Origin of the sequence: Ruminococcus sp. J1101004sp1_RTP21198st1_B9_RTP21198_201120 (assembly GCF_040924245.1) — a bacterium.
Lineage (GTDB): Bacteria > Bacillota > Clostridia > Lachnospirales > Lachnospiraceae > Blautia_A > Blautia_A faecis.
Map to the genome: position 1 here is coordinate 1 of NZ_JBCOMI010000003.1, position 57671 is coordinate 57671.

Below are 57671 nucleotides of genomic sequence, written 5' to 3' on the forward strand. Positions count from 1 at the left end.
CGTTGCGCCGGCGAGTGAGCAATCACCATTGTCCGAATGCGTCCGCCTTGAACAACTTTCAACACACTAAATAGCAACAGACCAGGTAATCCCTGGCCTGCTTTATTCTTAGTCATACAGATGGCAGCGCACCTTATGCCCATTTCCCATATCTTTTACCTCAGGCACCTGATTCTTACAAATCTCCATGCACTTCCGGCATCTGGTATGGAACTTACATCCCTTAGGCGGATTCGCAGGGGATGGAATATTTCCCTCCAGAATGATACGGTTTCTCTTCAGATCCGGATCCGGCATAGGAATTGCAGAGAACAGAGCCTCTGTGTACGGATGAAGAGGATTTGCAAAAATATCTGATGTGGTACCAGTCTCCACAAGACCTCCCAGATACATAACGCCGATGGTATCGGAAATATGCTCTACAACGGAAAGATCATGAGAGATAAACAGATAAGTCAGATTTCTCTTCTCCTGAAGTTCCTTTAACAAGTTAATGATCTGAGCCTGTACGGAAACATCAAGCGCGGAAACCGGCTCGTCACACACAACGAACTCCGGATTCAATGCAAGTGCTCTCGCAATACAGATACGCTGTCTCTGTCCACCAGAGAACTCATGAGGATAACGGTCTTTATGATAAGACTGAAGTCCACAGTCATCCATGATCTTGGTCACATAATCTGCATATTCAGACTTAGGAACCAGGTTATGCTCTCTTACAGCTTCCCCGATGATCTCGCCAACCGGCAGTCTTGGGGAAAGGGAAGAATATGGATCCTGGAAAATGATCTGCATCTTGGTACGCATATCGCGCATTTCTCTATTGGAAAGACCGTAAACATCTTTTCCGTTGAAGAGAACCTGTCCGTCTGTTTTCTCAATCAGTCTTAAGATGGTTCTTCCTGTGGTAGATTTACCACATCCGGACTCTCCAACCAGACCCATTGTGGTTCCTCTCTTTAATGTGAAAGAAACGTCATCAACTGCTTTTACAGCTCCAACCTGCTTACCGAACATTCCACCCTTGATTGGGAAATATTTCTTAAGATGGGATACCTCCAGAATGTTATCGGACTGCTGATTCTTTGCATTTTCTGCTGTCTTATTCTCACTCATGAGTTTTTCCCCCTTCCCCTGGATGAACATTTGCCAGCCATCCTGCTTCCGGACGGTCTGCATAGCGGTAACAGCTTACTTCATGTGTAGGACTTAATTTAATCACGCCTGGATAGCTTCCCTGACACTTGTCACAGCTAAGCTCACAACGGTCACGGAAATAACAGTAATCCGGCATATCAATAGGGTTTGGAACCTTACCTGGAATACTGTAAAGCTTGTCAACCTTTTTGCCTACAACCGGTTTTGAACGCATAAGTCCAATGGTGTATGGATGAGACGGGTTCTTGAAGATCTCACTTGCAGTACCTTTTTCAACTACACGACCGGCATACATAACAACTACATAATCTGCCATCTCTGCAATAACCCCCAGGTCATGCGTAATCAGCATAATGGAAGAATTGATCTTATCTTTCAAGTTGCGCATCAGATCCAGGATCTGGGCCTGAATGGTAACATCAAGAGCTGTGGTAGGCTCATCAGCGATGATCAGTCTTGGATTACATGCAAGACCGATTGCGATACATACACGCTGACGCATACCACCGGAAAGCTCATGAGGATACATTTTATAAACGCCCTCACTGTTGGCGATTCCAACCAGCTTCAGCATTTCGATGGTTCTGGCCTTTACCTGCTCTTTGCTCATATCCGGATTGTGAAGCTTGGTGATCTCATCAACCTGCTCTCCAATGCGGAATACCGGGTTCAGTGCAGTCATAGGCTCCTGGAAAATCATGGAAAGCTCATTTCCGCGAAGCTTCTGCATTTCACTTGTAGGAGTGTTTACAATGTTGTAAACCTTGTCTCCGGTATTAAAACGGATTTCTCCTTCTACTGTCTGTCCCTGAGGACGCTGTACCAGCTGCATAAGGGAAAGGCTTGTTACAGACTTTCCACAACCAGACTCTCCAACAACACCAACTGTTTTTCCCTGAGGAATTTCAAAGCTTACACCATCCACGGCTTTAACCGTTCCGATATCTGTAAAGAAATAAGTATGAACATTGTCAAACTCAACTACGTTTTCCGGATTCTTCATGGTAGTGATATACTCTGACTCCGGAATATTCTTTCTGTTTCTCTTCTTCTCTATCTCATTGGTGATCTTTCGATTCTCTTTGGAGATTCTTTTGGTTTCCTTAGCTGAGATATAGTTTGCGTTTTTCTTACCAAATAATGCCATATTCGCACCTACCGTTTCATTTTCGGGTCAAATGCATCACGAAGACCATCACCCACAAAGTTAAATCCAAGAACGGTCAGCAGGATCAAAAATCCGGCCGGGATCCATACGAACCAGAAGTTGGTCAGTACGTATACATCATTTACCGCATTTACAATGTTACCCCAGGAAGCATATGGGAACTTAACACCGATTCCAAGGAAGCTAAGAGTTGCCTCCATCAGAATAACATCACCAAGTCCCATTGTTGCAATAACGATCAGCTGTGGGATAACGTTAGGGATCAGGTGGCGGAAAATACGTCTGGACACACGAACACCTGTCGCTTCTGTTGCAACCATGAACTCCTGCTCACGAAGGGAGAGGATCTGTCCACGTACCATACGGGCAATGCTTGGCCATCCCACGATACCCAGGATCGCACAAAGTGCATAAATACGGATTCGCGGATCGATCTTGTAATAATCCATAACAGAACCGATGATAATGTACAGCGGCATTGCTGGGATACAGATAACAACATCAACCACACGCATGAGAATGGTATCTACCCATCCTCCAAAATAACCGGAAATACCACCGATGAGAATACCGATGATACCTTCGATAATGATAACAACGAAACCGATCATCAGGGAGATACGTCCGCCATACATCAGTCTGGTAAGCATATCCATACCGTTTCCGTCAGTTCCTACCAAGTGCTTCTTACTTGGAGCTGCATAGGTATCGTTGACAGTAGTCTCTTTCTGGTTACGGACTACATACTGTGTATTCTTTGTCTGAAGCTGATAGGTCTCCTCCTCACCATTCTCATTGAGAGCGGTAAATGTGGAGGCTTTCTCTGTGATTGCCTGCTCCACTGCCTCTTTAAAAGAAAGGGAAAGGAATACACCGTTTGCCTGCGGGGATACCAGAAGACCGGAAACTGTTGCATAAACCTCGCCGTCTTTGGTGATCTCTGTAGCAGTCTCACCTTCTAAAGTGCTCATCTCATACTTTACGCCATCGCACTCAAAAGAAGACTCGCCATTTTCCAGGGCATCCAGTGCAAGCTGCTGGAATTCAAATCCAAGCTGTGCATCGCTGGTGGCTGCGCTGAAGACCTTCTTTGTTGCAAAAGCAACTTCTCCGGAAATGGTGATCAGATTCTCACGTCCGGACTTCTCAATGGAATAAGTAATGCCGTCCACCTCAAAGGTATCTTCATCATTACTTACTGCTTCTTCATAGCCTTCTTTGATGTCATCTGTTACTTCTGCATCTCCAGCCGGTTTATAGGTGGATTTGCCTTTCAGGGTAAGAACTGTGGCAACCGGCTCTGCGGAGTAAATCGCCCAGTATTCTTCGCCTTTATTTTCAAGTCCGTAAGTTACACCATCTGCCTCAAAAGTCGCATCCCCTTTGTTGGTTGCAAGAATGAACTTCTGCTGTCCGGCTGCCGGGAACTCGCTTCCGTCTGCTGTTTCAAAAATATATGCTTTATTATAGGTAGCTCCTGCATAATCCTTCCATACGTGGTCGGTTTTACGGAACACCTGGCTCTCACCATAGGGACTGACCATACCTCCAATGAATGAGAACACAAACATTGTTACCAGAATTACAAGTCCTGCCACAGCCAGCTTATTGCGGAAAAATCTCTTGGCAACAAGCATTCCAGGGGAGAGGACTTTTACACGCTGCTCATCATCCAGTGCCTGGGAGGTACTGACATGATCGTCTTTTTTCTTTGTTGGATCTGTACTCATGTTTTTCCTCCTAATTTACTCGTACCCTTGGATCTGCCACAGCGTACAGGATGTCTGCGATCAGATTGCCGGTCAATGTAAGAAATGCCAGAAATACCATATAGAACATGGTAAACGGAATATCACCCTGGGTCAGTGCCTGATAGGATGTGTATCCGATTCCCGGGATCTGGAACAAAGTCTCTGTGATCATGGCTCCGCCAAACAGGTTTGGAAGTGTACTTCCAAGGATGGTGATGATCGGAATCAGAGTATTTCGGAACGCATGGTGATAGACCACCTTCTTCTCCGGTACACCCTTAGCTCTTGCAGTACGGATGTAGTCTGCATTTAATACCTCCAGCATGTTGGTTCTGGTGTAACGCATCAGGGAACCAACGCTGACGATGGTCAGGGTGATCACCGGAAGGATCAGATGCTGCGCCATATCCAGTACCTTTCCAACGCTGCCGTAAGACTCATGCATACGGCTTACAATACCATACAGGTCCACCCATTTCAGATTGATGGAGAAGATCCATTTCAAAATAGTGGCAAAGAAGAAAGACGGCAGGGAAATACCGATGAGGGCAAACACTGTCACCGCATAGTCTACTTTGCTGTACTGCTTGGTGGCCGATATGATTCCCAGAGGGATTGCAATGATGATCTCCAACAGGAACGAGGCCAGCGCCAGTACAAAGGAATACCAGATTACACTGGAGAATTTCTTGGTTACCGGCTGATGGAAGATCCAGGATTCTCCAAACTCACCGTGAAGTGCTTTTCCAAGCCATACAAAATATCCTTCCAGGACCGGCTTATCCAGTCCATAGGAGGCATTTAATTCCGCAACCAGCTCATCATAAGGCTTAGCGCCCTGTTTCATGGACATGTCGCGGGCTCTTCCTTCTACATAAGAGGTAGGAAGGCTTCTCTCAATTGAGTAAATGATCATGGAAACGAAGAACAGAATCATCGCTCCCAGAAGTACACGACGTACAATAAATTTCTTCATTTAGTTTATCTGTCCTTTCCAGTATCAGGGTAAGAAGTTCTGACTGTGATGTTCTTACTGGCAGTGTGTCCTGCCGGTTCTGGCTGTATGCAATGCCCCGGCACACATCAGTACCCAAGGCATACTGCCAGTAAGGCAGTGGGCTCACTTGTTAGGGTGAGCCCACTGCACTAGTCTGACTTCTTCAGTTTATACCTTTAGTTCATCTCGATGTTCTCGATATCTTTATACCAATAATAGAATGTAGAAACATCTTTTGTAAAGGTATCTGCATTTACACGCTCAGGGCTGTAGATAATGCAGTTCTGTCTCTGATATACCGGAATCTCAACTGCCCAGTCAAGAATGATATCCAGGCACTGTTTGTAAACAGATTTTCTGTATTCCTGATCTGCGGAAGAACGAGCGTCGATAATATCCTGATCCAGTGTAGCGTCATTGATGTGGTAGTAGTTACTCTTTACGCTCTCGCTGTGGTATGTCTGATACATATCAGGATCGATTGTTGCCTGCCATGCAGCTGCCCACATTTCTGCTGTACCTGCATTTAAAGCATCCCACATGATGTTAGAGTCTGTAACGTCATTGATCTCAAGTGTGAATCCGATGGACTCAAGTGCTGCCTTAGCATCTGTAAGGATTGCAAAGCTTGGGTGATCTCCACTTCCGTCAGCGCCGATGATGATCTCATAGGACATCTTAGCACCTTCCGGAGCTGCTGTTACTTTGCCATCTTCTACAGTGTAGCCAGCTGCCTCAAGGTAGCCAAGAGCTGCCTGTGTAGCTGCTGCAAATTTCTCATCATCAGACATGTCGTCTGTGTAAAGCGGATTTCCGTCAACATCTACAGAGTAAGCTGCCTTATAATCTGCATCAGATTTCTGAGGAGCTGCCCAGGATGTATTGGAGATCGGGTAGTTGATTACGGAAGCAGCATCGCCATAGTAGGAATCGATTGCTACGTCACGATATACAGCAAATACAGTTGCAATTGCTTTTCTTAAATCCTTGGATGCATCAGAGCTTCCATCATCACCAACTTTTACAGTGTTAGAGTTGATACCGATGTATCCATATCCAAGGTTGTCTGTTGCGTTAACCATGATCTTGTCGCCATCAAGCTCGCCGTTGCTGTTGATGCTCTTGATCTGGTCAAATGCAGATTTGCTTCCGGATGGATCGGAAAGGTCGATTGTACCCTGCTCAACACCGGCAATCTTATCTGCGTCGGAAGTCTCTCTCCACTGAAGGTACTTGATCTTAGGAGCACCTTTGTAGTAGTTCTCGTTTGCTTCCAGATATACGGTCTTGTTCTCATATTTCACAAATTTGTAAGGACCTGCACCAAGTGGCTGGTTTGCTTTGTCACGTACTGCGGAAAGGTCGCCTCTTGTGAAACCGAACTGATTGTTGTCATAGTCATAAAGAGAAGCATCACCATAGTAATGCATTGGCTCAACGATTACGCCAAGATTGTAGATTGTAGTAGCAGAGAATCCGTCTGTTGTGATCTCAACTTCGTAATCGCCAAGTTTCTTGATTCCTTCGATGTTAGCAACTTCCTCGCCCTCACCTGCAGCAGTTTTCTGCTCTACCAGGTATTCCTGTGCAATTGTTGTAGCATCTTCATTGAAATATTCCTCATCGCCGTATGCAGTTGCAAGAGCTACATAATCTGTACCATACTGGTCAGCGATCTCATTAATGATTGTATCCTGGTCTTTGCCGTCTACGCTGTAGCCGTCTTCGGTAGCGTAGAGCATTGCGAAGAATTCGTCACCGCTTGCAACACCGTAAGCGTCTGCGTAATCTTCCCATGAAGTCTGTGCCCAGTCATACTCAGAGGTAAGAAGCGGAACGATCAGGTCAGATTTCACCTTCTCTGCTACTTCGTCTGGCATGTCAGCTAATACATTTGCAACATCCTCATCTGTGATAGAGTCTGCTGCTGTGGAATTCAGACGGTAGTTCTTCATACCTTTGATATTGGTGGAATACAGAGTTGCATTTCCATCATAATCAGTATCTGAATATACATATAATGTGAAAATAAGGTCATCTGCGGTAAGCGGCTCACCATCAGAGAATTTTACATCATCGCGAAGTTTGATGTCATAAACAGTCTCATCCTCGCCCTGTGTAACTGTAATATCAGAAAGTCCTGTGTAAGTATACTCTGTTCCGTTATACTCAGTAGTCTCTCCCTCAATACCATTGTAGATAACAGCACCTGCGCGGTCGTTATCAAACAGATATGCTCCTACGATATCGGAGATCTGCTGATCCGGAACTGCTTCTGCGAACATTCCACAGAATTTCTCGGAGAAGTTGGTCTGTCCAACAACCAGCGGTGTATCGGAAGAACCTCCCTCAGTCTCTTCTGCTGCATCAGCTGTGTCTTCTGCAGCGTCTGCATCCTCAGCAAAAACAGGAACACTCACTGTTGATGCTGCCATGACACCTGTTAATAACAGGGCCATTAACTTCTTCTTGCTCATATCTTATCCTCCTTTTTTAAGATATTTTATTGTAACTATTCATCAGAGCCTGTTGGAGACTCCTGAGGCCAGCTACTACAGACAACCTGAAAATTTGTTGTCTTATACCTCTCTATTTTACCATGTTTTATTACATGTGCAATAGCTATATGGCGAAATATGTCTGGAATTTTGTCCATAATTGTCAAAAACTGAAAGATTTTTACTCAAAATTTGTAAATTTCGCTTTAATCTGCCAGTTTTGCGCAGTACTAACACTTCCCAGTGCTAAAATCATCACAGCGGCTGCCTCGAATAATAGTTCCCTTGTAAAAATAAGATTTTCGAAATCTTTTAACAAAAAAATCAGGTTTGCCACGCTTGTAAAAAGTCCCAGTACCGTGATGGCAATGCTGCACCTTACCGGACGCCGCACCCCTTTTTCATACTGTGCACAGGTCATATGCCCTATATGCTTTTCCGGGATTACCACCTGTGAGTGAGCTTTTCCCTCCTGCTGTCTGCAAAAAAGAAATAAGGAAGCACCTCCCATGATTCCATAGGAAACAGGGAATACTACCACCATATAGGGAAGCAATATCCAGAAGATCCTGCTTCCTTCATTGTTCAGCATCAGGCTGGCAAAATAGATCACAAGGGCGGCTGCCATAAGAACTGTATTGTTAAGGGCATGTCTTTTCAGCTCCTTCACTGACAGGCTGCTGCCATACCATTTTCCGGTATATTCAAATTTTTCCCCTCTCTGGCGGTAATCATTCCCATATTTTTTCACAATTCTTCCTCAACTTTCCTGTGAGTTCCCAATCTATTACCTGAAAGTGCTTTTCCTTCTCACAGTCTTTGCCTGATGACTCAACCCAGCTTCTTATCCAGCTCATCCACAATCTTCTGAATGCAGCCATCTGTAAATGGAACTGTAAGTCCCACCTGTTTCAGCATGGACGGATAGAAATCACTTGCAGAAAGCCGGCAAAGCTTCATATAATCAGCCCACGCAGCGTCATGATCTTTCTCCATGCGGATCTTAAACTGGAATGCACAAAGCTGTGCAAGTACATAATCAATATAGTAGAAAGGCATCTCAAAAATGTGGTGCTGTCTCTGCCAGTAGCCGCCTTCTTCCATAAACCTGCAGCCAGTGGAATCCATATATGGGCGGTACTCCTGCTCCAGCCTGTTCCATGCATCACGTCGCTCCTTAGGTGTAAGCTCCGGATTGCCGTATACAATGTGCTGGAATTCATCCACCATTGTTCCATAAGGAATAAAGTCGATGGCATCCTCAAGATGCATCTTGCGGTAATCATCGCCTCTTTCCCCGAAGAAAAGCTCGATCCATGGTTCCGCAAAGAATTCCATGGACATGGAATGGATTTCTGCTGTCTCCATGGTCAGATACCTGGAGTGATCGGTGATTGGATCCTTGCAGGATACATAACTCTGAAATGCATGTCCACACTCATGTGTGATTACATCCACGTCACCACTGGTTCCGTTAAAGTTTGCAAAAATAAACGGTACACCATAATCCGGAAGCTCCGTCATGTAACCACCGGTAGCCTTATTCTTACGTCCGAATACATCAAAAAGCTCATTCTCCATCATCATGTTGAAGAAATCCCTTGTCTCATCAGACATCTCCGTGTACATTTTGCGGCCGCTCTCAAGAATCTCCTCAGGAGTACCGATCGGCGCCGGATCTCCCTGTGGGAAATAAACACCCATATCATAATACCGAAGTGCATCTGCCCCAAGGCGTGCCTGACGGTTCTTGTGCATTCTGGAAGCTAACGGTACAAATACAGTCTTAATCTGCTCGCGAAGCTTCTGTACATCTTCCTTGGTATAAGAATTACGATTCATGCGGCAGTAGCCCATATCAATGTAATTCTCAAAGCCCAGCATCTGTGCCTGTCTGGTGCGGTTCTTCACCATCAGATCGTAGATTTCATCAAGCTCAGCCTGGTTCTCCTCAAAGAAGCCTGAAAAAGCATCCCATGCTTTCTTACGGGTATTCCGATCCTGGGAGCGCATATATTTACGCATAAGGGAAAGGTTCAGTTCTTCTCCTTCCCACATGATCTTGGCAGAAGCGATCAGCTTGCTGTAACGGGAAGCAAGGGCATTCTCCTCCTGCATCAGCGGAATCAGACTGTCATCGAAAGATTTCATCTCCAGTTCCATGGACTTAAATGCAACCGGTCCGATTTTCTCTTCCATATACTGACGATATGGAGTGGCAAAAAGTACTTTCTTATACTCATTTGTCACTGCGTTCAGTTCCGGGAGCTTCTCATCATAGTAGCTCTTCTCGCCGTCATAAAACTCATTTGTCACATCTCCATCCCTGCGGATATGGGCGATGGTGTAAAGAGTTCTCACGTGATCCATCAGCTTGTTAAATTCCTGATGAATCTCGAACTGCTCTTCTCCGCTCTTCGCAGAAGATGCGCGCTGGATAATCTCCTGTGCCTGTGCAATTACAGCTGGAAAATCCACACGAGTGTAAGGCATTTCTGAAAATTTCATCTCGTTCCTCCTTTATAGACACAAATGGGCGGACAAACTTCCTAAAGCTTATCTTCAGAATGCTGTCCGTCCATTGTCGCGTATTATTTACTATATCATAATCACATCTAAATTAAAAGGCTTAAATTTATAAAAAATGTTAATCAAAGAACATTATGACGTTGAAAGTGTGTTTTGCCAAATCTTCAGATTTTATTCAGCTACGCCTTCTTCTCCTTCTTCTACGATTTCCAGATCATCAAGCGTGTCATCTTCTTTGGATTCCTCTTCATCATACTCTTCTGGTGTATATGGAGTTTCTGTCACGTTTGCCTTTTCCAGAAGAAGCTCTGTTACCTTGCTCTCATAAAGGGCATTTACAAGCGTTTCCCGTGTATAAAGAGTCTCAAAATCAGCAGGACTCTCGCCATAGTAGTCAGCATACTCATTCACATAATTCACGTATTCATCTTCTGTTACCTCAATATTATTGGCTTCGGCATATGCACTGATGAAGAGGCGGCGGTTTACAAGATTTTTGGCTTCTTCTGCAATATCATCCTCTGTAACCCCGAACATATCCAGTACATCATTTACATCTCCGTCTTCCTCTACAAACATGGAATAACCGGAGAGTGCCTCTTCCCTGCATGCCTCAAACAGGTCGTCCGGATATTCTCCCGTAAACTCTGTACGTGCCAGGCAGGCAGAAATCAGATCTTCTGTCTCATCATAAGTACTCTGTTCCTCATAGGACTGCTCCAGATATTCTTTTACAGAAGCCTCATATTCTTCCTTCGTGTCATACCCGGTATAATTCTTCACATAATCCTCATCATATTCCGGAGTATCGGAAGCTGTAACATCTGTTATCTCCACTGAAAAGTCAACGGTTTTTCCCTGCCAGTCTTCCTGCCAGGTATCATCTCCGTACGTGATGCTGAAATCCAGTTTATCTCCAGTGGAAACACCTGTCAGCTTCTGGTCAAATTCTGCACCAAATTCTTCCTGTCCCAAGGTGATAAAAGTCTCTTCCGGCTCAGCAGCTTCCTCACCCTCCACAGTGGCAGTAAGATTCATATATACAATATTTCCGTCCTCGGAAGGTGCATTGGTAGACTGCTCATCACTGGCATCTGCCAGCTCTTCCTGGATCTCATCCTGTACCATATCGTCTGTGATCTCATAGGTATACCTGGTAACCTCTACACCATCATAATCTCCAAGAGTCACATAATCAGAAGCATTCTGAACCAGATATTCAGAAGGAGTAATGGGATCAAGAGCTGCTTCTTCCTCTGCATCATCTGCATCGATCACTTCATTATTCTCTACATCCTGTGAAAATTCAGGATCCAGTTCTTCTCCATCTTCATCCGGATCAGCAGCTGTCAGATCATCCTCTGCTGTGCTCTCCTGGGTAGTATTGTCCGTGTTTTTCTGCTGAGAAGCATTATCTCCACAGCCTGCAAATACTGTCATAGCTGCCAATGCAGCAAAAACATATCTTTTTTTCATATTTTTATTCCTTTCTGATAACTGTAAAGGTATGAACCAGCTATCCATTCTATATTTCGCATGTCATTTAATAATAATATAACATTTTCGAAATATTTTGTAAACTTTCTTTTCCTATGGACACTTATTTTGTTACTGTTCACTTCGTTCACAGTAACGCGCTTCGCGATGCACAGAAATCATGCAAAGCATGATTTCGCGCCGCAATTCTCGGTTTTTCTGTGAACTTTGTTCACAAAAAACACCTCGCGGAACGCTACCAGTGAACAGTAACCTTTTTTTCGCAATTCGTATTACCGTTTGAAGGATAAAAAAATCCTCTGCTTATGTTGCACTATACAGCATAAGCAGAGAATTCTGAAATTTCAATATTATATCAAACCAATCCCTGTTATCTTTCCTCTCGGAAGTAGGAAAGTCCAAGACTCTCCGGAGGCTGATTTTCTTTCTTCTTTCGGAAGCTTACTACAACCAGCACGATAATCGTAACCACATAAGGAACCATCTGGATCAGGTCTGTGACATAGCTTGCAACCTTGATTCCAAGAATACTTGGAAGGAACTGATACAACCAGTAGAGCATACCAAAAAGATAAGCGCCCCAGATACAGTTCAGAGGTTTCCATGTGGTAAATATAACCAGTGCAACAGCCAGCCAGCCAAGAGCTTCTATCTGTCCCGTTGTCGCCCAGATGCCCTGATTATAATCCAGAACGTAATATAAGCCGCCGATTCCGGAAAGGCCGGCACCAATACAGGTTGCCAGATATTTATATTTGGTTACATTGATTCCGGCTGCATCTGCAGTTCCCGGATTTTCACCTACAGCCCGAAGATTCAGACCTACTCTTGTTTTGTTCAGCACATAATGCAGAACAACAGCAATAATGATTGCCGCATACACCAGAAAACCATAGGCAAAAACAGTTTTACTTACAATTCCCAGCTTACTGGACAGGAATGGAATCTTCTTTGAAAAAGAAGCGTATGCCAGCGGTGCTGCAGTGTAGCTTGCACCATTTAAAATAAATACACCAAAGAAATTGGCAACACCCATACCGAATGTGGTAAGTGCAAGACCGGTTACATTCTGGTTTGCACGAAGGGTAATGGTAAGGAAGCTGAAAATCAGCCCTCCCAGCATGGAGGCTGCAATTGCTGCCACAAGCGCCAGGATCACGCATATCCAACCCTTTGGATCTGCTGAATTTTTCTCGTAAAAATAGGAGCTGGCGAAGCCAGCAAAGCCGCCAAGATACATAATTCCCGGAACACCAAGATTTAGGTTTCCTGATTTCTCAGTGGTGATCTCACCCATGGAACCAAACATGATAATTGTTCCAAATGGAATTGCCCTGATGATCCACGCAATCAGATTACTCATTTAGTGCACCTCCTTTTTGGAACCACGGAAAATCATCTTATAGTTGATAAAGAATTCACTTCCAAGGATAAAGAACAAGATCACGCCTTCAATAATACTTGCTGCATAATCGTTCAGACTGTATGCAGAAGCAATCTCTGCTGCACCTTTGGAAAGGAAGATCAGCAGGAAGGAGATCAAAGCCATATAAAACGTATTAAACTTTGCAAGCCATGCTACGATAATGGCGGTAAATCCGTTTCCACCTGCAGATGTGGTGGAAATGGTCTGGTCTCTTCCTGCTACGATCAGGAAACCAACCAGACCGCAGATAGCGCCGGAAATGATCATGGTACGGATGGTTACCCATTTTACATTGATTCCTGCATATCTTGCAGTGTTCTCAGATTCTCCAACAACGGTGATCTCGTATCCCTGTTTGGAATATTTCAGATAGAAGAACATGACAAACATCAGGATCACAACAATCAGAATGTTAATATTATATCTCTGTCCAAGAAACTGTGGAAACCATCCAACCTGTGTGGACATGTTCAGTTTACCAAGGCTGGAGGCTTTTCCACGAAGAATATTGGTCATGCAGGCCACAATGCTGGTTGCCACATAGTTCATCATCAGGGTAAACAGTGTTTCGTTTGTGTTCCAGTATGCCTTAAACACAGCCGGGATAAAGCCCCACAGACCGCCTGCAATCACGCTAGTAAGGAACATTACCAGGAAAAGCACTGGTGTAGGGAGACTGGCTCCGCATTTTACCATAACCATGGCTGTGGCAAGACCGCCCATCAATACCTGTCCCTCAGCGCCAATATTCCAGAAATGCATTTTAAACGCAGGGGCAAGAGCAATACCGATGCAGAGCAGGGTTACCAGATCTCGCATTGCCCAGGAAAAACGGATGCTTGTCATAAAGGTACCGTTAAACATAACTCCATATACGGATAACGGATTCAGTCCGGTTACACTGTAAATGAAAATCGCATCCACAACCAGTGCCAGTAAAATGGCAGCTGCGCGAACCCATACTTTGTAGCCGAAGCTGCTTTTGTCACGCTTTATAATTCGGACTAAGGGTTCTTTTGTTTTTACTTCACTCATTTATTTCCCCTCCTTCCGAAGATTTGTCATCAGCAGACCAACTTCTTCTTTTGTGGTTGTTCTGGCATCCAGAATGCCGTTCTCCCTGCCTCCGCAGAGAACCAAAATGCGGTCGCACAGATCAATGAGAACATCCAGATCCTCACCTACATAAACAACTGCAACACCCTCTTTTTTCTCCTCGTCCAGAAGATTATAGATTGTATAGGAGGTATTGATATCCAGACCACGTACTGCATAGGCAGTCATCAGGACAGTCGGTGCCTCTGCGATTTCGCGGCCTACCAGAACCTTCTGAACATTACCGCCGGACAGACGGGATACAGGAGTATTTAAACTTGGGGTAACAACCTCCAGCTCTTTTTTTACCTTTTCTGCCATTTTCTTCGGAGCACGCATATCGGTAATCGGAGATGGACCATTTCCATAACTCTTTAACAGCATATTTCCCGTCATACCCATGGAACCAACAAGTCCCATTCCAAGACGATCCTCTGGAACAAATGCAAGATGCACACCGGCATCCCGAATTTTCTTTGGTGTTTTGCCAACCAGCTGAAGGGGCTGGTCTTCTTTACCTTTTTCATAGAATTCAATGCTGCTGCCCTGGGCTGTAATCTGAAGTCCTGCAATGGCTTCCAGAAGTTCCTTCTGGCCATTTCCGGAAATTCCGGCTATACCAAGGATTTCTCCGCCGAAAACATCAAAGCTTACATCATCCAGCACCTTGATTTCCTCACGGTTATAAACAGTCAGATGGGAAACAGAAAGTCGTTTCACAGGATTCACAGGCGCAGAGCGTGCAATATTCAGTTCTACCTTCTTGCCAACCATCATCTCTGTAAGAGAGTTTTCTGTAGCTTCACTGGTCTCTACTGTGCCTATGTATTCCCCTTTTCGAAGGATTGCCACACGGTCAGAAATCTCCAGAACTTCGTGAAGCTTGTGCGTAATGATGATAACGGATTTGTTATCTGCTTTCATGTTTCGGATCACTTCAAAAAGCCTTGCCGTTTCCTGAGGAGTCAGAACTGCCGTAGGCTCATCCAGGATCAGGATGTTTGCTCCTCTGTAGAGAACTTTTACAATTTCCAGAGTCTGTTTCTGGGATACGCTCATCTCATAAACCTTCTGGTTTAAATCCAGGTCAAAGTGATATTTATCGCAGATAGCCTGGGCTTTTTTCTTAACCTCTTTCAGGTCAAATTTCTGTTTCTTGTCAAGACCGAGGGCAATGTTCTCAGTGGCACTGAATACATCGATCAGTTTAAAATGCTGGTGGATCATACCGATTCCCAGATCGTAGGCATCTTTCGGAGAGCGGATTTCCACTTTCCTGCCGTCTATCATGATCTCGCCGGAATCTGGAAAATAAATACCGGAGATCATATTCATAAGAGTGGTCTTGCCACTTCCGTTTTCTCCCAGAAGGGAGAGAATCTCACCTTTTTTTACGTCAAGGTTGACATTTTTGTTGGCAACAACTTTTCCAAATGTTTTGGTAACATTTTTTAATTGAATGGCATATTCCAAAGTGTTGTGCCTCCCTTCCCGTTTTATAATCAAGGCAAAACAAGCTCTTCTGGTTTTGCCTATCTTTGAAGCGTTCGCCAAAATCCCACATCCGCGTGGATTTTAACTTTCCCGCTTACGAAACAAAAGGGAAGCCTTTTTACAGCTCCCCTTTTGGATTTAATGTAATTCGATAACTGTTCAGGTTTCTTCCCAGCTACCTGCTCCGCGATGCACAGAAATCATGCTTCGCAGGATTTCGCATTACTGCTTATTCAACAGCGTCTGCGTCCTCTGTGATTCCATCAATACGAAGTGTAAAGTATGGAGCGCTTCTGAATGTGGACTCTGCAAAATGTCCATCCACGATTGCCTCAACAGTCTCGCCCTGATATACAACAGTTGCTGGATCAGTTGTGTAATCCATGAAGGAAAGGTCAACCGGTGCAGAGGTAACTTCCTCACCGCCTACAGTAAATGTAGAGGTATCAAATACCTGAAGAGAACCGTCTTTCAGTTTGCCCTCGATGTCAGCAACATAGTCTGCAGTTCCTTCTGCACAGGACTCACCAAGTTCTGTGATTCCTACTGCATCGTCATTATATCCTGCGGACCAGTCCTGCTCAAGGTCACCACCGCCCATTACGGTTGCAATTGCATGTTTGTAGTATACTGCCCAGTTATTGGTAGCAGAGGTAAGTGCTGCTGTAGGAGCAGTCTCAAGCATATCAATATTGTAGCCTACAGAGTAGCAGATCTTGCCATCATCGTGAAGCTTCTGTGTAGCTGCAGGAGCACCTGTAGAGTCTGCATGCTGTCCGATGATCACACAGCCGTTAGCAATAAGTGCCTCAGCTGCTGCACCCTCTTTGTCAATATCGAACCAGGAGTTTGTGTACTTAACTTCCATTACAGCGTTCGGAACAACGCTCTTAATACCAAGGTAGAATGCAGTATAACCAGAAACAACCTCAGCGTAGCTGAATGCTCCAACATAGCCAACCTTTACATTACCGTCTGCATCAAAGCTGTCTGGCTGTGTCTCGGTGGTAAGAGTGCCATCTTCAAGAATCTCTTTCAGCTTCAGACCAGCTACAACACCGGATACATAGCGGGATTCATAGATGTTAGTGAATGCATTCTTGAAATTCTCGCATCCACTGATTGCTGCAAAATCGCCTGTCATGGAAACGAATGTTACATCCGGGTATTCCTGAGCAGCCTGTACCAGATAGGTCTGATGTCCATAGCTGTTACCGATTACCAGAGAGCATCCCTGTCCAACAAGGTCGATTGCTGCATCATAGCAACTGGAGTCTTCCGGAACTTTGTATTTCCAGATGATCTGGCTCTCGTCAAGACCAAGCTCTGCAGCAGCTTCCTTGACACCGGCGATATGAGCTGCAGAATATCCTTCTGTCTCATCACCTACAAGAATAACTCCCATCTTGAAGTTCGGATCAGCTTCAACGCTGTCCTCGTCAGCGGCATAAACAACAGAAGCGAAGGCGGTCATTGTAAGCACCATCACTGCTGCAAGAAGAAGGCTGACTACTTTTTTACACATTTTTTTCATTTTACTTCCTCCTTGATATTTTATTTGCCTGAGACTTTTCCTCTCTATGTAAGAAAAATCTTAAACGTTACAATTATTTTATTTTTTTTCTAATTAAATGTCAACCATTTATATATAATTCAAAAAATATTTTTGAACAAATGATAATTTTTTTGTAAAAATATTTTTACGCGTTCTTCATAATCTTACTTTATCATTTTTCTTATTAGCCACGCGGAAAGCTCTTGGCGTTACCCCATATCTTTCCTTGAATACACGGTGAAAATAACTGTTGTTTTCATAGCCCACTGCTGCAATGATATCGCTGATGGGAAGGTCTGTATCACACATCAGTTCCACAGCTTTACTAAGACGTTTCCGCTGAAGCAGCTCCTTAAAATTAAAGCCTGTTGTTTTTTTTATCATTTTGCTTAATACATGCATGGGAAGGTGAAGCATATCGCATAGCTCAGTCAAGGTGGCCGTGCGGTATTTCTGCTCAATATAATCCAGAGTAGTCATGGATATCATGTTCTCGTACTGATTTGGAAGGCGCATTTCCACATACTGTACAGAGTCCATAAGGTAAAGAAAAATAAGTCCCATGGTAGTCTGATTGATTTTGTTCTGGTTGCCTCTTCCTGTTACAAGGGAATAAATAATATTTTCCAGAAGATTCTGGATCTGCAGCACCTCAGATACCTTAAAATGAAGATATTCTCCCTGCTGGTTATCCCGGCGCAGTACATTCACCAGAAAATCTGCCAGAACATTATTATTTCCTGCCATTGAATATGCCACATCAAAAAACTCCGGCAATACCATAAAATTTATGGCAATGTCATTCCTGCCAGCTGCAAGAATCTCATGATGGGTAAACTGATTCAGAAAAAGCAGTTCCCCTTTTCGCACAATAACCTGTTTGCCATCTATAACATTAGTAAGAGTTCCCTCGCATACGTAGAGTACTTCCACATAATTATGGCGGTGAAGGGGGAAATGAACAAACCTGGTATGGGTGCGGATTGCGATCAGCTTCCCTTCCTCCAGCATCTTATTGCTGTCAATTGTAAAATCGCTTCCAGACGTGTAAAGATCCCTGTCCACTTCTGCTTCTCCGTTCAGGATCCTACTCTCTTCTTCTGTAATTTCACGAAGCTGCTCCAAGAGTTCTCTCTGCACTACACATACCTCCTGCTGCATGATTTCTGTTTTCTCCAGAGCGTGTTTGAAAAAGGCTTTCTGCAAGATGTGCGTCACAATTTGTGGGAGATTTTGTCCGGATGAGGGCGCCGTAGCGGGCTACAGCAACCGAATTCGGGCAAAATATACCGCAAAGTGGGGCGTGCAGATTGCGGGAATGATTTTTCAAACACACTCTAATTATATACACAAAAAGAAGTTAGTGTCAAAAGCTCTTTTCACACTAACTTCTTCCTCTATTTTTAATCTCTATTTTTTCTTTTTCAGGACCCTTGTTGCCAGCGGCTGCATAATCTCATCCGCTGCACCGTAGATCACTTCATATTCTGCCGGAACCGGAACTGCCTTTGTTTCTCTTGCATAGTTCTGGATAAACAGATATTCATTTTCCTGATTTTCACGTAAGGTGACAGAAACCTCTGCCGGTACGAATCCCAGCGGTGCCTGAATGCCAGCTTCCTTTGCTGCCTTTCCGTAGAAATCACTGTAGAAAGCCTGTTCCATATCTGCGCCAACGTAATATACGTGACCTTTTCCATATGATTTATGTGTCACTACAGGAGTTCCTGCATAGAAGTCATCGCCATAGCGCATAAGCACTTCTGCGTCAGAAACCTTTACCAGCTCACACAGGTTCTTGCAAGCATAGATGCCGCTGATTTCCAGATGATTGCCTGGTTCCGAAATTCCATGGTTCTCTTCCCAGTCATAAAGAGCATCAATCTCCGTAGTACGAAGACCGGCTGCCTCCATAAGCCCGTATGGTGTACCTCCAAGGAAGCACTTGTCTGTGCCATCCACAAGACCGGTCCAGTAAGTGATCACCAGGGTTCCGCCATTTTCTGCATATGCTCTTAATCTTTCTTCGTATCCATCTTTGAACATATAAGCCATTGGCGCTGCCACAATCTTATAGCCGGAAAGCTCATGCTCCATGGAGATCACATCCACATTCAGTCCCTGTTCACGCAGGGCGCGGTACTGCTTCTGCACCGCTTCGGTGTAGAACATGTTCTCATTCCGCGGTCCCTGTGCATCCTGGATTGCCCAGTTATTTTCTCTGTCATAAAGGACTGCTGCCGGAGACTTCATCTGGCTGCCGCAGACTTCCTTCAGTGCTTCCAGTGCCTCTCCAACCTCTGTCACTTCTTTAAACACACGGGTATCCTCTCCGCCATAGTGGTCGATCACTGCACCGTGGAATTTCTCAGAAGCCCCCTGGCTCTGATGCAGCTGAAAGTATAAAACGCTGTCGGAGCCGTGAGCCACTGCCTGAAGAGAGGAAACCAGCATCATTCCCGGCTTTTTCAGCTTATTGATGGGCTTCCAGTTTGTGGCAGACGGGCAGGACTCCATGAGAAGAAATGGCTGATTCTTAATGCTCCTCATCAGATCATGCTGCATACCTGCGTCAATGGCAGTGAAAAATTCCTCTTTCTTATGCCAGCTTGGATAGTTATCCCAGGATACCACATCCAGAACATTGCGAAATTTCTTGTAATCAAGACCGTTGTAATCATACATCAGATTGGCTGTTACCGGCAGTTCAGAACCACCTTCACGGATTGCAGCAACCTCTCCTTTGATAAAATCAATGGTGCGGTCTGTAACGAACCGGTTCCAGTCAAGCTTCAATGCATGAAGCTCGTTCTCCCCCTTTGGGGATGGAGCTTCAATCTGATCGAAGCTATTGTAAATATGGCTCCAGAATGTGGTGCACCAGCTGGAATTCAGCTTCTCAATGGTTCCATATTTTTCTTTCAGCCATTCCCGGAATTTCTGCTGACAAAGAGGGCAATAGCATTCTCCGCCAAACTCATTGGAAATGTGCCACAGAATCACACCAGGATGACTGCCCAGTCTCTGGGAAAGCAGCTTGTCCATATCGTGAACTTTCTGACGATATACCGGAGATGTATAGCAATGATTATGTCTTCCTCCGAAAAATCTTCTGGTGCGGTCCGGATCCATGCGAAGGACCTCCGGATACTTGTCGGCCATCCACTTTGGCCTTGCGCCTGACGGTGTTGCCAGGATCGTGGAAATTCCCTCTTTATATAAATTGTCAATAATCTCTTCCAGCCAGCCCAGATTGTACTTTCCTTCTTCCGGTTCCAGTACTGCCCAGGAAAAGATTCCTACAGATACTGTATTAATGTGTGCTTTTTTGAAATATTCAATGTCTTTTTTCAAAATGTCCGGGCGGTCAAGCCACTGCTCCGGGTTGTAGTCACCACCATGCAGCATACGGCCATATTCTATTTTTTTTGCCATCTCAATCTCCTTTTTGTTGCCATGATAAGAGTATTTTTGTTACTGGCCACGGAGTGAGCAGTAACGTATTTTTTCTCAGATTCCCTTAAATACAAATGAAAACTCCATAGGCTTACTTGTATCCAGCAGATATTCTTCCTGGGTTCTTGCTCCCCAGCTGTCGTCTCCGGCAATTCCCATCTGGCCTTTTGCCACGCGCACTACTGTATAATGAATCTGGGGCAGCTCATATGGATGCATTGCATTTTCCATCTCGTGAGGTGTGTATGGCAGGGCAGAGAACATCATCGGGCCGTTTTCTTTATCCATCTCAAAAAGCATTCCTCTGCCTTTCCGGTCTGTGATTTTCGCCCATCTGACCTCTTCCTTGGCACCGCATTCCTGTGGAACCATATATCTTGCCACATTATCTTTTACCATATTATCGTAGATTCCAAGCTTTGCACCTTTCTTACGGTCTGCATAGGTCTCAGCTTCTCCAAGTCCATACCAGGATACATGGTCATAATCTGCATTAAACTTGAAAATCACACCAAATTCCGGCATATCGCCAAGCTCCTTCACCGGATCATAGGAAAGTGTGGTACGAACTCTTCCATCTCCGAAAACTTCATAAGCAAGTGTACACTCAGCTGCCGGAATAGTGGGAAGAAAATAGGTATAGGATACCTTTACGGAATGCTCTTTTTCCTCTACCTTTGGTGCATTTCCAGGTCCATATGCCGCTCCGCGGTAATCCTTATGGTTTACATACATGCTGGCAAGCTTCCACTGTCCGTAGCGCATTGCCATCAGATTTCCACAGTCATTGTCTGTTGGTGCACGCCAGAAATTAGGCTTCGGAATTGCCTCGATCATTTCTTTTCCTGCGTATTTATAGGAAGCAAGACCACCGTTCAATACGGAGAAAAGCACCTCAAATTCCGCTCCGCGCACGCCAATATTATGGGTACTGTGAATTACCTCCAGATGCTCTGTGCAAGGCTTCACAGCTGCTTCCACCTGGTAAACATACTGTCCAAAGGCAACCTCATGACCTGCTTTCGCCCATGGCATATCCTCTTTTAAATGGAAAGAAACAGTTACCGTGTACTCACCTGCTTTCTCCTCCTTCTTAAATGGAAGAGCATATTCCATCTGGCTCAAAGGAGCCACTGCTGTATCCAGTACTTCTGTACGAATTACGTTTCCATCCTTCTGAAGAGTTACTCTGCATTCAAATGTGTCCGTATTTACAAACAGATTTTTGTTGATCACATTCACGGAATCAGCACTTACCTGTGCGGTAATATTCTGATAATTAAATTTCACTTCCTGCATCTTCGGAGACGCATCACGATTTCCACCATATGCAATTCCATTTCCACTGAAATTATAATCAGTAGGACGCTCGCCAAAATCTCCGCCATATGCCTGGAACTCTTTTCCATAACGGTCTTTTTTGTAAATAGACTGATCGATATAATCCCAGATAAAGCCACCCTGATATTTCGGCTCTGTATCTGTCAGATCTGTATATTTATGCATGGCACCGCAGGAATTTCCCATGGCATGGGTATACTCACAACAGATAAAGGGCTTAGAAGCATCTTTTGCAAGAAACTCTTTAATTGCTTCCACAGATGGATACATCTGGCTTTCCATATCGCTGGTAGCGTTATATCTGCGGTCATGGCAGACACCTTCATAATGTACCAGACGGGTAGGATCTGCATTTCTAAAGAGCTGGGACATTTCAAAAATATCCTTACCACCGAAGGACTCATTTCCACAGGACCAGATCAGGATTGCCGGATGGTTCTTATCTCTCTGATACATGGAATTGGCGCGGTCTAACATCATAGACTGCCATTCCGGCTTATCATGGGGAACCACATAAGTATAGTCCTTCGTAAATTCCGCTGTATCCCAGGAGCCGTGACTTTCCAGGTTGGTCTCATCGATCATGTAAATTCCAAACTCATCACAAAGCTGGTAGATCAGAGAAGCATCCGGATAATGACAGGTGCGGATGGCATTGATGTTATTCTGCTTCATGATGGTCAGATCCTTGCGTAGCTCTGCTTCGGATACACATCTTCCTGTTATGGAACTGAATTCATGACGGTTCACACCTTTAAATACAATTCGTTTTCCATTTAAAGTCATAATTCCGTCTTTCATTTCAAATCGGCGGAAACCGACTTTCTGAGGGATCACTTCCTGAAGAATACCATTCTCATCGAAAACCTCCATGACCAAATCGTAGAGCTGGGGATCTTCTGCACTCCAGAGAATCGGATTCTCCACCGTCCAGCTAAAAGTATCAGCAACACCTTTCTGAACGGTTCTGCCAGTAGCTTCAGCGGCTACATCTTTTCCGTTCCGGTCACTTCCTGTATTTGCTGCAATTTCGCCTAAGCTCTTATTTTCCTCCAATATGGTCTGTCCTTTTTTGGACAGAACAATATGCACATTTCCCTTTCCCCAGGTGCTGGTCTTGACTTCAAACCGGGCTTTGTTAAGGCTCTCATCCGGGATTGCGCGGATCTGGAGATCATACACATGCACATCCGGTACTGTATAAAGATAAACCTCCCGGTAAATTCCGGAGAAACGATAGAAATCCTGATCCTCGCACCAGCTGCTGGCTGTCCACTTGAACACCTGAGCTGCCAGCTTATTTTCCCCTTCTTTCACATAATCGGTGAGTTCAAATTCTGACGGGGTAAAAGAATCTTCACTATATCCTACAAACTGGCCATTCAGCCAGAGAGCGATTCCACTTTCTGCACCCTGGAAGGAAATAAAAAGACGTTTTCCTTTCATCTGTTCCGGCACTGTGAAATATTTCACATAGCTTGCCACAGGATTGAAATGCTCCGGAATCTCCCCTGGGTGAATATCCTCGTGTCCTTCCCATGGATACTGCACATTGGCATACTGAGGTGCATCGTAGCCCTCCATCTGGATATGGGCCGGCACACGGATGTCATCCCAGTCTTTGCAGGAATAATCTTCTCTCTCGAAGCCTTTTATGGTATTTCCGTAATTGCGGGCATAATGGAATTTCCAGATTCCATTTAAGCTGTGGCGGTAAGAAGTCTCACCTGCGGAAGCCTCTTCCACGTTTGCATAAGTGATATGATCGGAGTGAGCCTCCATTCTTCCGTCTTTAAAATATTCGGGATTCTTAACTAATGAATAATCAAATTCCTTCATATGTAGTCCTTTCTCGATACTGTTCACTGGTAACAACAGTAACCCTCTCTCTATAAACGTTGCGGGCAATATTTTCCAGATGCCCTGCACTAGAGCGTGTTTGAAAAATCATTCCCGCAATCTGCACGCCCCACTTTGCGGGAGATTTCACCCGAATTCGGTTGCCGTAGCCCGCTACGGTGCCCTCATTCGAGCGAAATCTCCCACAAATTGTGACGCACATCTTGCAGAAAGCCTTTTTCAAACACGTTCTAGTTTTATTATAGTAATATAAACTTTCTATTTCCATGGATTTTTTACAGAACAATATATAAAAATCGTCCATAGATTGCGTATCCATGTTCAGAAAAAAGGGCGCCGCAAATAAATCGCAGCACCCTTAGATTTTCAAACTTATTTCACCGCACCGGTGATACCTTCTGCAAACTGCTTCTGCAGAACGAAGAATACAACCATGGTCGGAATGGAACAGAATAATACGCCGCACATCAGCATACCGTAATCGGTTACATAGCCTGTGATCAGGTTGGCGATCAGCATTGGCATTGTGATGGCTTTGTTATCTGTCATGATTACCTTCGGCCACAGGTATGCATTCCAGGCATTCATAAAGGTAATAACAGCGGCTGCCGCGTAGGTGGATTTCATGGTTGGAATAAACATCTGGAAAAAGATTCTCACTTCGCTTAAGCCGTCAATTCGTGCTGCTTCGATAATATCTACTGGAAAAGCTCTTGCATTCTGTCGGAACATCATGATCATAAACGGTGTGGAAATGATCGGAAGGATAAATCCGATGGATGTATTCAGAAGCTTCGCTTTTGAGAACATCTTAAACAACGGAACCATAGTAGCAACCTGAGGAACCATCATGGCAAGAAGGAGAATAGAAAACAATCTGTCTTTTCCTTTGTCATGATATACTTCGAATCCGTATCCGGCGATGGAACAGATCAGAAGGCAGATCACTGTAGTCAGGATTGCATAGAAGAAAGAGTTTCCAAGTGCTCTCCAAAGTGGCTGCTGGGATGTCAGGTTCTTAAAGTTCTCCATGAAATAGCTTCCCGGAATAATACGTCCGCGTGATACATCCGTGGAGGTATTTGTAGCTGCTGAAATCATCCAGTACAGCGGGAAAACGGAGAAAAATGATACAATGATCAGAAAAATGTATGTAGGAATCAATCTTCTCTGGATTGCAGATTTGTTTTTCTTAGTCACGAGTATCACCTACTTTCAAGTTGATAAATGCCAGAACTGCTACCATAATAAAGATAATAAAGGACATTGCTGCTGCATATCCGAAGTTCGGCACGTTGACAAAACAGGTATTGTAAACATAATGTGACATTGTGATGGTTGAGTTTGCAGGACCACCCTTTGTCAGGTTCATGGACTCATCAAACAGCTGTAAGGTACCGTTGATGGACATGATGAAGGTCATGATAATAGTCGGCTTCAGAAGCGGTACTGTGATCTTCCAGAAGGTTTTCCATCCGTTTGCACCATCGATCTTCGCTGCCTCATAAACAGAATATTCGATGTTCTGAAGTCCTGCCAGATAGAATACCATATTGTATCCGGTCCATCTCCAGATCAGGGCGATGATAATAACAATCTTCGCACTGGTGGAGTTTCCAAGGAAATTATATCCTGTGGAGAGAATTCCCAGTTTCATCAGAACACTGTTGACCAGACCGTCTGTTGCAAACATGGAACGGAAGATCAAGGAATAGGAAACCAGGGAAGTTGCACATGGAAGAAATACACATGTACGGAAAAAGCCTTTGAACTTCAGGTCTTTGTTGTTCAGAAGCTGTGCAAGCAGAATCGCAAGAATCAGCATGATCGGAACCTGAATGATCAGATACAGGAATGTGTTGCCAATGGACTGCTGGAACACTTTATCTGCAAGGATACGTTTGTAGTTACTGAAGATTGGATCTGCAAAACGCATATTTGCGCCGGCACCTGTCTGCAGGGAAATGATAAATGCCCGAATCATTGGATAAAAGCTCATGATGGCGATCATGATAGAAGCTGGTGCCAGGAATATCCATCCGGCAGCTTTCTGCTTCGTAGCCAGTGTCATACCTTTTTTCTTGGAATTCACAGGAACTCCTCCTTTCAAGCCTATATATACTGCAACTTTTCCATCTAACAGCTGTACCAGTGAGCAAAATATTTTTATGTAACTTCCTTTTGCTCAGCCGTACAACTGTTAGATAGGCGCCTGTATGGAGTAACAGGCATTTTCTTTGAACAGAAAACGGAGGACTACTTAGCAGTCCCCCGCCTCCTAATAATTAATTCCTATTTAATTTCAATTACTTGTCCCGGAAAGGATTACTCAGTCATCTTGAATGCCAGTGTATCCTGTGCTTCCTGAAGAGCGTCTTCCTTAGCTGTTCCGTTTACGATATTAACAACAGCTGTGTTTACGCACTCTCTTGCCTCATAGTGATATGGAGTCTTTGTGAACTCCGGAATATGAGAAGAGTACTCTACGATTGTTGAGAAAATCGGCTGTCCGCCAAAGAACTCGTTTGGCTCGTTGTAAACATCAGACTCACCAGCTGGCAGATAGCAGGAAATAGCACCTGTCTCAGAAAGGATTGCATCATAGAAGTCTGTGCTGGAGCCAAATGTGCTTGCAAGGAAGTCCTCAGCAAGCTCTACATTCTTGCAGTTAGAGGTAATATACCAGGAAGATCCACCGTTGTTTGCATAGTTTGTAGCTGTGTCAACACCGTCAACCTTAGGCATTGTGGTGATTCCCCATAAGCCTTTCTGATCTTCTGTGGACATCAGAGTAGCTGTGATCCAGTTACCATTTACAATACCAGCAGCCTCACCGCTTGTGATGGTTGCAATGTACTCATCCCAGTTGTTTACAAGTTTCACAACGTCGTTCTGAACCAGCTCTGTGTAAAGGTCGATACATTTCTCAGCTGTCTCATTGCCAACGATATAAGCTTCGCCGTCTTCGTTAACGAAGTTCGCACCACAGGACTGGATCATCATCATAAGGGTATCGCCGCCTGTTGCTTCGCTTGTAAGAAGGTATTTGCCGGTCTTCTCGTGAATATCTTTACCAATCTCTTCGAATTTGGACCATGTGATATCTGTAAGGTCATCCAGTGTATATCCTGCTTCTTCAAGGATATCGGTACGGTAGCAGGCGATAACAGCACCGTTATCAAACGGAACACCGTAATGTGTATCATCTACCATAGAATAGGACTGTTTCAGAGCTCCGAAATCATCCCAGTTAACATTCATATCTTTCAAGTCTGTGAAAGCATCCGGATAAGCTTTCAGGAATTTCTGATAGCTGTTATCCTGCATGAGAACGATATCCGGAAGTGTGCTGTAGTCACCAGCGTTAGCTGCTGTAGTAAGCTTGGTCTGGCAGTCATCAGAAGATGTCTCGATGATATCTACTGAAAAGCCTTCATGATCAGCTGCATACTGATCAGCTGCGATCTGCATGGACTTGATATTGAAGTTCTGGTCCCATGCCCATACGGTTAATGTGTTGTCGTTGTCCTCTGCAGATACAACTGTTGCTCCTGCTGCCATGGAAGCTACCATTGCACCTGTAAGTAATACGGTAAGTACTTTTTTCTTCATAGAAATATCCTCCCTTAAAATTGTTTCTCTGTATTTCTTATGAATGTATTATACCATCCGCATATAGGGTGATGTATGCAATACCGCCCATATAATGTGCATTTTCGACCATTATGCTTGTTTTTTTCTTTTTCATGTTTCGTTCATTTTTTCAATTTTTTCGTCATGCTTACGAAGTATATGGTTTTTTTTCACTAAAGCACACATATTTCATTTGTTTTTCTGTACTTTTTCACAAACTTTATATGTATATTTTGTGAACTATTCACATTCTTTTCTTTTGTTTCTATGCAAAAAAGACTTTCTGTGGATACCTGGTTTTCAGGGTATGGAGCATCTCTTCTGTAAGATCCAGAAGTAATTTGATCTTACGTCCGTCTTCCTTAATGATCATTGTGTAATAGGGAGTATCTTCTTCATAGGAAGTATAATCATACTTCTTTAAGTGCTCTGTTCCACCGTTCTTTTTGTACTTTGCCACTGAGCTATGCCAGTGAGGGGCTACCACCTCCAGCTGCCGGAGATCCAGCTCATGGGCTGTCTTACGGTACTTGTTTCCATAAATCACATCTATGGTAAGCTGTTCATTTTCCATTATGTATTCATAATCCCGCTGGCAAAAGGTCCCGTAAATAAAATAAAGACCTGCCAGGCAAAAACCAGCCAGCATAAAGGCCTGAGATATGGTAATTCCCATAACAACAAACACTACGGCAAAAAATACCATGGTCTTTTTTAATACTCCGGAAAGCCTCTTTTTCTTTCTGGTCACCTGTTCTACTATTTTGTAATCGTACATTCTACCATCCCTCCTCTGAATGAATATCAAATTTCAAGAGCTGCTGCTCGTAATTTTCCGGGCGTTTCCGCCACTCTGCCGGCGACATTCCCATCAGCTGGCGGAAGTTCCGGTTAAATGTGGAATTTGTTGTAAAGCCACATTTGTAGGCAATATCTGCGATAGACTCATCCGTCTTTTTCAGAATCTCACAGGCTGTCTGAATTCTTACCTTGTTAATATATTCCAGAGGACTCATATGCATATAGGAGGTAAACACCCTGCGAAAATGAGTCTCACTGATATGACAGGCTTTTGCCAGATCACCAATTCGGATATCCTCCATATAACATTGGGAAATATAGTCAATAGACCTGGAAATCATATTGGTGATTTTTCCTTTTTCCTCAATATTTTCTTCCTCAGAGGAACGGTTCATTCTTGCCACTTCCGCAAGTAATGCCAATAATACTCCTTTGGCCTCTTCCAGATAAAACTCATCACTGGCGCGCATAATTTCCAGTATCTTGATTATTTTGTTTGAAAGGCTTTTATATTCTGATTCTTTCAGGCAAAGTGCTTTTGAATAAATACGCTGGATCATTTTTTCTGCCCTGAGGGGCGTTCCTGCAGCCACCTGCAAAAAACCTTCCGCATCAATAAACAAATATTCCCATTTGCTGATATTTCCCACATCGCTGGTGGTCGTATGGGGAAAGTTCGGTGGAATAATGGTAAATTCCCGCCCTGCAAAGCGTACAGGCTCTTCTCCTAACACCAGCTCTCCTTCGCCACTGTAGCAGAAACCGATCTCCAGATAGTTATGAAAGTGAAGGTAATCCACATCCCTTCCATAATTCTGCACCCACTTTTCACCAAGAAGTGCCAGAATGGGGATTCCATCCTGCATCTGGTAATAGCGGAATTCCATTTTCATTTTTCGTTTTTTCGCCATGTAGTCTCCTATAACAAAATTAAAAATATAGTTTTTTTTATCATACCACACTTTCCTTGTAAAAAGGAAATTTTTCTGTTATTCTCTTTTTAGATAAACGCAAAAAGGAGGATACTTATGTCACAAACCCAGATTTTATTATATAATTTTAAAGATGAGGATCGTCTTCACCAGATCCGTAGATATTTGAACCGACACAGAATCTCTGTCCGCATGGTACAGCAACCAGAGTACCTGGAAAGTCTCGGATTTCTCTTCGAGATTCCTGGGTTTTCTAAGAATCCGGTATTTAATCTTGGAAAAAATTTTCAGGAAGAAATGATGGTGCTGAAGGATTTTTCCAGTGAGCAGCTGGATGAATTTCTGGCTTTCTTTAAGGAAAATGGCCTGCTGCCAGTGAACTTAAAAGCTATGCTTACACCGGTTACGGTTCACTGGGATTCTTTGAAGCTGCATGATGAGCTTATGAAAGAACATACGGAGATGTATTCACACAAATAAGCCAAATCAAGATCTGCTTCCTTGTCTGGATGAAGGCGCCGCAGCGGGCTACGGCAACCGAATTCGGGCAAAATGTACCGCAAAGTGTGCGTGCAGATTGCGGGAATAATTTTTCAGACACACTTTAGAGCGTATCTGAAAATCCAGGACGCGAAAAGGCCCTGCACTCGGCAGGGCCTTTTCTTTATTAACATCTAATCTTAAACGGTCTGATTAGTACAGTTTAGCCATCTCTTCGATGTTGTCTGGGTTGAACTCAAGCGGAGCGCCAAGAACTACTTCTGTACCACCGTCATCAGCTGCTGTGATTGTGTAGTCACCAAGGTCACCAGCTGTGAAGGTTTCATCAGCAGCACCTGTGATCTCGTCGTTGATCAGAGCGATTGTTGTCAGAGCGGAAAGTTTTCCAAGGCCCTGCATATCCCACAGATAGAAGTATGGGCAGGAATGCTCATCATCAGCACCTGTGTACTCAAGCATCTCAGATGGAAGTCCAAGACCTGTCAGTTTGCAAGCAGATCCGTTGTCCTGAAGGTATTTAGCAGCTGCAGCGATACCAACTGTTGTAGGTGCGCAGATAACTTTCAGATCCGGATATTTCTCAAGAAGAGCTGCTGTCTGGTCTGTGGATTTCTGTGGCTCGTCATCGCCATATGCAACTTCTACAAGCTCAAGCTTGGAATATTTGTCATCCTCTTCCATAATCTTCTTCATAGCGTCGATCCATGCGTTCTGGTTTGCAGCCTGAGAAGTAGCGGAAAGAATTGCGAACTGTCCCTCTCCACCGGAGATATCAAGGCAAGCATCAAGAAGAGCCTGTCCTACAGCAACAGTACCAGCCTGGTTGATGAAGATCTGACGGCTGTCTGGGTTTGTAGCAGAGTCGAAGCAGGAGATCTTGATTCCTTCATCCATAGCTTCCTGTAATTTTGCCTGAAGTGCGTTAACATCGTTTGCAGAGATGCAGATTGCATCGTAGTCCTGAGAGATCAGGTTGTCAAGAACTTTGATCTGAGCATCTGCTGTAGCTGCCTCTGGGTAAACAGTATCAACTGTAGCTCCCTCTGCTTCAGCTGTCTCTACGAAGGATTTTGCAGCGATTTCGAAGAATGCGTTACCAGCGGATTTACCAACCAGTGCGATTTTCTTTCCATCAGCGGAACCAGCCATAGCCGGAACTGCGGATCCAAGGATCATTGCTCCACAAAGAAGTGCGCTTACGATTTTTTTGTTCATGTTTTTTTCCTCCCATGGAATAATATAGTTTTTGTATTTGTAACTGCCCCGCCTTCTGCAAGGCAGTTTACAAGCTTTATAAGGTTATATATGAGTTCGTTAAGGATTTTTTATTTCGCTGTTTTTGCTTTTTTCTGAATCTCTTTGATGATGTTCGGAAGTGCAACTGCACCGATCAGAAGCACACCGATGATCAGCAGGATAACCTGCGGATGAATGTTTCTCTGTCCAAGACCAACACGAAGGCAGACGATGATAAATGCGGAAATCAGACCGCCGGCGATATTACCTTTACCACCTGTGGAGGAGATTCCTCCGAATACTGCCATTGCGATGGCATCCATTTCAAATCCGTTACCGGTTGTGGTATTTGCACCGAATGAGGAAGACATCAGGAACAGTGCACACAGTCCGGAGATGGTTCCCATCAGAGTGTAGATCACGAAACGGATCTTCTGTACATGGATTCCGGAGTAGTAAGCTGCAAGACGGTTGGTACCGATTGCATATACTCTGCGTCCGAAGGTACATTTTCCAAGGATAACTGCTGCAATGATTCCAAGGATCAGAACCAGGAAAAGAATGTAAGGAACACGTCCTACTTTTCCGCCAAGTGCAGCAAAGCCTTCTGTGTTTGTTACGGAAATACTTCCGCCGCTTCCAAGAACGATTTCTGCAATACCTCTGAAAATGATCTGGGTTGCAAGTGTTACGATCATTGGAGGCAGTTCTTCAAATCTGGTAAGGACAAATGCGTTTACAGCACCGCAAAGGGATCCAACCAGAAGTGTGGCAAGGATTACCACGATGAATGGAGCTCCTGTGTTTGCCATAATACAAGCCATTGTTGCAGAGAGACACACGATAGATCCAACGGAAATATCGATCTCGCCAAGTACCAGAATGTATGCCATCGGCAGCATTAAGAAGATTTCTGCCAGATAAACAGGCATCTGACGGAGCAGACTCTTCAGATTATAGAACTCGGAAAAGTTTGCACAGAAAATATTTACTGCAATAAACAGGAGTACCAGAATGCCTTCCCAGCTGAAGATCATCTGTTTCACAGGGCTTTTCGGCACGTTGTTAATACTTCTTCCAGATTTTCCAGCCATGATTACATCTCCCTTCCCTTTAATGCATTTTTGTCAGCTGTACGCTGTAAAACAATGTTTACAACAACGACTACAAGAATGATAACACCCTTGATGGTATTCAGCCACAGCTGATCGAAGAATGGGATCAGCGGAAGTGCTTTTGCGATGGTTGCAAGAATCAGAGATCCAAGAAGAGCACCAAGTACTGTACCACGTCCACCACTCATGCTTACACCACCGATAACGCAGGCTGCGATAACGTCCATCTCACCGCCCTGCTGCATATCAGGCATTGCAGAAGCGTAAATAGAAACCTGAAGGGCTCCGCCAAGACCGGCAAGAAGACCCATGATAGTGTAAACAAGAAGCTTAATATTCTTTACATTAATACCGGAAACTTCAGCTGCGCTCGGGTTACTTCCTACTGCATAGATTCTTCTTCCGATGGTAGTCCATTTCATGAATACGAAGAAGATCACATAGCAAAGGATGATCACCCAGATTACAAGGCTCATTCCCAGGAATTTTGTTGTTGCAAAATTTTTAAATTCACCAAGGGCTGCTGCACTTGCCCACTCACCATTGTGGGAAACCAGATATCCCATAGCACGGTAAATGTACATGAAGCCCATTGTTGCGATGATCGGAGGAACATCTGCTCTGGAGATCACAAGACCTACCAGGAAACCACATGCGATTCCGATTGCCAGTGCGATCACAAATGCCAGGAAAGTACTGGAAATGTGCTCGTATTTCAGAAGCATACCGATTGACATACCAGTCAGTGCCAGAGTAGACATGATGGAAATATCAATTCCGCCTACCAGCATAACACACAGCATACCAAGTGACATTACCATTGTTACCGCATTGTTTTTCAGCATATCCGTCAGAGACTTGAATGTAAGGAATGACGGGCTGATGATTGTGATTACTACGAAAAGCAGAACCAGGATCACTGCAAGCAGTGCTTCACGGGAACCTGTCAGCTTTTTCATGAAAGATTTCTTTTCCATTATTTAGCTGCCCCCTTTCCGGTTGTACCTTTCTCCATTGCCAGCTCAAGAATCATCTCCTGAGTTGCTTCGCCTCTTCCCAGCTCACCAGTCTTACGTCCGTTGCACATTACAACGATTCGGTCAGACATTCCCAGGATTTCAGGCATTTCAGAGGAAATCAGGATAATTGCGTAACCCTTCTTTGCAAGATCACCCATGATTGCATAAATCTCAGCCTTGGCACCAACGTCAACACCTTTCGTCGGCTCATCCATAATAACAACCTTCATCTCCTGGCTAAGAGCCTTGGCAACCACAACCTTCTGCTGGTTACCACCTGACAGAGAGCTTGCAGGCTGGAAAATATCAACTGCCTTGGTATCAACCTCTTCCAGAAGTCTCTTGGAAAGATCTCTTTCTGTCTTCTCGTTATTGAAGCCGTTCTTCGCATATTTGCTGATAGTCGGAAGTGTTACGTTTCTTCCAAGTCCCCAGCTCATGATCAGACCTTCCTTCTGACGATCCTCCGGAAGAAGGATTATACCTTCCTTCATTGCGTCAGACGGCTGTTTGATATGTACTTCTTTTCCCTCCAGATAAACCTTACCTTCATCTGGATTTGTGATTCCACAGACGCTCTCTACAACTTCTGTACGTCCTGCACCAACCAGACCTGTAAGACCTACGATCTCGCCAGCGTGTACATTGAAGGAAACATCCTTGAAATATCCGGTACGGGATAAGTGCTCGATACGAAGCATCTCATCACCAATCTTAACCTCCGGTTTCGGGAACAGATCCTTGATCTCACGGCCAACCATGGCTTTAATCAGGTCTGCATTGGTGATTCCGTCTACATCATAGGTACCAATATACTGAGAGTCACGGAAAACAGTAACTCTGCTTGCCAGGCGGTACATATCCTCAAAACGATGGGAAATGAAGATAATGGAAACACCTTTTTCCTTCAACTGATCTACGATTCTGTAAAGCTCCTCGGATTCTCTCTTTGTAAGAGAAGCGGTAGGCTCATCCAGGATAACGATCTTTGCATTTGTGGACAATGCCTTTGCGATCTCAACCATCTGCTGCTGGGCAACACTTAAGGTTCCCATTTCTGCTGTGGAATCGAAATCTGCATTCAGCTGTTTCAGGAGCTTGTTTGCCTCCTCGTTCATGGCCTTCCACTGGATCATGTGATTCTTCTTGATCTCATGTCCCATAAAAATATTTTCAGCCACTGTTAAGTGTGGATAGGATGTGGGGTGCTGGTAAACAGCAGCAATTCCTGCTTCCTGTGCATCCTTTGGTCCTTTGAAATCCACTTTTTCTCCAAACAGGTACATTTCGCCTTCTTCTGCTTTATGTACACCGGTAATTACTTTAATGAAGGTAGATTTACCTGCACCGTTTTCGCCCATCAGTGCATGAACTTCGCCAGGCTTTAACTGGAACTGTACATTGTTCAGTGCTTTAACGCCGGGGAAAATTTTCGTAATGCCTTTTAATTCAAGAACATATTCAGACACGGCTTTTTCTCCTCCCTTTCTTGATCTGTTATTATTCTACCACCTGTGCACTTTGTTTGAAAATGGGAAAATATTTTGAAACAGGGTAAAATATTTTCCACTTAATGGGTAAAATTTTCCACCCGGTTTTAAATTTTTCACAAAACTGCGTGCTTTTGGTATCGTATTTTGGATATAATTGTGGTATGATGGGTGTGATATTTTTATTAATACGTTTTTATAACCTTGCAGATAACTGTTCATTTCTTTCACAGTTACTGTCCTTTCACTAATCAGGAGCTCCGGTAATTTCCGGAGCCCCTATAACGGAGATTCATTATGAAATTACTGATTGTAGACGACGAAGAGCTTACCCGCACCGGTGTAATTTCTTCCATTGACTGGCAATCCATCGGAATCCGGGAGGTGCTTCAGGCGGATGATGGAATAAACGGAATTGAAGTGGCCAGAGTACACAGACCGGACATTGTGCTATGCGATGTACGTATGCCCCGTCTGGATGGAATCGCAATGCTGGAACAGCTGGAAGAAATTCTTCCTGATATTGTTCCTGTTTTTATGAGCGGATATTCGGATAAAGAATATCTAAAGGCTGCCATCAAGCTAAAAGCCGTCAATTATATAGAAAAGCCTCTGAACCCTGTGGAAATCCGGGATGCCATTGTGGAAGCCCGTGATCTTTGCCTGGAAAAAAAACGCACCCGGCAAAATGCGTCCATCCATTCCATGGAAAACGCTTCCCGCCTGGCCCTTCTTCTCACCCAGCCTTTCGCCCATGCGAAGGAAAGTATTGACCAGCTCATAGATGAGCTGACTCTGTCCATTAGCAATACCACTCCCTTTACTGCAATTGTGCTTAAGACCGATACCGAGGAGGAGTTTCCTCTTTCAGAAGCAAACGCCATATTTCTGTCCGTCCAGGAATTTTTAAAAACCTTCCATATAGATTGTATTTTTGCAGAAAAGCGTGTACAGTATATGGTTTACTTTTTGTTTGGTTCCTCTCCTGGAGCTGCCGTTCGAAAAAGCATTGAAGAATTTTTCTGTAGTCTGTATTCCCGCTGCACCAGATTCTGCATCGCAGCCGGTGATACTGTTACAGGCATTTCCAGAGCTTATCAGTCCTATACTTCTGCTGTTATTTCCCTGCAGAGCAGCTTCTTTTTCCCCACAGGTACCTTTCTGTCTCCTTTTTATCAGGCACCTGTTTCTGAAACAGCAGCAGAACTTTCTGCAAGTCCGGAGAATGAATTTCTCACTCTTCTCACTGAAAAAAATAAGGAAAAAGCAAAAGCTTTCCTTGACAATCTGTACCTGTATTATAACCAGAATCAGAATGTTCTGCCTAACCAGGCCAAGGATCTCTATTACAAATTATTCCGTGCTTTGGATAATGCTGCGCGTCAGCTGAAACTAACTTTGTCCGATACCCAGGAAAATTTAATAGACACATTGGAGAAGATTTTTTCCTATAATGAGATGCACCAGAAGCTGGTGAAAAAGACAGAATTTTTTTTCCAGACAGCAGTCAGCACAGAAGAAGAAAATTCTACTATTTTTCTAATCAAAGATTACATCGGACAGAAATATATGAACGAGACCTTATCTGTGAAAGATATCAGTGATCATGTATTTTTATCAACCTCGTATGTGTGTACCTTCTTCAAAAATGAGACCGGTCAGACTTTAAATCAGTACCTCACAGAATACAGAATGGAAAAGGCCAAGCAGCTGCTGTCTGACCCCAGGTATAAAATTACAGATATTTCCTCGCGGGTGGGATACAGTGACGGGAATTATTTCGGTAAAAGTTTTAAGAAGTATACAGGTTTTTCTCCTTCTGAATATCGAGAGAAAATGAGTTAGTTTTCTGCAACACATAAAAAATTTTATATATTTCAAAACACCTATATATTTTTGAGGAGTGTGAAATAATTTGCATAAGTTTAAGCAATGGTACCAGGATCTGAACCTGCAGTCCAGGTTTACCCTGGTACTTCTTTTGATCGTGTCAATTCCTGCGATTGCCATTATCTTCTTTTTTTATGGAAGAGCCTACGACATGGTAGTTTCCTATACGATCCGCCAGGAACAGGACCGGTCTGCAGAAACGGCGCCGTTGATAGAAGAATCCATTCAGAAAGTCCTGGATGTAAGTGAAGAAATTTCTTCCCTTGATTTTTACCAGACACTTTTTAAAAATGCCATAACCGACTCCTTCACGGATCTGGCAGATTCCCCGGATGCGGCATCTTTTTCCCAAAAGGTAGATCAGCTGATCACTGGTACACCTGTTACCAATGTCAAAATTTATATGGAGGTGTCAAAAGACTCTCCTTCAGACATAAATGCACTTTTAAATAAAGAAGACCTGAAAGATACTTTTCTATCTCTTGATCAGGTCCGTGGAACCTACTGGTACGGTATTTTCCGCGGAAGCCGCGTTTCCCAGCTTTTTTGTCCCTCCTTCTATCTTGGTACAAAGGAACAAAAGGCATATGGAGATCAGGCATATATCACCCATGCTTCTGTGATCTATAACAACGGAACTTATGATGCTTATATGGCGGTCTATTATTCCGGTCATGATTTTCAGCAAATCCTGTCTGAGAATCTTACTCTGGACGGCAGTGTTTCTTATATTATGAATGAGCGTAACAACCTGGTTTCTGCTTCCAGTGATTCTCTCGCCGGAATTTACTGGCTGGATTACGACAAGATCATGGAGTCCTACATGTCCTCCAACAGTTTCGTGGAGCAGGATATTCTGGGGAAAACCGTTTACGTTGGTTTCTACCGGATCAAACAGCCAGGCTGGTTTATGGTGACGGTACTTCCCTCCCAGCCCCTGATCAACCAGAGTAATACCCTGGTTTTGCAGTTTTTATCCATTTATATTGCGGTACTGGTGCTTGCCTTTTTGCTTGCAAGTACCTTGTCCAAATCCATTACAGGGCGAATTTCCTCCGTTATCAGTCAGATGAGAACAGTCCGTCACGGTCCTCCGGTCCCTATGGACAGCCCAAGTGCGCACGATGAAATTGGTGACCTTATTGATACATACAACTATATGACACGCAAAATGAACCAGCTTATGGAAAAACAGGCCCAGGCTGCTGAGGATCTGCGAATTGCCGAGTTTAATTCCCTGCAGGCTCAGATCAATCCCCATTTTCTTTATAATACCATGGATATGATCAACTGGATGGCCCAGCAGGGACGTACCTCTGAGGTCTGTAACGCAGTGCAAAGTCTTTCCAGATTCTACAAGCTGACACTTAGTCGCAAAAAGGGAATCAGTACTATCGCCAAGGAAGAAGAACATGTTTCCATCTATGTGCACCTGCAGAATATGCGCTATCATGACAGCATTTCCTTCATTTCCGATATTCCGGATGAACTGATGGAATACCAGATTCCAAAGCTGACCCTGCAGCCTGTTATAGAAAATTCCATACTACACGGCATTCTGGAAAAACCTTCCAAGTCTGGAACTATTGTACTTACCGGATGGATGGAGGATGGGGATATTGTACTTCTGATTTCTGATGACGGAGTTGGAATCGCGCCAGATAAACTGCCCATGATTCTTTCCGGGGAAGGAACCAGTATTTCAGGTGGAACCAATATTGCGATCTATAATACTCACAGACGGCTTCAAGTGCTTTATGGCGCAGATTATGGATTGACTTATTCCAGCGATGTAGGAAAAGGAACCGAAGTGCAAATCCGAATTCCGGCGAAGAAGGATGTGGAAAACAAATAGCAGTTTAATCTTATCATCTACAGCAAAAGAGAGAGTCTGACGACTCTCTCTTTTGCTGTAGATGAATATGTGTACAAACCATATAGATGGTCTTATTCTTGCTATTATTTGCACAACTTTGAAAATTATCTTGTTACAATATCAACCGGTACATTGAAGATCTTTGCAACCTTCAGGATGGTATCAATATGTCTGCCAGTTGCAGCTGCCATATGATGTGTCGGACCAGCTTCGCTCCAGCGGTTTACAAACTCTCTTGCGCCACATGTAAAACGAGTTCTCATGTTCGTATCGCCAAAGGAAAGGATTGGTCCTTCCTCATTGATTCCCTCAGCAACAACGAATTTGAATCGTCCGTCTCCATCCTGTGTGATTGCAAGATAGGTAACCGGACCTGTGTATGGATAGAACTGTGTCAGATATCCGCCGCCTGTTTTGCCATGGAACACTGGTACGATCTTCATGGTAGGTTTCTTATCAGAAATATCGGCATCACCACTTCCGGAATGACCGATAATGCAGATGTCATCATTGAAGTCAATGGAATACATCTCGGAAAGCTGGCCTGTGCCGGAAATTGTCTTCAGAATACTCATTGCCATGGCAACCTTCATATCACCCTCAACAGCACATGCAGTACCCTGTTTGATCAGCATAGAGAATGCCGGAATCAGCATACTGTCAAGGACACCAGCCTTGCCCTGTGCAAATCCGTCATAATGGGAAGCGATCATTCCAAGATGCTCGTCCTTTACCCATTTCTCAAATGCTACAACATATTTTGCCATATCCCATACTTTCTCAATTGTTCCGCCGCCCTCAATATCAAAGGTGTCCAGAATATCCTGAGCTTTTGCACGAATTGCATCCTCATCTGTGATATCATCCGCAATTGCCCACATTTTTTCCCAGTCAAACTGTTTGGTATAAAGGAACATTCTGTTGTACAGGTTGGTCTCATCAATGTAAAGGTCCATCATACCTGGGTAAGGTCTTCCAATCTGGGCAATATTTGTGTCACGGAATCTTCTTCTTACCTGAGCTGCTTTACACCAGTCTTCAATCTCAGCCTGAACGCCTGGATCTCCGCCTTCTACAACACCAGTGATAACAGCATGTCTCTTTCCAGCTCTCTCAAGGTCAGCAACAGCTTCTCCAACAGCACCGCAGGCATATCCTTCGCCGAGCCATGTAGCAATGTCTGTGTGATCGTAATCCAGAGCTTTCAGCTTCTGAACATTTACCAGAACAACCGGAACATTCAGGTCACGGATTGCAGGAAGCATGTTGTAAGATGTAGCGTAGGTTAACATCTGAAGGAAAACGAGATCAACGTCTGCTGCACGGAATTTATCCCCTGCAACCATAGACTGCTCTTTTGTTGTTACCATTCCTCCATCGATGATCTCTACGGTATCCGGAATTGTTTTCTTAAATGCCTCGTACTGAGCCTCAAACTCTGGTACCAGTGAAGGGAACTGAGGCAGATATGCGCCTAAAGCAATAGAAAATACGCCAACTTTTGCTTTTGTGTTTACTAACATAGTAGTACCTCCTGTTTAATTTGATATATTATACAAATGATCGTATATCCCGGCTGTTTTAACTTCTCATTAAGCCTGATATACCTTAATTCCAAAGGACTCATGAATGGTAGTACGAGCCTCTTCGATTGATTTAAACTCTTCTGCTTTTAACATCTGAGCGGTAATATTACCGATTGCAGTTGCCTCTCCAGGACCTGCATGAACCTCTTTGCCTGTTGCTCTCGCAGTCAGCTCATTAAGATAGCCTGCATTGGAACCGCCGCCAACTACATGGATACGACTGAAGGTTCTTCCTGTCATCTCTTCCAGTTCCTTTGCTGTCTTTGCATAGCACTCAGCAAGACTGGTATAAATAACAGTAGCAATTTCTCCTAAAGTTTCCGGAACCTTCTGTCCGGTTCTTCTGCAGTAATCTTTAACCTCTTCGATCATGCTTTCCGGAGAAAGGAAGCACTCATCATTTGCATCTACTCTGGATGGGAAATCTTTCGCTTCCTCTGCCATCTGACAGATTTCTGCAAATCCATATTTATCATCATATTCATGACGAACAGACTGGATCATCCAAAGTCCCATGATATTCTTCAGATAACGGAATCTTCCTGCATAGCCGCCCTCATTTGTAAAGTTCATCTCGCAACTCTTCTTGGAGCAGTCAGCTTTTTCTCTTTCAATTCCCATCAATGACCATGTTCCTGAGCTGATATAAATAAAATCGTCGTCGTTTGCAGGAACTGCAAGAACTGCGGATCCGGTATCATGTGTAGCCGGTGCTACAACTTCCACATCAAACCCAACTTCTGCTTTTACCTCTTCTGTAAAGTGTCCAACACTGGTACCAGGCATGATCAGCTTCTGGAACATTTTTCTTGGATATCCAAGTTTATCAATCAGTTCGTAATCCCAGTCCTTTGTTTCTGCATTTACCAGCTGACCTGTTGTTGCCTCTGTATACTCACAGGTTTTCTTGCCTGTAAGAAGATAATGGAAATAATCCGGTACATGAAGCATAGTTTCAGCCTGTTCCAGATATTCCGGATGTTTTGTCTTCACAGCCATCAGCTGATATACCGTGTTGAAAATTGCTTTCTGAATACCGGTACGTGCATAAAGATCCTCAAGAGAAATCGTCTTATATACTTCCTCATCCATACCTTCATTTCTGTGATCACGATATCCCACCGTATTTCCAAGAACCTTGTCGTCCTTATCCATCAGTACAAAGTCAACGCCCCAGGTATCAACGCCCATGCTTACCGGAATCTTGCCGATCTCTTTACATTTCTTAAGACCATTCTTAATTTCCTGGAAAAGTCTGTCAAACTCCCAGCAAAGCTCGCCGTCTTTCTTTACCATTCCATTCTCAAAACGATGAACTTCCTCAAGCTCCATTTTTCCATTCTCAAGATGTCCAAGGATCAGACGTCCGCTGGAAGCACCGATATCTACTGCTAAATAATACTTTGTCATTTTATGAAACCTCCTCAATTGTAAAATTACGCTGTATGTATCAAGGTTCCTGTCTTATTGTCACACACAAATGTCGCATCGAACATTTTCCATAAACAATAACGTACAAATCCTGATGTTCCTCACACAGCTGCCTTTCTAATTGATGATATCATAGTACTATAATATCCATCAATAAATAAGAACCTTGTTTGTCTAAAAAAGTGTCCTTATTTGCAACCAGAATGTTCTGTCCACTATATTCACAAAAACCTCTCACATAAAGTATCCGGAAGATAGTGACAATATTTTCCGTGCTGCAATAATTCCTCTTTCACCCAGAAAACCCCCGGGGCAATGCCCCAGGGGTCTGTTTCATTCACAGTTTATAAACCTGCAAACATTGGACGTTGTGTCGTCTCTTTACTTTTTAATTAGTCGTAAAGGTTTGGAGCGATGTTTTCATCGTCGATGTTTGTAGAATCATACCAGTAACCAGCTGTAGGAACATCCTCAAGCTCAGCTCCGTTAGCAGCTGCTGTCAGAGCGTAGATTGCATAATATCCCATCATCAGAGGAGACTGTGTAACTGCACCAAGGAATGTGCCATCTGTTACAGCTGCTTTAATGATAGAACCAGCGTCGAAACCAACACCGATAACGTCGCCGTTAGCTGCGTCAGAACCAAGAACGTTCAGGTTAGCGTTAGCTGCAAGAACACCCTCTGCTGCAACCTGGTTGGAACCGAAAATTGCGATACAGTTTTCCTGGGAAAGGATAGCCTGAGCCTCTGTGGAGCAAAGCTCTACAGTTGTCTGTGCCGGAACTGCAACCTGGATAACAACGTCTGCGTCAGCTTCTTCAGCGTCAGCACCTTCTGCTGCGTTTACATAGAACTCATTACCTTTAACTGCTACTGTTTTTCCATCAGCTTTAATCAGCTCGATCATCTTATTGATGAATCCTGTACCACGCTGCTGGATGTTAAGACCTGTAGCATCCTGATTAACCTCACCGATGATAACCTGTCCGTCAGCATTAGCGATAACGTCTTTGATTGCCGGATACATGTTCTCAGCTGCTACAGAACCAGCCTGATTGTTGTCTGTGCAGACTTCGCAAACTACAGATCCTTCCGGAGCATCAGCGATACCTGTATCAAATGTAACAACCGGGATTCCTTTGTCAACACATGTCTGAAGAGCTTCCTGAACAGAAGATGTATCGCAAGCTGCAAGTCCTAATCCAACAGGATTAGCTGCGATAGCTGTATTGATCATGTTAACCTGGTCAGCGATATCGGACTCACTGTTTGGTCCCTGTGCTGTATAGGTAACACCTAATTCTTCAGCTGCTTTGTCCATACCTTTCATAGCTGCTTCCCAGTATGTAGCCTGGAAAGATTTAACCATCATAGGGAATTCATAAGCTTCGTTAGCTGTAAGTCCTTCAAACTGATCTTCCGGAGCTGCCATAACAGTTGTTGCTGCTAAACCAGATACCATTGCTGCACAGAGTACTAATGCCATAACTTTCTTTGCTTTCATTTACTACTTCCTCCTTGAAATAAAAATTATATAGTTTTTTATGATGATACGTCGCTACACTCTCCGACGCTTCACATCCGTTATGAAATTGTTGCTGTTTACCAGCTGTTCTGCTTATAAACAGAATTCTGCTTTTCTTCAGGCTGACTGTCTGTAAGCCAGCCTGTATGTTTCAGTTATTAGTGTGCACTTTTTTTCTCTTTCAGGATATCGATCAATACTGCAACGATCAATACAACACCTGTGATGATCTGCTGCCAGTTTGCCTGCAGACCGACATATGGAAGACCGGTCTTTAACAGCATGATTACGAAAATACCTACCAGAGTTCCTACTACAGATCCATAACCACCGGAAGCTGCAACACCACCAACGAATACACCGCCGATTGCGTCCATCTCAAGTCCAGCACCAGTACCAGGCTGTACAGTAGGAGTTACTGCTGCGTATGCGATAGCTGCAAGTCCGGTAAACAGACCGCAAACTACGTATACCATTACATGGTAAAACTTAACATTGATTCCGGAAAGAGCTGCTGCTTCTTTGTTGGAACCGATTGCGATGGTGTAACGTCCGAATTTTGTATGATTCAGAACGAACTCCATCAGGATTACCAGAAGGATCATCCAAAGGAAACCGAGCGGGTAACGGGAAGCGCTTCTTCCCTGTCCGATTGTCAGTTTAAAGATGGAATGGAACCATCCGCCTGGCTGATTCAGTGTTGGCCATGGTGTAGCACTGCAAAGAGAACCAGCACCACGGGTAATCATACAGGTACAAAGAGTAGCAAGGAATGGCGGCAGGTTCATGATACCAATGAGAACACCGTTCAATGCGCCGATTGCAATTCCAAGCACTACACAGAGCAGCATTGCTACTACTACTGGAACATTGTTGCTTCTTACAAGTGTTCCGCCGATCAATGCGTAACATACCATACCAGTTCCGATTGACAGGTCTACACCGCCTGTGATAAGCGGGAATGTAACACCGATTGCCATCAGAAGGTCATAATATGAGAAATCCAGCATACTCAGGATTGTGGTGTACTGTCTGAACTCCTTACTCATAAAGGAGAAAACAGCAGACAGTGCAATGATAACCAGCAAAACAATAAATCTCTGATCACTTAAAATACTTTTTTTCTTCTTAGTCATGACGTCCTCCTTAATCGATATTCCGTGTCGCCTTATTCATGATGTGTTCCTGTGTAGCTTCAGAAATATCAATATTTCCTGTTACCTTACCTTCACACATAACGATGATTCGGTCACTCATTCGGAGAATCTCAGTCATTTCAGAGGAAATCATAATAATAGATTTTCCTTCTGCTGCAAGCTTGCTCATTAACTTGTAGATCTCGTTCTTCGCACCAACGTCGATACCTCTTGTAGGCTCATCGAAGATCAGGATCTCACTGTCACGGGTAAGCCATTTTGCAATAACTACCTTCTGCTGGTTACCACCGGAAAGATTCACTACCAGCTGGTCTGTAGAAGGAGTCTTGGTTGCAAGCTCTTTCACATATCTCTCTGTAACTTTTTTCTCTTTGGCTTTGTTGATGAATAAACCGTTGCAATATTCTTCCATGGTAGCCAGGGTTGTGTTCTCTGTTACAGATTTCTGAACAACAACTCCATATCTTCTTCTGTCCTCAGACAGATAACCGATACCATATTTAACAGCATCCTGTGGGCTGTTGATGGTTACTTCATGGAGCTGTCCATCTTTACCCATAATGGAAATCTTACCGCTCTGTTTCGGATCTGCCCCAAACAGTGCTCTGGCTGTCTCAGTACGTCCTGCTCCCATCAGTCCTGAGAAGCCAAGGATTTCACCTTTACGAAGCTCGAAGCTTACATCCTGAACCATCTTGCCTGCATTCAGATGCTCTACCTTCAAAACAACCGGGGCATCTGGGGCAACCATGCTATGATCCTTCGGATCTTCGTAAATAACACGACCAACCATCATGTTGATAATATCTTCTTTTGTACTGTCTGCTGTGATCAGGGTTCCAACATAGCCACCATCTCGCATGACAGTTACACGGTCTGTGATGACCTTGATCTCATCCATACGGTGTGAGATGTATACAATACCCAGATTCTTCTTACGAAGGTCTTTGATGATTTCAAATAAATCCGCAATCTCCTTCTCAGTAAGAGCAGCTGACGGCTCATCAAAAATGATCACCTCAGCTTTGTGGGAAATAGCCTTTGCAATCTCACACATCTGCTGCTTACCAACAGTAAGATTACTCATTTTTTCTCTCGGATCGATCTCAATATTCAGATCCTGAAATAATTTTCTGGAATCTTCGATCATCTTCTTGTCGTCTACACGGATTCCCTTCTTCGGTTCACGTCCGATAAAGATGTTCTGTGCAACAGTCAGATCTCCGATCATATTTAATTCCTGATGTACGATTACCACTCCGGCATCCTGAGCTTCACGGGTATTGTGAAATTCTGTCTCTTTGCCTTTATATGTAATTGTTCCGGAATCCTTCTGGTAAATACCGGTAAGCACCTTCATCAGTGTGGACTTTCCGGCTCCGTTCTCTCCCATAAGTGCATGTACTTCACCGCGTTTCACTTCGAAATTAACATGATCCAGGGCATGAACTCCAGGAAAGGACTTATCAATATCCTTCATAGTTAAAATAACTTCACCCATTGTCGAATCCTCCCTTATGATCAGTTCTTTCTGCGTCTTGCAGAAACGTCAGCGTAAACTGCTACAATAACAATGATACCTGTAATAATCATCTGCTGTCCTTTGCCAAGACCAAATGCCATGATTCCCTGCTGAAGAAGAGAGATGATAAATACACCGATTACAGTACCGCCGATGGAAGCAAGTCCACCAACCATGGATGTACCACCCATTACACAGCCTGCAATTGCCTCGTTGTTATACTGATCGCCATATCCTGGCTGAACGGTTGTATAAGTAGCTACAAAGAACAGTGCTCCGATTCCTACCAGGAATCCACAGATCACATATGCAAGCATTCTCCATTTTCTGGTATTGACACCAGAAAGACGAACTGCCTCGCTGTTAGATCCAAGACAAAGGATATAACGTCCTGGCTTTGTATTGTAAAGAACAATACCGCAAACCACTGCCATTCCAAGGAAGATCACAAGACCAACCGGGAATCCATTATAAGATGCGATATTACGGAACCATCCGTTTACCGGATCAGAACTCTGCGGCCAGCTGACTGACTGTGTCTTGGTAAATACAGAAGCAATGCCTTTTGCAATGTTCATGGAAGCCATGGATACGATAAATGGCGGAACTGACATATAAGAAACCAGCCATCCATTAAATATACCAAATGCAAGACCAATGAGCACACACAGAACCATGGCAGCTGCACAGGGAACTCCATAAGAAGTCATGCAGTAACCGGAAACCAGTGCACAGCAGAACATAACCGGTCCGATGGAGAAATCAATTCCTCCTGTAGCAATTACAAATGTTACTCCAAGTGATAAAAAGCCCAAGAAGTATACATAGTTCAAAGTAGATTTGATACTGTCGCCAACAGGGAATTTACTTCCGAGTACTACCTTGAAAACTACGAACATAAGAACAAGAATACAAACAAGCATGATTCTGTTCAGGCCGAGCTTTTTCACAATTGGATTTTGTTTTAACTTTTCCAACTTTTCACCCTCCTTGATTTTTTGTTATTGTCCAGGTTTACCTCACTCTTCCTGAGCAATAACTTTTTGCACTCTCTGCGTTTTCTATATAATACCTTGAATTCTGCACAATTGTAATAGAATATTTTCCAGAAAAAGGTTAAATATTTACGGTATGGTCATAATTTTTTAACCTTTTATGTGAAATATGCACTAACACTTTACCGTGTAAAATCAAAAAACCTCAAATTCAATCCTTTTCATACGTAAGAAACGCAAAAGGATCGAACCTGAGGTCTCATTTTATCTGACAGAGTATATTAAAAAGATCTGGTACAGCATAAATCGGGTAACTCTTCCGCAAAACGTGCAGCTGTGAAGATACAGAACAGCTACAAAGTCTGTTTTATGGTATTAAATGGGAAGATCAGCTTTTCGATTTCGCTGGAATACATATTCTCCGGAGTTACAAGCTGACAGCCGGAATTTACATTCTCATCGTAAGGTTTGCCCTGCAGCATACGCACAGTCTCCGTTACACCCAGATAGCCCATCTTAAACGCTTTCTGCACAACAATTCCCTTGAAGACACCCTTTTCCATAAGCTGGACTGCTTCCTGGGAGCTGTCTACCCCCACTACCTGGATTTGGTCTTCCATATCATGTTTCTGTACCGCCCGTGCTGCGCCTACAGAGGAATATTCATTCATTCCTGCAATCATTTCAAGATTCGGATATTTCTCCATCAGTTCTTCTGTAAGCTGTGAAGCTTTATCAAACTGGGAATTACAATATACTACGTCTACAACATTCTTGTTATAATCCCCCAGACCTTCCCGAAAGCCCTGTTCTCTTTCGATTGCGGTGGAAACACCTTTTACATGGCTTACAATTGCAATCTGGGAATCCTTATTTAAAAAAGTTCTGGCATATTCCCCCAGCTGCTTTCCTGCTTCCAGATTATCTGTGGCAACTGTCATATCCTGAATATTGCTTTCTGTATAGGAATCTATAAATGTGATCTTGATTCCCTTATCTTTTGCCTCCTGCAATAATTCATCGGAAGCATCAAAGCTGGAAGGGGAAAATAATATTGCATCCGGATTTTTCTCAATGGCCTCTTCCAGAAGTTTATTCTGTACCTCCACATCCTGTTCTCTCTCCGGTGCCAGCACTTCCAGTTCTGCACCGCATTCCTGCGCCGCCATTCTTGTCCCGGAAATCAGGGAGGTCCAGAAGTCATTGGTTCCATCCTCTGTTTTCGGTATGTAAATTAATGACCACTTTTTGTTATTATTTTTTTGACGAATATAAAGCATTCCTCCGGAAACCAGACACACCGCCAGCGCTATGCATACAAGCATAAGCCATTGTTTACGCTTTTTCATGATGTTCCTCCTGCTCGATCGGAATTACCACTGTAACAGTCGTACCTTTTCCTTTTTCACTTTTATAGCTCAGACCATATTCCTTTCCATAGTACATACAGAGACGTCTTTGAACATTGTATACACCGACACCATTAGAACGATAATTGACTTTATGCTTCTCAAAAATCCGGTTCAGGGTCTCCTCATCCATTCCCACACCGTCATCTGCTATTTCGATAACTGCATTTCCATCTTTCTGGTATCCGTTAACAGTAAGCATCCCTTTTGATTCCTTATATTTAAGACCATGATAAATTGCATTTTCCACAATTGGCTGAAGTACAAGCTTCACTATATGCACACTGTTAATAGATGGATCCACATTGATCTCAAATTCCAGTTTATCCTTATAGCGCATTTTCTGAATGGTGAGATAACTCTTTACATACTGGATTTCCTGGCCGATGAGGACCGTTTCATCTTCGTTGCTGATACTTTGCCGCAAAAGCCGTGCCAGAGAAGCGGTCATCAGTACTACATCTTCATATTTCTTTCCTTCTGCCATCCAGATAATGGAATCCAGCGTATTATAAAGAAAGTGGGGATTGATCTGGGACTGAAGAGCTTTCAGTTCGCTCTTTCGCTTCAGTTCCTGTTCGTGGACATTCTGTGCCATCAGATCTTCAATCTTATGGGTCATCACATTGAATGATGTGGTAAGACTTCCAATTTCATTCTGGGAAGGTATAACCAGATCATCTGCTGCCTTGAAATCTCCTTCCTGAACCCTTTCCATAGAATCACGAAGCTTCTGAATCGGAAGAGTTATGCTTCTGGCAATAAAGCTGGAAATAAGCATGGCGATCACAACCAGTACAATGGCCGTCATTACATATATGTTATTGGCCTCTTTACTGCTCTTTAAAAGCTCTGCCATATTCATGCAGCCAACAATCGTCCAGCCAGTTATTTCAGAGCGGGCAAGTGTATAGATTTTTTCGTCATCTCCCTCTCCTGTTACTACCGTATCTGTGTCGGCATTCATAACAATATCAATGTTCTCCGTCTGAAGCTCATTATACAGCTGCTGCTGGCTTGGATGATAAACGATGTTCCCATCCTGATCCAGAATAAATACATATCCCTTATCCCCAATGCTGTTCTGGTCGCAGAGCTCACTGATGGCGCTATAATTCAAGTCAATAAATACAACACCGTCACTGTTTCCCGTGCCATAGAAATTGTGGACTTCGCGGCTTAATGTAATCACCCACGGACGCTGGTCCTTAATCACATGCTGGACATGGGAAGAACTGAGACAATACTGATTGTAGTTATCTACCGCATTGGTGTACCACTCCTGAGTGGAAAGATCCAGATCCGGATTGGTGGCCTGATATCCGCTGTTTATAAGCATAACTCCATCTTTTTGCACGATTCCAATGTTGCAGATGTCATCACGGCCTTTCAGTATCGTACTAAATTGTTCCAGGAGACGTTTCCTGTGTCCTTCTTTTACAGCCTCATCCTCACCGATGCGCTGGTACAATAGCTGATACGCATCCTGGCTTTTTGCAATAACTGAGGCAATATTATCCATATATGTAATATACGAATCAACATTCTGATTCAGCTGATGTATAATTGTCTGGGTATAAATGGCAGAGTTCTCATAAACTGTAGAATTCGTATATCTTACTGATACTGCAGTCGCTGCAAGCACCGCACAGAGAACCAGAGCAGAAACAGCCACAAATATAGTGCTTTGAATACTTTTAAAGCCTTTAAGAAATTTTCGCTCTCTTTTGTTTTCATTCATAGGCTGCTCTCCCTTGCATTTTTCTCATTCATTTCAACTTTTTATTTTTCATACCTTTCATTACTGATTTCTGCAGAAATAATTCACCTGCTGTCAACAACTCTTTTATAGCTGCAATTATTCACTTCCGGATTCAATCATTTCCAGATCACATTCTGTCTGAAAATTTTCCTTAAGATTCTCTGAAATATGAATCTTCCCATCATCTGTTACCAGGATCACATTGAATTCTTCCCTGTGCTGCCGCCAGAATTGACAAGCTTTCTCATAACCCATGATATAAAGAGCCGTGGACATTCCATCTGCAAGTGTACCATCCCTTGATACGATTGTCACAGACAGCAGATCTCCATCTGCCGGATATCCTGTCCTGGGATTGATGATATGAATATAGGTCTTCCCATCTTCTTCAAAATACCGCTCATAACCGCCAGAAGTAACTACGGCCTGATTTTCCACAAATAAAACACCAATATAATCCTGCTGTCCGCCTTTTGGATCACGTATTCCCACTTTCCAGCTGCTGCCGTCTGGCTTCGTCCCTATCGCCTGAATGTTTCCTCCAAGAGAAACCAATGCGGAAGAAACGCCATATTCCTGAAAAAGCTCTGCCAGCTTCTGACCTGTATATCCTTTTGCAATTCCTCCAAAATCAATCTGCTGATCTGCTCCAAGCGTTACAAACTTTGTTTTTTCTTTGCTGTCCCTGCCCTTTTCATCAGAGTCCCGGGTCTGTATTTCTACTTTATTTCCATCCACCAGTGCCAGTTTTTTTTGTACTTCTGCAGCTGTAGGCACATGATAATTACCTGTGGGAAATCCCCATAGCTTCATCACCGGATAAATCGTATCGTCAAAAAGTCCGTCTGTCTCCTGATAAATCTCTTTTCCCCGGAGGATCAGTTCTGCCAGATCATCTGTTGCCTGCAGATTTCCCTGTTCGTTTAAGGCATATACTTCACTTTTACTGTTTTCTGCTGATAACATCGCATCCAGTTTCTGTACTTCTTCTATAGCTGCATCTACAGCTTTTTCGCTATTTTTACCATATGCGGTAAACTCCATATAGGTGTCCATCGCAAACAGCTGCTTCTGGCATTTCTGATTCTGAACAAAATACCTGCTGCCTTCTGTAAGAATCAAAATTCCAATACATATGCCGGCTGCCGTCAGTACTTTTCTTTTCATATGGATCTTTTTTCCCTTGCATACTCGGTAGGAGTCTTACCTGTCATTTTCTTAAAAGAAATTCCAAAATAATGGGGATCTGAAAAGCCCACCTTCTCCGCAATCTCATAGTTCTTAAGTGCAGTCTGTTCCAGGAGTTCCTTTGCCTTTTCCATACGGGTCTTACTGAGGAATTCCAGGAAAGTGCCTCCTGTGGCTTCCTTAAAAATAGTACTGAAATAGCTTGTACCAATATTCAGATAGGAGCAGATATCATTCAATCCTAATTCCGGCTCATTGTAATGCTGGCGAATATATTCCATAGCAAGTACCGCCTGCTTCTGACCGCTGGAGCTGTTCAGGGAAGAGCACCTTTCGAATACCTCGTGAACATAGTCCTCTGCCATTTTAAAAGCTTCCTTAAAAGTTTTCTGTTCGGTTACCCGTCCCATGAGAATTTCTCTTTTGTGGAACAGATCTTCATTCTCAGAAGAAAGAGCTTCCCAGCAGCTTCCTGCATGACGCAGAATCATCTGAAGGCAGACACAGGCCTGACTTTTATCCACTCTGGCCTTTTTGATCTCAGATTTCATAACAGAAAGAGCCTGATTCATCTCAGCTTCATTGCCTTTCTTGATTCCATCTACCATATCGCTTAATGGCTGCTGCAAAGAAATACTTCTCTCCGGATTCAGTGTTTCTGTATCAATGAGCAGATTTCCGCCCAGTAAATAGCGCAGTTCAATAGCCTTCTCAGCCTGGTTATGAGACTGGATCGTATCTCCGGGATTCCTTACCCAGCCCCCAATTCCTGCTGAAGCTTCAATGCCGATCACTTCTTTTACTTTTTTCTGGATTTCCTGACAGATTTCCTGTATTTCTCTGGAAAACTCCCTGCTGCGGTTTCCCATAAAGAGGATACACACCCGGTTATTTCCTTCCTGATAGGCAATTCCTGCATTACGATCTGTCACGATCTCATCTGCAACATTAAATAAAACAAAAGCCATTAATGCGCTCTCCTGGCGTTTTTCCATATCAATCTGATGAATATCGGAAAACAGATCCATGTCAAATAACGCAACCCGATAAGATGCTGCCTCCAGATTAATTCCCATTCCAGACAATTCCTCCAGGCTCTCCTGCACATCCCGAGTACAGCTTACCAGAGATTCAATCGCTTTCGAACGAATCACCAGAGCATTTTTGTGATAATCCTGAGATGTCTTTGTGAGGGATTCTATTTTCTTCTTTTCTTTTCTCTGCAGATCTACTTTTTCTTTCATTTTGCCAATAACTTCTCTGAGCTCCATAGCAGTTACCGGCTTCAGCATGTATTCGCTTACATTATACTGAATTGCTTTCTTTGCATATTCAAATTCCCCGAAGCCACTGAAGATCACAATTACGATCTCCGGGTAATTATCATGCAGAAAATGGCTCAGTTCCATTCCATCCATATACGGCATCAAAATATCTGTGAGAACAATATCTACCGGATGGCTCTTCACAAAATCTGCTGCCTGCTTTCCGTTTTCGCAGTCTCCTACAAGCTGGCAATCCATGGACTTCCAGTCAATATTCTCCTTTATGGCGTCACGTACCAGGATCTCATCATCTACAAGTAAAATTCGATACATAGTTTTCGCTTTCCCTTTCTATACACAGCATGTACCTCATCGGCTCCCCCCCGGTGCCTGTTTGCACATGGTATTCTATTAATTTCAGCTAAATATTATATTATCACATACCATAAAATCATGCAAACTAAACAAACAATTCCAGAGTTTGTTTGGTGTGTGTTACTATTACTGTTTACTGGTAACAAAAAAGCTGCAAAGTTATAAGAATTATAAACCCTGCAGCTTTTCTGCTGTGTAAGATATTTAAAGAAGCTTTGAAATTATAACCATTATTTTACGATCACTCCATCCTCATCCCAGAGATCGTGCCAGTCCTTTGCACCTTCCCACAGGAATACATGGCCTTTGATCAGACGGTTATTCTTATCAAGGGAACGGATGGTTTCCATCTCTTCTTCTGTCAGAGGATCTTCCGTGACACATTTCAGGTTCATGGTGTAATTCTTCTCTTTCAAAGAGAATGGAATTGGGGAAGCACCTCTCTGTACAGCCCATTTAATGCAGATAACTGCTGGATGTACACCATGTGCCGCTGCAATTGCTTTCAGCTCTGGCAGTTCAATATCCGCAATATCTTCTGGCATTTTATCACGTTCCGGACGTTCAGGAGAACCAATTGGGCAGAATCCTACCACTTCAATACCATGCGCTCTGCAATAATCAAACAGCTCCGGCTGCTGGAAGCATGGATGAAGCTCCATCTCGATCGCAGCTGGTTTAATTCTGCAAAGTGGAAGTACTGCCTCCAGTTTCGGGATTGTCATATTAGACATACCGATATGTTTCGTCAGACCCATATCTACCAGGCGCTCCATCTGGCGCCAGGTTTTCATAAAGCGCTCTACTGTAAACGGTTTGGAATCAGGATTTCTGGAATCCACATCACAATGTGGTTCATGATAGTTCGGGAATGGCCAGTGAACATAATACATATCCAGATAGTCAAGCTTCAGATCCTTTAAGGTCTTCGCACAGGCAATCAGTACATCTCCGTCACCATGCATATCGTTCCATACTTTGGAGGCAATAAAAAGTTCTTCTCTTTTTACAATACCTTCTGCAAATGCATCTGCGAAAATCTTTCCGATCATATCTTCATTTCCGTAACATGCAGCACAATCAAAAGAACGGTAACCTACGCGAAGTGCACCTGCAACAGAAGCAGAAACTGCGTCTGCATCTGCATGGTCACTTCCAAAAGTACCCATTCCAACAGCTGGCATCTTAGCGCCAGTATAAAGTGTTCTCTGCGGAACAATTGCCGGATCAATCATTGTCATTTTCTTATCCTCCTTAACATTTCTTTTGCACTCTGGCTTTCAATTACAACGCAATTTACTTTCGCTTAATATCTTTTACTACATTTTCTTATAATTTAGTAACCTCAATCTGTGGAAGCAGTTTTTCCATATCTTCCATCACAAAAAATCCAGTCTCCTCGCGCATGGCTGCTGCCGCTGAAATAGCACTTGCCAGTTTCATTGTCTCAGGAAGTGAAAGTCTCCTGGATAAACCCAGTGCGAATCCTGCGATCATAGAATCTCCACACCCAACTGTGTTCACTGCATTTATTCTCGGAACCAGTGCACGGAAAATTCCTTCATTACCTACTGCAAGAGAACCGTCAGCTCCCAGGGAAACAGCTACGATTTCCACACCTTTTGCATGAATCTCTTTCGCCGCAACTATAATATCCTGAATATTATCACATTTCTTGCCTGTGAGCATACGGATTTCATCAATATTGGGCTTGATCATAGTAGGTGCTGCTTCAATTCCCATTTCAAGAAGTTTGCCACTGGTATCCAGAATAACCGGAATTCCTGCCTCTTTTACAATCTTTATAAGTCGCTGATAAGCAGTTCCATCAAGTCCTTTCGGAACACTTCCTGACATTGCAACTACTTTCGCTTCTTTTACAAGATTACAGAATTTTTCCTCAAATCCGGCAAAATCCTCTTCTGTAAGGGTAAACCCAGGTTCCAGAAATTCTGTCTGAACTTTATTAACTTCATCCCAGATATTAATACAGGATCTGCTCTCTGCAGCTACATGATAAAAAGCACTTTTAATACCAAACGGTTTCAATGCATTCTCAATATAAGCTCCTGCATAACCACCTACAAAACCTGTGGCAGTCACCTCTGCTCCGTAAATTGAAGCCGGCTTGGATACATTCAGACCTTTTCCACCAGGAACATAAGTACATTCCTTTACACGATTCACTTCTCCAGTCTTAAAGTTATTTACCACATACCGCTTATCAATGGCTGCATTTAATGTTACTGTCAGTATCATATGCTCAATCCTCATTCATCAGAAGAATCTTCCCCTTTACAAGACCAGGTGTCTTATAGAGCTGGAATGCTTCCTGAGCCTGACTCATTGGCATTTTGCGATAAATAAATCCCGGATCAAATTTCAGCTGACCGGTTGCAAAATAATGAGCTGTAAGATCCCACTCTTTGCCTGGGAACGGGGAACTATAGGACATCCAGGAGCCTGTAAGTTTAAATTCTTTACGATTCATATTCTCCCACTGCTTTGGTGTAAATGTAAGATCTGCATGAGGTGTTCCAATGAAGCATACGTGTGCCTTATTCGCAGCAAGTTCAAATGCCATATGCATAGTGGGAACCTGTCCGGCTGTTTCAAACACATATTCATAGCCCTTACCACCGGTAATTGCCATAGCCTCTTCCATATAATTCTCTTTGGTTGTATTGATAACTGCATCTGCGCCCATTCTCATGGCAAGATCCAGGCGTTCCTCACTAATATCAAATACGACAACCTTCTTGGAACCAAAGATCTTTGCCCACTGCATTGTGAATATGCCAATTGTTCCACATCCTAAAATTGCTACGCAGCGACCGCCCTGATAATCATTCTGAAGGAGTCCATGAAGAGCAACTGTGGATGGCTCGAACATTGCACCCTGTTCATAGGAAATAGACGGATCAAAAGGAATCGCATTCTGCTCTGGAATTACTACATAATCCGCATTACTTCCCTGCTGCCTGGAACCGATAAAACTGTAATGCTTACATAAGGAGAAGTTTCCATTCTGACAATCATCACACTTCATGCACGGAAGAAGCGGAGCCCCGGAAACGCGGTCGCCAACTTTCACCTTGGTGACCCCTTCTCCAACTTCTACTACATCACCAGAAAACTCATGTCCAAGAACGATAGGATAAAAATGAACACCATGATTCAATACTCGCGGAACATCAGAGCCACAAATGCCGGAAGCTTTTACTTTAATCTTTACCCAGCCTGGTTTTGCCTGTGGTTCTTCGATTTCCTGGTACTGTACATCCTCGTTTGCAACTACAACTGCTGCTTTCATCTTGAAATACCTCCTTACTTCCGTACCATCATAGCTTTCAGAGATTCATATAAATCCCTATATGTACGGTATGTCTTATTATAAACTTCTTTATTCTCAGGATTGGGCTCATGGCGTCTTGTCTCTTTCACTGTCATGGAAACCGCTTCCTCGTAATCTTTATAAAATCCAACTCCTACGCCAGCCAGGATTGCAGCACCTAATGTGGTTGCTGTATCGGAAGCAGGGACCACCACTGCCTTGCCTGTCACATCAGCCTTAATCTGAGTCCAGAGAAGGGAATTGGCTGAACCTCCCATAGCACGAAGAACTTCTGCTTTAGCACCTGCCGCTTCAGCCACCTCCAGATTATGGCGCAGGGAAAATGCTACGCCCTCCATACAGGCTCTTACCATGTGTCCCTTGGTCTTAGCAAAATCAAGTCCATAGAAAACGCCTTTGGCGTATGGATTCCAGACAGGGGATCTCTCCCCGGACATATATGGAAGGAACACAACGCCTTCACTTCCGGCTGGTACTGCCTCGGCAATTTCATTCAGTTGTTCCAGAGAGGATTTCCCGGTATCCGCCTTGCGGCTCCTCTCATAAGCTGCAAATTCTCTCTCAAACCAGCGCATGACACCGCCGCCTCCGGTAGTTCCTCCCTGAAGAAGCCACTTGCCTGGCACTACGTGATATCCTAAGATCAGACTTGGATCTGCTTTGTATGTATCTGTGCAGATGCTCATGCCACCAGCCTGTCCACCCTGCTCCTGGGTCTCCCCCGGATGGATCACACCTGCACCAAGTGTCCCACAGGCTGCATCCAGACCGCCGGCCACTACAGGAGTTCCGACAGTCAGTCCACTCTGGGCTGCCGCCTCTTCCGTCACAGTTCCCACTACCTTATCGCACGCAACAATCTCCGGAAGAAAATCCACAGGAATTCCCAGTTTCTCACACATCACTTCATCCCAGGTACCAGTACGCATATCAAAGCAATGCAGGCCATATCCCTGTGAAAGATCCTGTGTGATGGCACCAGTCAGTCTGTAAGCAATAAAGCTGTTTGATTGAAGGATCTTGTAAATCTTATTATATACTTCAGGCATATTCTCCTTATACCAGAGAATCTTCGCTGTGGTATAAGAAGGCTGAAGAGAATTACCTGCAACATTGAAAATATTCTCACTGCCGATTTCATTATTGAGTCTGTCGCAGATTTCCTGGGCTCTTGTATCCATCCAGATAGGTGTATCTGTCAGAACATTTCCCTCATGGTCAATGGCAATAGCCGACCAGCTCTGCCCATCAATTCCCACTCCGGCAATCTGCTCTCCTGAAATATTACCTGTCTCCAGGCATTCGCAAATAGCGCCGCAAACCGCATGCCACCATTCATCCGGCTTCTGCTGCGCCCATCCCTCATGAGGATAATAAACAGGGTAATCCCCATTGGCGGAAGCCATCACCTTTCCGTTCTTGTTAAATATGGCAACCTTGCACGCGCTGGTTCCAATATCAATTCCTAATAAATAGTCTTTGCTCATCCTTGTCTCCTTATGGATTTCCCCATAAAAATATCAGTCTGAAGTTTCCGTACAATATGGTCAGGAAGCTCATTTCTTCCTTCAAGCCGTTCCAGCATGATCTGTGCTGTTTCCCTTGCAATTTTCTCTGTGGGCTGTGAAACAATGGTAAGTGCAGGTTTGCATGCACGGGCAAAAGGCAGATTGTCAAATCCCACCAGGGAAATCTCCTCTGGCATGGATACCCCCATCTCGTTAAGCCCGATCACTGCCCCCATAGTCATCTCATAGTTCGTCACAAAAACAGCTGTCATAT

At 43.7% G+C, this 57671-nt stretch carries 46 protein-coding genes and 1 pseudogene (1 of these 47 running past the window's edge); 5 read left to right on the forward strand and 42 right to left on the reverse strand.

From position 1 onward, the window contains the following. Positions 1-108: 108 nt before the first annotated feature. The 14 genes from AB5618_RS02515 to AB5618_RS02580 all read right to left on the reverse strand — a co-directional run bounded on the left by AB5618_RS02515 (position 109) and on the right by AB5618_RS02580 (position 18456). Positions 109-1116 (reverse strand): ABC transporter ATP-binding protein, encoded by a 1008-nt coding sequence (locus AB5618_RS02515; RefSeq protein ID WP_368366454.1) that lies wholly within the window; start codon positions 1114-1116, stop codon positions 109-111. Continuing rightward, positions 1109-2161: an ABC transporter ATP-binding protein gene (locus AB5618_RS02520; RefSeq protein WP_334285095.1), complete on the reverse strand. Its 1053-nt coding sequence runs from the start codon at positions 2159-2161 to the stop codon at positions 1109-1111. Before AB5618_RS02520 ends, AB5618_RS02515 begins: the two co-directional genes overlap by 8 nt. A 152-nt stretch (positions 2162-2313) precedes the next feature. Then, complete coding sequence (locus AB5618_RS02525) at positions 2314-4056, reverse strand: ABC transporter permease (protein ID WP_227198966.1); 1743 nt, start codon at positions 4054-4056, stop codon at positions 2314-2316. Positions 4057-4066: 10 nt separating this feature from the next. Next, a complete protein-coding gene (locus AB5618_RS02530) occupies positions 4067-5053 on the reverse strand; it encodes an ABC transporter permease (RefSeq protein ID WP_173717951.1) in 987 nt (328 codons plus the stop codon). A 197-nt stretch (positions 5054-5250) separates the two neighbouring features. Then, positions 5251-7551, reverse strand: coding sequence for an ABC transporter substrate-binding protein (locus AB5618_RS02535; RefSeq protein WP_173717950.1), 2301 nt, complete (start codon positions 7549-7551; stop codon positions 5251-5253). A gap of 202 nt (positions 7552-7753) precedes the next feature. Continuing rightward, complete coding sequence (locus AB5618_RS02540; protein ID WP_173717949.1) at positions 7754-8323, reverse strand: hypothetical protein; 570 nt, start codon at positions 8321-8323, stop codon at positions 7754-7756. An 80-nt stretch (positions 8324-8403) separates the two neighbouring features. Then, positions 8404-10080: a M3 family oligoendopeptidase gene (locus tag AB5618_RS02545; protein WP_173717948.1), complete on the reverse strand. Its 1677-nt coding sequence runs from the start codon at positions 10078-10080 to the stop codon at positions 8404-8406. A 192-nt stretch (positions 10081-10272) separates the two neighbouring features. Further along, complete coding sequence (locus AB5618_RS02550) at positions 10273-11577, reverse strand: hypothetical protein (protein WP_368366455.1); 1305 nt, start codon at positions 11575-11577, stop codon at positions 10273-10275. A gap of 391 nt (positions 11578-11968) precedes the next feature. Next, entirely contained in the window at positions 11969-12961 is a 993-nt protein-coding gene (locus AB5618_RS02555) for an ABC transporter permease (protein ID WP_148461206.1), read from the reverse strand. Next, a complete protein-coding gene (locus tag AB5618_RS02560; RefSeq protein ID WP_173717946.1) occupies positions 12962-14059 on the reverse strand; it encodes an ABC transporter permease in 1098 nt (365 codons plus the stop codon). Further along, positions 14060-15592, reverse strand: a complete 1533-nt coding sequence (locus AB5618_RS02565) for an ABC transporter ATP-binding protein (protein ID WP_173717945.1) — start codon at positions 15590-15592, stop codon at positions 14060-14062. Between the two features lie 250 nt (positions 15593-15842). Continuing rightward, positions 15843-17147, reverse strand: a complete 1305-nt coding sequence (locus tag AB5618_RS02570; protein WP_173717079.1) for a BMP family ABC transporter substrate-binding protein — start codon at positions 17145-17147, stop codon at positions 15843-15845. A gap of 177 nt (positions 17148-17324) precedes the next feature. Then, positions 17325-18308 (reverse strand): helix-turn-helix domain-containing protein, encoded by a 984-nt coding sequence (locus AB5618_RS02575; RefSeq protein ID WP_173717943.1) that lies wholly within the window; start codon positions 18306-18308, stop codon positions 17325-17327. Beyond that, on the reverse strand, positions 18277-18456 hold the full coding sequence (locus tag AB5618_RS02580; protein ID WP_334297241.1) for a DUF6783 domain-containing protein: 180 nt from the start codon (positions 18454-18456) through the stop codon (positions 18277-18279). Before AB5618_RS02580 ends, AB5618_RS02575 begins: the two co-directional genes overlap by 32 nt. Between AB5618_RS02580 and AB5618_RS02585 the strand changes: the two genes are divergently transcribed. Next, a complete protein-coding gene (locus tag AB5618_RS02585) occupies positions 18376-18642 on the forward strand; it encodes a DUF6783 domain-containing protein (RefSeq protein WP_334297240.1) in 267 nt (88 codons plus the stop codon). The genes AB5618_RS02580 and AB5618_RS02585 overlap by 81 nt on opposite strands. On the opposite strand, the gene AB5618_RS02590 is transcribed toward AB5618_RS02585, so the two are convergent. The 3 genes and pseudogenes from AB5618_RS02590 to AB5618_RS02600 form a co-directional block, all read right to left on the reverse strand. Further along, positions 18579-20603, reverse strand: a complete 2025-nt coding sequence (locus AB5618_RS02590) for a beta-galactosidase (RefSeq protein WP_173717942.1) — start codon at positions 20601-20603, stop codon at positions 18579-18581. The two genes, AB5618_RS02585 and AB5618_RS02590, sit on opposite strands and share 64 nt — an antisense overlap. Positions 20604-20678: 75 nt before the next feature. Further along, positions 20679-23804: a glycoside hydrolase family 2 TIM barrel-domain containing protein gene (locus AB5618_RS02595; RefSeq protein WP_173717941.1), complete on the reverse strand. Its 3126-nt coding sequence runs from the start codon at positions 23802-23804 to the stop codon at positions 20679-20681. Beyond that, a pseudogene (locus AB5618_RS02600) lies at positions 23791-23988 on the reverse strand (DUF6783 domain-containing protein); the annotation flags it as partial. The gene AB5618_RS02595 and the pseudogene AB5618_RS02600, both read right to left, overlap by 14 nt. On the opposite strand from AB5618_RS02600, the gene AB5618_RS02605 reads away from it, so the two are divergent. Further along, entirely contained in the window at positions 23905-24078 is a 174-nt protein-coding gene (locus AB5618_RS02605; RefSeq protein ID WP_319017151.1) for a DUF6783 domain-containing protein, read from the forward strand. The pseudogene AB5618_RS02600 and the gene AB5618_RS02605 sit on opposite strands and share 84 nt — an antisense overlap. A 119-nt stretch (positions 24079-24197) precedes the next feature. Here AB5618_RS02605 and AB5618_RS02610 read toward each other — a convergent pair whose 3' ends face one another. The 5 genes from AB5618_RS02610 to AB5618_RS02630 all read right to left on the reverse strand — a co-directional run bounded on the left by AB5618_RS02610 (position 24198) and on the right by AB5618_RS02630 (position 29170). Then, complete coding sequence (locus tag AB5618_RS02610; protein WP_173717083.1) at positions 24198-25025, reverse strand: carbohydrate ABC transporter permease; 828 nt, start codon at positions 25023-25025, stop codon at positions 24198-24200. Further along, positions 25018-25917, reverse strand: a complete 900-nt coding sequence (locus tag AB5618_RS02615; protein WP_148461199.1) for a carbohydrate ABC transporter permease — start codon at positions 25915-25917, stop codon at positions 25018-25020. The genes AB5618_RS02610 and AB5618_RS02615 overlap by 8 nt, the downstream gene beginning before the upstream one ends. 233 nt (positions 25918-26150) lie before the next feature. After that, a complete protein-coding gene (locus AB5618_RS02620) occupies positions 26151-27437 on the reverse strand; it encodes an ABC transporter substrate-binding protein (protein ID WP_148461198.1) in 1287 nt (428 codons plus the stop codon). Positions 27438-27723: 286 nt separating this feature from the next. Beyond that, entirely contained in the window at positions 27724-28236 is a 513-nt protein-coding gene (locus AB5618_RS02625; protein WP_173717084.1) for a hypothetical protein, read from the reverse strand. Position 28237: 1 nt separating this feature from the next. Beyond that, positions 28238-29170 (reverse strand): AraC family transcriptional regulator, encoded by a 933-nt coding sequence (locus AB5618_RS02630; protein ID WP_173717085.1) that lies wholly within the window; start codon positions 29168-29170, stop codon positions 28238-28240. Positions 29171-29287: 117 nt separating this feature from the next. Between AB5618_RS02630 and AB5618_RS02635 the strand changes: the two genes are divergently transcribed. Then, on the forward strand, positions 29288-29671 hold the full coding sequence (locus tag AB5618_RS02635; RefSeq protein ID WP_118577739.1) for a DUF3783 domain-containing protein: 384 nt from the start codon (positions 29288-29290) through the stop codon (positions 29669-29671). Here the strand turns inward: AB5618_RS02635 and AB5618_RS02640 are convergent. The 5 genes from AB5618_RS02640 to AB5618_RS02660 all read right to left on the reverse strand — a co-directional run bounded on the left by AB5618_RS02640 (position 29634) and on the right by AB5618_RS02660 (position 34531). Then, positions 29634-29792 carry a DUF6783 domain-containing protein gene (locus tag AB5618_RS02640; RefSeq protein WP_368356779.1) on the reverse strand — a complete coding sequence of 53 codons (159 nt, stop codon included), beginning with the start codon at positions 29790-29792 and terminating at the stop codon, positions 29634-29636. The genes AB5618_RS02635 and AB5618_RS02640 overlap by 38 nt on opposite strands. A gap of 92 nt (positions 29793-29884) precedes the next feature. Next, positions 29885-30907: a substrate-binding domain-containing protein gene (locus tag AB5618_RS02645; RefSeq protein ID WP_173717939.1), complete on the reverse strand. Its 1023-nt coding sequence runs from the start codon at positions 30905-30907 to the stop codon at positions 29885-29887. Between the two features lie 110 nt (positions 30908-31017). Then, positions 31018-32022 (reverse strand): ABC transporter permease, encoded by a 1005-nt coding sequence (locus tag AB5618_RS02650; protein WP_148461194.1) that lies wholly within the window; start codon positions 32020-32022, stop codon positions 31018-31020. Between the two features lie 2 nt (positions 32023-32024). After that, positions 32025-33020, reverse strand: coding sequence for an ABC transporter permease (locus AB5618_RS02655; protein WP_118577742.1), 996 nt, complete (start codon positions 33018-33020; stop codon positions 32025-32027). Further along, entirely contained in the window at positions 33020-34531 is a 1512-nt protein-coding gene (locus AB5618_RS02660; protein WP_173717938.1) for a sugar ABC transporter ATP-binding protein, read from the reverse strand. The genes AB5618_RS02655 and AB5618_RS02660 overlap by 1 nt, the downstream gene beginning before the upstream one ends. A gap of 318 nt (positions 34532-34849) precedes the next feature. Here AB5618_RS02660 and AB5618_RS02665 point away from each other — a divergent pair, with 318 nt between their 5' ends. Beyond that, complete coding sequence (locus tag AB5618_RS02665; RefSeq protein WP_148461191.1) at positions 34850-36397, forward strand: response regulator; 1548 nt, start codon at positions 34850-34852, stop codon at positions 36395-36397. Between the two features lie 70 nt (positions 36398-36467). Beyond that, entirely contained in the window at positions 36468-38297 is a 1830-nt protein-coding gene (locus tag AB5618_RS02670; RefSeq protein WP_148461190.1) for a sensor histidine kinase, read from the forward strand. 125 nt (positions 38298-38422) lie between these two features. Here the strand turns inward: AB5618_RS02670 and AB5618_RS02675 are convergent, their stop codons facing one another. From AB5618_RS02675 to AB5618_RS02745, 15 genes are all read right to left on the reverse strand, one after another. Further along, a complete protein-coding gene (locus AB5618_RS02675; RefSeq protein ID WP_118577745.1) occupies positions 38423-39841 on the reverse strand; it encodes an arabinose isomerase in 1419 nt (472 codons plus the stop codon). A 69-nt stretch (positions 39842-39910) separates the two neighbouring features. Then, positions 39911-41314 (reverse strand): rhamnulokinase, encoded by a 1404-nt coding sequence (gene rhaB / locus AB5618_RS02680; RefSeq protein ID WP_118577746.1) that lies wholly within the window; start codon positions 41312-41314, stop codon positions 39911-39913. A gap of 413 nt (positions 41315-41727) precedes the next feature. Continuing rightward, positions 41728-42840: a substrate-binding domain-containing protein gene (locus tag AB5618_RS02685; RefSeq protein ID WP_148461188.1), complete on the reverse strand. Its 1113-nt coding sequence runs from the start codon at positions 42838-42840 to the stop codon at positions 41728-41730. 179 nt (positions 42841-43019) lie between these two features. After that, entirely contained in the window at positions 43020-43997 is a 978-nt protein-coding gene (locus AB5618_RS02690; RefSeq protein WP_118577748.1) for an ABC transporter permease, read from the reverse strand. A gap of 10 nt (positions 43998-44007) precedes the next feature. Continuing rightward, the gene (locus tag AB5618_RS02695) at positions 44008-45519 is read right to left on the reverse strand and encodes a sugar ABC transporter ATP-binding protein (protein WP_148461187.1); all 1512 of its coding nucleotides are present in this window, start codon (positions 45517-45519) and stop codon (positions 44008-44010) included. Positions 45520-45539: 20 nt separating this feature from the next. Next, positions 45540-46517, reverse strand: coding sequence for an ABC transporter permease (locus AB5618_RS02700; protein WP_118577750.1), 978 nt, complete (start codon positions 46515-46517; stop codon positions 45540-45542). 371 nt (positions 46518-46888) lie between these two features. Beyond that, entirely contained in the window at positions 46889-47884 is a 996-nt protein-coding gene (locus AB5618_RS02705; protein ID WP_195379218.1) for a substrate-binding domain-containing protein, read from the reverse strand. Beyond that, entirely contained in the window at positions 47871-49685 is a 1815-nt protein-coding gene (locus tag AB5618_RS02710) for a sensor histidine kinase (RefSeq protein WP_368366456.1), read from the reverse strand. Before AB5618_RS02710 ends, AB5618_RS02705 begins: the two co-directional genes overlap by 14 nt. A 117-nt stretch (positions 49686-49802) precedes the next feature. Further along, a complete protein-coding gene (locus tag AB5618_RS02715; RefSeq protein ID WP_368366457.1) occupies positions 49803-50873 on the reverse strand; it encodes an FAD:protein FMN transferase in 1071 nt (356 codons plus the stop codon). Further along, complete coding sequence (locus AB5618_RS02720) at positions 50870-52492, reverse strand: response regulator (RefSeq protein ID WP_173770688.1); 1623 nt, start codon at positions 52490-52492, stop codon at positions 50870-50872. The genes AB5618_RS02715 and AB5618_RS02720 overlap by 4 nt, the downstream gene beginning before the upstream one ends. A 272-nt stretch (positions 52493-52764) precedes the next feature. Next, complete coding sequence (locus tag AB5618_RS02725) at positions 52765-53775, reverse strand: aldo/keto reductase (RefSeq protein WP_368366458.1); 1011 nt, start codon at positions 53773-53775, stop codon at positions 52765-52767. An 88-nt stretch (positions 53776-53863) separates the two neighbouring features. After that, on the reverse strand, positions 53864-54793 hold the full coding sequence (pfkB, locus tag AB5618_RS02730) for a 1-phosphofructokinase (protein WP_368366459.1): 930 nt from the start codon (positions 54791-54793) through the stop codon (positions 53864-53866). Between the two features lie 4 nt (positions 54794-54797). After that, positions 54798-55847, reverse strand: coding sequence for a galactitol-1-phosphate 5-dehydrogenase (locus AB5618_RS02735; RefSeq protein ID WP_118577758.1), 1050 nt, complete (start codon positions 55845-55847; stop codon positions 54798-54800). Between the two features lie 14 nt (positions 55848-55861). Further along, a complete protein-coding gene (gene xylB / locus AB5618_RS02740; protein WP_173716632.1) occupies positions 55862-57376 on the reverse strand; it encodes a xylulokinase in 1515 nt (504 codons plus the stop codon). Beyond that, a protein-coding gene (locus tag AB5618_RS02745) for a LacI family DNA-binding transcriptional regulator (RefSeq protein WP_368366460.1) crosses the window boundary here: on the reverse strand, positions 57373-57671 show its 3' end. Its footprint extends 709 nt past the window's final position; the window shows 299 of its 1008 coding nt (coding positions 710-1008); the start codon falls outside the window, past its right edge; it ends in the stop codon at positions 57373-57375. Before AB5618_RS02745 ends, xylB begins: the two co-directional genes overlap by 4 nt.

Bases quoted from the DNA above. Each gene is read 5' to 3' on its own strand.
- AB5618_RS02550 (WP_368366455.1), bottom strand. From the start codon at position 11,577: ATGAAAAAAAGATATGTTTTTGCTGCATTGGCAGCTATGACAGTATTT.
- AB5618_RS02685 (WP_148461188.1), bottom strand. From the start codon at position 42,840: ATGAAAGCAAAGAAAGTTATGGCATTAGTACTCTGTGCAGCAATGGTA.
- AB5618_RS02590 (WP_173717942.1), bottom strand. From the start codon at position 20,603: ATGGCAAAAAAAATAGAATATGGCCGTATGCTGCATGGTGGTGACTAC.
- AB5618_RS02710 (WP_368366456.1), bottom strand. From the start codon at position 49,685: ATGAATGAAAACAAAAGAGAGCGAAAATTTCTTAAAGGCTTTAAAAGT.
- AB5618_RS02595 (WP_173717941.1), bottom strand. From the start codon at position 23,804: ATGAAGGAATTTGATTATTCATTAGTTAAGAATCCCGAATATTTTAAA.
- AB5618_RS02720 (WP_173770688.1), bottom strand. From the start codon at position 52,492: ATGTATCGAATTTTACTTGTAGATGATGAGATCCTGGTACGTGACGCC.
- AB5618_RS02675 (WP_118577745.1), bottom strand. From the start codon at position 39,841: ATGTTAGTAAACACAAAAGCAAAAGTTGGCGTATTTTCTATTGCTTTA.
- AB5618_RS02635 (WP_118577739.1), top strand. From the start codon at position 29,288: ATGTCACAAACCCAGATTTTATTATATAATTTTAAAGATGAGGATCGT.
- AB5618_RS02715 (WP_368366457.1), bottom strand. From the start codon at position 50,873: ATGAAAAGAAAAGTACTGACGGCAGCCGGCATATGTATTGGAATTTTG.
- AB5618_RS02555 (WP_148461206.1), bottom strand. From the start codon at position 12,961: ATGAGTAATCTGATTGCGTGGATCATCAGGGCAATTCCATTTGGAACA.
- AB5618_RS02525 (WP_227198966.1), bottom strand. From the start codon at position 4,056: ATGAGTACAGATCCAACAAAGAAAAAAGACGATCATGTCAGTACCTCC.
- AB5618_RS02665 (WP_148461191.1), top strand. From the start codon at position 34,850: ATGAAATTACTGATTGTAGACGACGAAGAGCTTACCCGCACCGGTGTA.
- rhaB (WP_118577746.1), bottom strand. From the start codon at position 41,314: ATGACAAAGTATTATTTAGCAGTAGATATCGGTGCTTCCAGCGGACGT.
- AB5618_RS02625 (WP_173717084.1), bottom strand. From the start codon at position 28,236: ATGTACGATTACAAAATAGTAGAACAGGTGACCAGAAAGAAAAAGAGG.
- AB5618_RS02570 (WP_173717079.1), bottom strand. From the start codon at position 17,147: ATGAAAAAAATGTGTAAAAAAGTAGTCAGCCTTCTTCTTGCAGCAGTG.
- xylB (WP_173716632.1), bottom strand. From the start codon at position 57,376: ATGAGCAAAGACTATTTATTAGGAATTGATATTGGAACCAGCGCGTGC.
- AB5618_RS02620 (WP_148461198.1), bottom strand. From the start codon at position 27,437: ATGAAGAAAAAAGTACTTACCGTATTACTTACAGGTGCAATGGTAGCT.
- AB5618_RS02695 (WP_148461187.1), bottom strand. From the start codon at position 45,519: ATGGGTGAAGTTATTTTAACTATGAAGGATATTGATAAGTCCTTTCCT.
- AB5618_RS02545 (WP_173717948.1), bottom strand. From the start codon at position 10,080: ATGAAATTTTCAGAAATGCCTTACACTCGTGTGGATTTTCCAGCTGTA.
- AB5618_RS02655 (WP_118577742.1), bottom strand. From the start codon at position 33,020: ATGGAAAAGAAATCTTTCATGAAAAAGCTGACAGGTTCCCGTGAAGCA.
- AB5618_RS02630 (WP_173717085.1), bottom strand. From the start codon at position 29,170: ATGGCGAAAAAACGAAAAATGAAAATGGAATTCCGCTATTACCAGATG.
- AB5618_RS02690 (WP_118577748.1), bottom strand. From the start codon at position 43,997: ATGACTAAGAAGAAAAAAAGTATTTTAAGTGATCAGAGATTTATTGTT.
- AB5618_RS02585 (WP_334297240.1), top strand. From the start codon at position 18,376: ATGTGCGTCACAATTTGTGGGAGATTTTGTCCGGATGAGGGCGCCGTA.
- AB5618_RS02535 (WP_173717950.1), bottom strand. From the start codon at position 7,551: ATGAGCAAGAAGAAGTTAATGGCCCTGTTATTAACAGGTGTCATGGCA.
- AB5618_RS02520 (WP_334285095.1), bottom strand. From the start codon at position 2,161: ATGAAGAATCCGGAAAACGTAGTTGAGTTTGACAATGTTCATACTTAT.
- AB5618_RS02530 (WP_173717951.1), bottom strand. From the start codon at position 5,053: ATGAAGAAATTTATTGTACGTCGTGTACTTCTGGGAGCGATGATTCTG.
- AB5618_RS02515 (WP_368366454.1), bottom strand. From the start codon at position 1,116: ATGAGTGAGAATAAGACAGCAGAAAATGCAAAGAATCAGCAGTCCGAT.
- AB5618_RS02650 (WP_148461194.1), bottom strand. From the start codon at position 32,022: ATGGCTGGAAAATCTGGAAGAAGTATTAACAACGTGCCGAAAAGCCCT.
- AB5618_RS02560 (WP_173717946.1), bottom strand. From the start codon at position 14,059: ATGAGTGAAGTAAAAACAAAAGAACCCTTAGTCCGAATTATAAAGCGT.
- AB5618_RS02735 (WP_118577758.1), bottom strand. From the start codon at position 55,847: ATGAAAGCAGCAGTTGTAGTTGCAAACGAGGATGTACAGTACCAGGAA.
- pfkB (WP_368366459.1), bottom strand. From the start codon at position 54,793: ATGATACTGACAGTAACATTAAATGCAGCCATTGATAAGCGGTATGTG.
- AB5618_RS02645 (WP_173717939.1), bottom strand. From the start codon at position 30,907: ATGAACAAAAAAATCGTAAGCGCACTTCTTTGTGGAGCAATGATCCTT.
- AB5618_RS02705 (WP_195379218.1), bottom strand. From the start codon at position 47,884: ATGAAAAAGCGTAAACAATGGCTTATGCTTGTATGCATAGCGCTGGCG.
- AB5618_RS02725 (WP_368366458.1), bottom strand. From the start codon at position 53,775: ATGACAATGATTGATCCGGCAATTGTTCCGCAGAGAACACTTTATACT.